The 55208-nt window shown below is 65.6% G+C and carries 55 protein-coding genes, 2 tRNA genes and 2 pseudogenes (2 of these 59 running past the window's edge); 35 read left to right on the top strand and 24 right to left on the bottom strand.

Features of this window, described 5'->3' with window-relative positions; translation table 11 throughout:
• Positions 1–217: the 5' portion of a hypothetical protein gene (locus tag CFB35_RS04540; RefSeq protein ID WP_226093717.1), read on the bottom strand. 59 nt of this gene lie to the left of the window's left edge; 217 of the gene's 276 nt are visible here — the first part of the coding sequence; the start codon lies at positions 215–217; its stop codon lies off the left edge, out of view.
• A 316-nt stretch (positions 218–533) separates the two neighbouring features.
• Between CFB35_RS04540 and CFB35_RS04535 the strand changes: the two genes are divergently transcribed.
• Positions 534–1694, top strand: coding sequence for an alkane 1-monooxygenase (locus CFB35_RS04535; protein WP_089464609.1), 1161 nt, complete (start codon positions 534–536; stop codon positions 1692–1694).
• A 388-nt stretch (positions 1695–2082) separates the two neighbouring features.
• Here CFB35_RS04535 and CFB35_RS04530 read toward each other — a convergent pair.
• Positions 2083–2173, bottom strand: a tRNA-Ser gene (locus tag CFB35_RS04530).
• A gap of 117 nt (positions 2174–2290) precedes the next feature.
• Complete coding sequence (gene serS / locus CFB35_RS04525) at positions 2291–3592, bottom strand: serine--tRNA ligase (RefSeq protein ID WP_089464608.1); 1302 nt, start codon at positions 3590–3592, stop codon at positions 2291–2293.
• 248 nt (positions 3593–3840) lie between these two features.
• On the opposite strand from serS, the gene CFB35_RS04520 reads away from it, so the two are divergent.
• Positions 3841–4110, top strand: coding sequence for a DUF2164 domain-containing protein (locus tag CFB35_RS04520; protein WP_059574118.1), 270 nt, complete (start codon positions 3841–3843; stop codon positions 4108–4110).
• Positions 4111–4162: 52 nt separating this feature from the next.
• On the opposite strand, the gene CFB35_RS04515 is transcribed toward CFB35_RS04520, so the two are convergent.
• The 3 genes from CFB35_RS04515 to CFB35_RS04505 form a co-directional block, all read right to left on the bottom strand.
• Positions 4163–5473, bottom strand: coding sequence for a replication-associated recombination protein A (locus tag CFB35_RS04515; protein ID WP_059574119.1), 1311 nt, complete (start codon positions 5471–5473; stop codon positions 4163–4165).
• Between the two features lie 199 nt (positions 5474–5672).
• Positions 5673–6362, bottom strand: coding sequence for an outer membrane lipoprotein chaperone LolA (gene lolA, locus CFB35_RS04510; RefSeq protein WP_059574120.1), 690 nt, complete (start codon positions 6360–6362; stop codon positions 5673–5675).
• A 46-nt stretch (positions 6363–6408) separates the two neighbouring features.
• Complete coding sequence (locus tag CFB35_RS04505) at positions 6409–8718, bottom strand: DNA translocase FtsK (protein ID WP_059574121.1); 2310 nt, start codon at positions 8716–8718, stop codon at positions 6409–6411.
• A 387-nt stretch (positions 8719–9105) separates the two neighbouring features.
• Between CFB35_RS04505 and trxB the strand changes: the two genes are divergently transcribed.
• The 3 genes from trxB to CFB35_RS04490 all read left to right on the top strand — a co-directional run bounded on the left by trxB (position 9106) and on the right by CFB35_RS04490 (position 11594).
• The gene (gene trxB / locus CFB35_RS04500) at positions 9106–10068 is read left to right on the top strand and encodes a thioredoxin-disulfide reductase (RefSeq protein WP_059574122.1); all 963 of its coding nucleotides are present in this window, start codon (positions 9106–9108) and stop codon (positions 10066–10068) included.
• Between the two features lie 136 nt (positions 10069–10204).
• On the top strand, positions 10205–10984 hold the full coding sequence (locus tag CFB35_RS04495; protein WP_059574123.1) for a Smr/MutS family protein: 780 nt from the start codon (positions 10205–10207) through the stop codon (positions 10982–10984).
• Complete coding sequence (locus CFB35_RS04490) at positions 10944–11594, top strand: trimeric intracellular cation channel family protein (RefSeq protein WP_089464607.1); 651 nt, start codon at positions 10944–10946, stop codon at positions 11592–11594. Before CFB35_RS04495 ends, CFB35_RS04490 begins: the two co-directional genes overlap by 41 nt.
• Positions 11595–11667: 73 nt before the next feature.
• Here the strand turns inward: CFB35_RS04490 and CFB35_RS04485 are convergent, their stop codons facing one another.
• The 4 genes from CFB35_RS04485 to CFB35_RS04470 all read right to left on the bottom strand — a co-directional run bounded on the left by CFB35_RS04485 (position 11668) and on the right by CFB35_RS04470 (position 16069).
• On the bottom strand, positions 11668–12786 hold the full coding sequence (locus CFB35_RS04485) for an ABC transporter ATP-binding protein (RefSeq protein WP_089464606.1): 1119 nt from the start codon (positions 12784–12786) through the stop codon (positions 11668–11670).
• A 111-nt stretch (positions 12787–12897) separates the two neighbouring features.
• Positions 12898–13755: a carbohydrate ABC transporter permease gene (locus CFB35_RS04480; RefSeq protein WP_011544828.1), complete on the bottom strand. Its 858-nt coding sequence runs from the start codon at positions 13753–13755 to the stop codon at positions 12898–12900.
• A complete protein-coding gene (locus CFB35_RS04475; RefSeq protein WP_059499909.1) occupies positions 13745–14683 on the bottom strand; it encodes a carbohydrate ABC transporter permease in 939 nt (312 codons plus the stop codon). Before CFB35_RS04475 ends, CFB35_RS04480 begins: the two co-directional genes overlap by 11 nt.
• 138 nt (positions 14684–14821) lie before the next feature.
• Positions 14822–16069, bottom strand: coding sequence for an ABC transporter substrate-binding protein (locus tag CFB35_RS04470; protein WP_059574129.1), 1248 nt, complete (start codon positions 16067–16069; stop codon positions 14822–14824).
• A gap of 430 nt (positions 16070–16499) precedes the next feature.
• On the opposite strand from CFB35_RS04470, the gene zwf reads away from it, so the two are divergent.
• From zwf to CFB35_RS04425, 10 genes and pseudogenes are all read left to right on the top strand, one after another.
• Positions 16500–17969: a glucose-6-phosphate dehydrogenase gene (gene zwf, locus CFB35_RS04465; RefSeq protein WP_059638885.1), complete on the top strand. Its 1470-nt coding sequence runs from the start codon at positions 16500–16502 to the stop codon at positions 17967–17969.
• 88 nt (positions 17970–18057) lie between these two features.
• Positions 18058–18738: a 6-phosphogluconolactonase gene (gene pgl / locus CFB35_RS04460; protein ID WP_059638884.1), complete on the top strand. Its 681-nt coding sequence runs from the start codon at positions 18058–18060 to the stop codon at positions 18736–18738.
• Positions 18716–20644 (top strand): bifunctional transcriptional regulator/glucokinase, encoded by a 1929-nt coding sequence (locus tag CFB35_RS04455; protein WP_060313024.1) that lies wholly within the window; start codon positions 18716–18718, stop codon positions 20642–20644. The genes pgl and CFB35_RS04455 overlap by 23 nt, the downstream gene beginning before the upstream one ends.
• A gap of 339 nt (positions 20645–20983) precedes the next feature.
• Positions 20984–21631: a hypothetical protein gene (locus CFB35_RS04450; RefSeq protein ID WP_089464605.1), complete on the top strand. Its 648-nt coding sequence runs from the start codon at positions 20984–20986 to the stop codon at positions 21629–21631.
• Entirely contained in the window at positions 21628–22320 is a 693-nt protein-coding gene (locus CFB35_RS04445) for a hypothetical protein (protein WP_124657646.1), read from the top strand. The genes CFB35_RS04450 and CFB35_RS04445 overlap by 4 nt, the downstream gene beginning before the upstream one ends.
• A 52-nt stretch (positions 22321–22372) precedes the next feature.
• Positions 22373–22631 (top strand): annotated as a pseudogene (locus CFB35_RS04440) (bifunctional transcriptional regulator/glucokinase); the annotation flags it as partial.
• Between the two features lie 323 nt (positions 22632–22954).
• Positions 22955–23548 carry a hypothetical protein gene (locus CFB35_RS34150; RefSeq protein WP_143328698.1) on the top strand — a complete coding sequence of 198 codons (594 nt, stop codon included), beginning with the start codon at positions 22955–22957 and terminating at the stop codon, positions 23546–23548.
• A 534-nt stretch (positions 23549–24082) separates the two neighbouring features.
• A pseudogene (locus tag CFB35_RS35660) lies at positions 24083–24217 on the top strand (STM2901 family protein); the annotation flags it as partial.
• Positions 24217–24573, top strand: a complete 357-nt coding sequence (locus CFB35_RS04430; protein WP_089464603.1) for a DUF1493 family protein — start codon at positions 24217–24219, stop codon at positions 24571–24573. The pseudogene CFB35_RS35660 and the gene CFB35_RS04430, both read left to right, overlap by 1 nt.
• Positions 24574–24675: 102 nt before the next feature.
• A complete protein-coding gene (locus CFB35_RS04425; RefSeq protein ID WP_089464602.1) occupies positions 24676–25104 on the top strand; it encodes a type VI secretion system amidase immunity protein Tai4 in 429 nt (142 codons plus the stop codon).
• A gap of 133 nt (positions 25105–25237) precedes the next feature.
• On the opposite strand, the gene CFB35_RS04420 is transcribed toward CFB35_RS04425, so the two are convergent.
• Entirely contained in the window at positions 25238–26455 is a 1218-nt protein-coding gene (locus tag CFB35_RS04420; RefSeq protein ID WP_059574136.1) for a Bcr/CflA family multidrug efflux MFS transporter, read from the bottom strand.
• A 248-nt stretch (positions 26456–26703) separates the two neighbouring features.
• Between CFB35_RS04420 and CFB35_RS04410 the strand changes: the two genes are divergently transcribed.
• From CFB35_RS04410 to CFB35_RS04370, 9 genes are all read left to right on the top strand, one after another.
• Positions 26704–27156: a hypothetical protein gene (locus CFB35_RS04410; RefSeq protein ID WP_089464601.1), complete on the top strand. Its 453-nt coding sequence runs from the start codon at positions 26704–26706 to the stop codon at positions 27154–27156.
• A 177-nt stretch (positions 27157–27333) separates the two neighbouring features.
• A complete protein-coding gene (hemL, locus tag CFB35_RS04405) occupies positions 27334–28617 on the top strand; it encodes a glutamate-1-semialdehyde 2,1-aminomutase (RefSeq protein WP_059574137.1) in 1284 nt (427 codons plus the stop codon).
• Between the two features lie 15 nt (positions 28618–28632).
• Positions 28633–29754, top strand: coding sequence for a bifunctional diaminohydroxyphosphoribosylaminopyrimidine deaminase/5-amino-6-(5-phosphoribosylamino)uracil reductase RibD (gene ribD / locus CFB35_RS04400; RefSeq protein ID WP_059574138.1), 1122 nt, complete (start codon positions 28633–28635; stop codon positions 29752–29754).
• Between the two features lie 14 nt (positions 29755–29768).
• On the top strand, positions 29769–30398 hold the full coding sequence (locus CFB35_RS04395) for a riboflavin synthase (protein ID WP_059574139.1): 630 nt from the start codon (positions 29769–29771) through the stop codon (positions 30396–30398).
• Between the two features lie 320 nt (positions 30399–30718).
• On the top strand, positions 30719–31237 hold the full coding sequence (locus tag CFB35_RS04390) for a DUF1993 family protein (protein WP_059574140.1): 519 nt from the start codon (positions 30719–30721) through the stop codon (positions 31235–31237).
• A gap of 142 nt (positions 31238–31379) precedes the next feature.
• Complete coding sequence (ribBA, locus tag CFB35_RS04385) at positions 31380–32522, top strand: bifunctional 3,4-dihydroxy-2-butanone-4-phosphate synthase/GTP cyclohydrolase II (RefSeq protein WP_059574141.1); 1143 nt, start codon at positions 31380–31382, stop codon at positions 32520–32522.
• A gap of 53 nt (positions 32523–32575) precedes the next feature.
• Positions 32576–33091 (top strand): 6,7-dimethyl-8-ribityllumazine synthase, encoded by a 516-nt coding sequence (gene ribH, locus CFB35_RS04380; RefSeq protein ID WP_034206641.1) that lies wholly within the window; start codon positions 32576–32578, stop codon positions 33089–33091.
• A complete protein-coding gene (gene nusB / locus CFB35_RS04375; RefSeq protein ID WP_006476662.1) occupies positions 33088–33525 on the top strand; it encodes a transcription antitermination factor NusB in 438 nt (145 codons plus the stop codon). Before ribH ends, nusB begins: the two co-directional genes overlap by 4 nt.
• Before the next feature lie 69 nt (positions 33526–33594).
• Positions 33595–34791 carry a pyridoxal phosphate-dependent aminotransferase gene (locus CFB35_RS04370; RefSeq protein WP_059574142.1) on the top strand — a complete coding sequence of 399 codons (1197 nt, stop codon included), beginning with the start codon at positions 33595–33597 and terminating at the stop codon, positions 34789–34791.
• A gap of 106 nt (positions 34792–34897) precedes the next feature.
• Here CFB35_RS04370 and CFB35_RS04365 read toward each other — a convergent pair whose 3' ends face one another.
• On the bottom strand, positions 34898–36025 hold the full coding sequence (locus tag CFB35_RS04365; protein ID WP_059574143.1) for a transglycosylase SLT domain-containing protein: 1128 nt from the start codon (positions 36023–36025) through the stop codon (positions 34898–34900).
• A gap of 598 nt (positions 36026–36623) precedes the next feature.
• On the opposite strand from CFB35_RS04365, the gene CFB35_RS04360 reads away from it, so the two are divergent.
• On the top strand, positions 36624–38180 hold the full coding sequence (locus CFB35_RS04360) for a UbiD family decarboxylase (protein WP_059574144.1): 1557 nt from the start codon (positions 36624–36626) through the stop codon (positions 38178–38180).
• Between the two features lie 58 nt (positions 38181–38238).
• Positions 38239–38907, top strand: a complete 669-nt coding sequence (locus CFB35_RS04355; protein WP_059574145.1) for a LysE family translocator — start codon at positions 38239–38241, stop codon at positions 38905–38907.
• Between the two features lie 118 nt (positions 38908–39025).
• On the opposite strand, the gene CFB35_RS04350 is transcribed toward CFB35_RS04355, so the two are convergent.
• Complete coding sequence (locus CFB35_RS04350) at positions 39026–39322, bottom strand: hypothetical protein (RefSeq protein WP_059574146.1); 297 nt, start codon at positions 39320–39322, stop codon at positions 39026–39028.
• A 514-nt stretch (positions 39323–39836) separates the two neighbouring features.
• On the opposite strand from CFB35_RS04350, the gene CFB35_RS04340 reads away from it, so the two are divergent.
• Positions 39837–40766, top strand: a complete 930-nt coding sequence (locus CFB35_RS04340; RefSeq protein WP_059574147.1) for a Rossmann-like and DUF2520 domain-containing protein — start codon at positions 39837–39839, stop codon at positions 40764–40766.
• A gap of 76 nt (positions 40767–40842) precedes the next feature.
• Entirely contained in the window at positions 40843–41406 is a 564-nt protein-coding gene (locus CFB35_RS04335) for a YggT family protein (RefSeq protein WP_006488584.1), read from the top strand.
• A gap of 15 nt (positions 41407–41421) precedes the next feature.
• Here CFB35_RS04335 and CFB35_RS04330 read toward each other — a convergent pair whose 3' ends face one another.
• Both CFB35_RS04330 and crcB read right to left on the bottom strand, forming a co-directional pair.
• Positions 41422–41772, bottom strand: a complete 351-nt coding sequence (locus CFB35_RS04330; RefSeq protein WP_059574148.1) for a DUF190 domain-containing protein — start codon at positions 41770–41772, stop codon at positions 41422–41424.
• Between the two features lie 23 nt (positions 41773–41795).
• Positions 41796–42182, bottom strand: a complete 387-nt coding sequence (crcB, locus tag CFB35_RS04325; protein ID WP_059574149.1) for a fluoride efflux transporter CrcB — start codon at positions 42180–42182, stop codon at positions 41796–41798.
• Between the two features lie 415 nt (positions 42183–42597).
• On the opposite strand from crcB, the gene CFB35_RS04320 reads away from it, so the two are divergent.
• The gene (locus CFB35_RS04320; protein WP_089464599.1) at positions 42598–43809 is read left to right on the top strand and encodes a S53 family peptidase; all 1212 of its coding nucleotides are present in this window, start codon (positions 42598–42600) and stop codon (positions 43807–43809) included.
• 67 nt (positions 43810–43876) lie between these two features.
• Here CFB35_RS04320 and CFB35_RS04315 read toward each other — a convergent pair whose 3' ends face one another.
• The 3 genes from CFB35_RS04315 to CFB35_RS04305 all read right to left on the bottom strand — a co-directional run bounded on the left by CFB35_RS04315 (position 43877) and on the right by CFB35_RS04305 (position 45894).
• Positions 43877–44743 carry a Sir2 family NAD-dependent protein deacetylase gene (locus tag CFB35_RS04315; protein WP_089464598.1) on the bottom strand — a complete coding sequence of 289 codons (867 nt, stop codon included), beginning with the start codon at positions 44741–44743 and terminating at the stop codon, positions 43877–43879.
• 174 nt (positions 44744–44917) lie between these two features.
• The gene (locus CFB35_RS04310) at positions 44918–45298 is read right to left on the bottom strand and encodes a hypothetical protein (RefSeq protein WP_059574152.1); all 381 of its coding nucleotides are present in this window, start codon (positions 45296–45298) and stop codon (positions 44918–44920) included.
• Positions 45295–45894, bottom strand: a complete 600-nt coding sequence (locus CFB35_RS04305) for an NUDIX domain-containing protein (RefSeq protein ID WP_059574153.1) — start codon at positions 45892–45894, stop codon at positions 45295–45297. The genes CFB35_RS04310 and CFB35_RS04305 overlap by 4 nt, the downstream gene beginning before the upstream one ends.
• A gap of 81 nt (positions 45895–45975) precedes the next feature.
• Here CFB35_RS04305 and CFB35_RS04300 point away from each other — a divergent pair, with 81 nt between their 5' ends.
• The 3 genes from CFB35_RS04300 to CFB35_RS04290 all read left to right on the top strand — a co-directional run bounded on the left by CFB35_RS04300 (position 45976) and on the right by CFB35_RS04290 (position 48014).
• Entirely contained in the window at positions 45976–46731 is a 756-nt protein-coding gene (locus tag CFB35_RS04300) for a DeoR/GlpR family DNA-binding transcription regulator (RefSeq protein ID WP_059574154.1), read from the top strand.
• A gap of 132 nt (positions 46732–46863) precedes the next feature.
• The gene (locus CFB35_RS04295; RefSeq protein WP_059574155.1) at positions 46864–47475 is read left to right on the top strand and encodes a chromate transporter; all 612 of its coding nucleotides are present in this window, start codon (positions 46864–46866) and stop codon (positions 47473–47475) included.
• A complete protein-coding gene (locus CFB35_RS04290; RefSeq protein ID WP_059574156.1) occupies positions 47472–48014 on the top strand; it encodes a chromate transporter in 543 nt (180 codons plus the stop codon). Before CFB35_RS04295 ends, CFB35_RS04290 begins: the two co-directional genes overlap by 4 nt.
• A gap of 144 nt (positions 48015–48158) precedes the next feature.
• Here CFB35_RS04290 and CFB35_RS04285 read toward each other — a convergent pair whose 3' ends face one another.
• Positions 48159–49337 (bottom strand): mandelate racemase/muconate lactonizing enzyme family protein, encoded by a 1179-nt coding sequence (locus CFB35_RS04285; RefSeq protein WP_059574157.1) that lies wholly within the window; start codon positions 49335–49337, stop codon positions 48159–48161.
• A gap of 345 nt (positions 49338–49682) precedes the next feature.
• Positions 49683–50027: a cupin domain-containing protein gene (locus CFB35_RS04280; RefSeq protein ID WP_059448122.1), complete on the bottom strand. Its 345-nt coding sequence runs from the start codon at positions 50025–50027 to the stop codon at positions 49683–49685.
• 529 nt (positions 50028–50556) lie between these two features.
• On the opposite strand from CFB35_RS04280, the gene CFB35_RS04270 reads away from it, so the two are divergent.
• Positions 50557–51444 (top strand): HNH endonuclease signature motif containing protein, encoded by an 888-nt coding sequence (locus CFB35_RS04270; RefSeq protein ID WP_226093716.1) that lies wholly within the window; start codon positions 50557–50559, stop codon positions 51442–51444.
• 5 nt (positions 51445–51449) lie between these two features.
• Here the strand turns inward: CFB35_RS04270 and CFB35_RS04265 are convergent, their stop codons facing one another.
• Together CFB35_RS04265 and CFB35_RS04260 are read right to left on the bottom strand one after the other, a co-directional pair.
• Complete coding sequence (locus CFB35_RS04265) at positions 51450–51662, bottom strand: hypothetical protein (RefSeq protein ID WP_059574159.1); 213 nt, start codon at positions 51660–51662, stop codon at positions 51450–51452.
• A 44-nt stretch (positions 51663–51706) separates the two neighbouring features.
• Entirely contained in the window at positions 51707–52801 is a 1095-nt protein-coding gene (locus tag CFB35_RS04260; protein WP_059574160.1) for a hypothetical protein, read from the bottom strand.
• A gap of 259 nt (positions 52802–53060) precedes the next feature.
• On the opposite strand from CFB35_RS04260, the gene CFB35_RS04255 reads away from it, so the two are divergent.
• Together CFB35_RS04255 and CFB35_RS04250 are read left to right on the top strand one after the other, a co-directional pair.
• Positions 53061–53135 (top strand) — tRNA-Gly (locus tag CFB35_RS04255).
• Positions 53136–53219: 84 nt separating this feature from the next.
• On the top strand, positions 53220–53636 hold the full coding sequence (locus CFB35_RS04250; RefSeq protein ID WP_179231715.1) for a DUF6538 domain-containing protein: 417 nt from the start codon (positions 53220–53222) through the stop codon (positions 53634–53636).
• A 104-nt stretch (positions 53637–53740) separates the two neighbouring features.
• Here the strand turns inward: CFB35_RS04250 and CFB35_RS34130 are convergent, their stop codons facing one another.
• Together CFB35_RS34130 and CFB35_RS04245 are read right to left on the bottom strand one after the other, a co-directional pair.
• Entirely contained in the window at positions 53741–54799 is a 1059-nt protein-coding gene (locus tag CFB35_RS34130; protein ID WP_143328696.1) for a hypothetical protein, read from the bottom strand.
• A gap of 20 nt (positions 54800–54819) precedes the next feature.
• Positions 54820–55208 carry the 3' portion of a recombinase family protein gene (locus tag CFB35_RS04245; protein ID WP_059574163.1) on the bottom strand. The gene runs 196 nt beyond the window's last position, so only the last 389 of its 585 coding nucleotides appear in the window; the start codon falls outside the window, past its right edge — the gene reads right to left on this strand; the stop codon is at positions 54820–54822.

Raw genomic sequence — 55208 nt, 5'->3', positions numbered from 1 at the left:
GGTGTGCACGTGCAGCATCGGCGCATCGGCGCAGATTGTTGGACGGTAAATGTGCTGTCGTGATCCAGCGCTTCGCCTCGTTCTCCTTGCGATGCGCGGCCCCCCGGTTTCGAGCCGCGTTGCATTGCCTTGCCGCGGCCGTAATGCGACGTAATACAAGCAAACGAAACACGCGCTGCAGCAATACTTCGCTGGCCTTTTTATTGCGATGCAACATTTGTTGCCGCCGCATCACATCGGCATGCGCGCATCACGCGCCGGGCCATTCATCTGACGAACGCGCCAACCCACGGACAGATTCGCCCCTACCTGCATGTTTCAATCGGCGCGCCTGGGCGCTTCGATACGCGCGTGGTGCATGCTCCGGCGTTTGGAGCGTCACGCCTAGCGCGGGGGTTTGGCAAGCGCGCACGCCGGTCGTATAACAGGCAGATCCGGGCGACGATCCGGGGGCCGCCGCGCGCGTCGCGGACCACGAGGATTCGAAGATCTTGCATGCGGCCGCCTGCGGGCCGGCCGACTGGAGGGAGACAATGGCAACGACCGACGGATCGGCTTCGAGCTGGTCGGATGGCAAGCGTTACCTGTGGCTGCTCGGCGCGCTGACGATCACGCTGCCGATCCTCGCCGCGCAGCTCGCGCTGTCGACGGGCTTCCATGTGTTCTGGTGGTTCGGTCCGCTGTTCGCGTTCGGCGTGATCCCGATTCTCGACACGCTCATCGGCGACGATCGCGACAATCCGCCCGAAGCCGTCGTGCCGCATCTCGAACGCGAGCGCTATTACCGGTACATCGTCTATCTCGCGACTTTCGTCGAATACGTGGCGTTCTTCATGTGCGTGTGGATCGTCGGCACGCACGCGCTCGCTTGGTACGACTATGTCGGCTTCGCGCTGTCGCTCGGCGCCGCGACGGGCATCTCGATCAATACCGCGCACGAGCTCGGGCACAAGACCGACCGCTTCGAACGCTGGCTCGCGAAGATCACGCTCGCACCGGTCGCGTACGGCCACTTCTACGTCGAGCACAACCGCGGCCATCACGTGCGCGTCGCGACCGCCGAGGACCCGGCGAGCGCGTGCTATGGCGAATCGTTCTGGGCGTTCCTGCCGCGCACGGTGACGGGCAGCATCCGCTCGGCATGGCGACTCGAAAAAACCCGCCTCGAGCGCCTCGGGCGTTCGCCGTGGACGTGGCGCAACGAAGTGCTGCACGCGTGGGCGATGACCGCGATCGTATGGGGCATCGCGATCGCGATGGCCGGCAAGATCGTGATCCCGTTCCTCGTGATCCAGGCCGTCTACGGCGCTTCGCTGCTCGAAGTGGTGAACTACGTCGAGCACTACGGGCTCGGCCGCCGCAAGCTGCCGAGCGGCCGCTACGAACGCTGCACGCCGCAGCATTCGTGGAACAGCAATCACGTCGTCACGAACCTGTTCCTGTACCAGTTGCAGCGACACGCCGACCATCACGCGAATCCGACGCGCTCGTACCAGGCGCTGCGCCACTTCGACGATGCGCCGCAATTGCCGGCCGGCTACGCGACGATGATCCTGCTCGCGTACGTGCCGCCGCTCTGGTATCGCGTGATGAACCCGCGTGTCGTCGCGCACTATCGCGGCGACATGGCGCAATCGAACATCAAGCCGTCGATCCGAGACAAGGTGCTGGCGCAGTATCCGGCTGCGGCGTGACGGTTCGGCGAGGACGGTGTGGAAACCGGCGGGCACCGCTTGAAACGGTTCGGGCGCCGGCGTCCGGTTTCGCACGCGCGGTGCCGAAGCGAGCCCGTCACACCGTTTCCGGCAGCAGGAACATGACCCCGTGACGACGGGAGGCAGCAATGCAACAACCGTCAGGACTTCCGACAGTCGGTGCGGCACGAAGCGGTGGTAGTAGTCGTCATGCAGCGAGCCTGCATTGAAGATGCGGCACGATCGCGCTGCTATCGGCATCCGCACGATCCGATGCGCCGGTAGCCCGCCCGCTGTCACTGCATCGGCAATCGGCAATCGGCACATTGCACCGGCGACCCAAAACGAAAAACCCCTTGATCCTTCCGGATCAAGGGGCTTCGTATTTTGGCGGAGAGGGTGGGATTCGAACCCACGGTACGGGGAAACCGTACGCCTGATTTCGAGTCAGGTACATTCGACCACTCTGCCACCTCTCCTTCCTTACTGCATCTCGCGGCTGGTCGTTTCCGCGAGAAAAAGATTATAAGACGATCGCTTCGCGCCTGACAAGCCCCTTCGGCAAATTTTTTTGCGAGGGCTTCGGCAGGCCCGCGTTAGGACACCTGCGCCGGCGCGTCGATACGCTCCATGCCGCCCATGTACGGACGCAGCACTTCCGGCACCGTGACCGAGCCGTCCGCGTTCTGGTAGTTCTCCAGCACCGCGACGAGCGTCCGGCCGACCGCCAGACCCGAACCGTTCAGCGTGTGCACGAGTTCGGGCTTGCCCTGTGCGTTGCGGAACCGCGCCTGCATCCGGCGCGCCTGGAACGCCTCGGTGTTCGAGCAGCTCGAGATTTCGCGGTAGGTGTTCTGCGCGGGCAGCCACACCTCGAGGTCGAACGTCTTCGCGGCCGAGAAGCCCATGTCGCCCGTGCACAGCGTGATCACGCGGTACGGCAGGCCGAGCTTCTGCAGGATCGCTTCCGCGTGGCCGACCATCTCGTCGAGCGCCGCATACGACGTTTCGGGCGCGACGACCTGCACCATCTCGACCTTGTCGAACTGGTGCTGACGGATCATCCCGCGCGTGTCGCGGCCGTACGACCCGGCTTCCGAGCGGAAGCACGGGGAATGCGCGGTGAGCTTGATCGGCAGCGCGGATGCGTCGACGATCGATTCGCGCACGGTGTTCGTCAGCGAAATCTCGGACGTGGAGATCAGGTATTGCGTGACCTTGTTCTCCTCGCCGCCCTTCTCGACGCGGAACATGTCGTCCGCGAACTTCGGCAGTTGGCCCGTGCCGTACAGGATCTCCGGGTTCACGATGTACGGCGTGTACGTTTCGGTATAGCCGTGCTGCTGCGTGTGCGTGTCGATCATGAACTGCGCGAGTGCGCGATGCAGGCGCGCGATCGGGCCGCGCAGCATCGTGAAGCGCGCGCCGGCGAGCTTCGCGCCCGTCTCGAAATCGAGGCCGAGCGGCGTGCCGACGTCGACGTGATCCTTCACCGCGAAGTCGAACTGGCGCGGCGTGCCCCAGCGGCGCACCTCGACGTTGTCGGCTTCGTCCTTGCCGACCGGCACGCTTTCGTGCGCGACGTTCGGCATGCCCAGCATCAGCTCGGACAGGCGCGCCTGGATGTCGCCGAGCCTGGCTTCCGACGCCTTCATTTCGTCGCCGATCCCGCCGACCTCGGCCATCACGGCCGACGTGTCCTCGCCCTTCCCCTTCATCGCGCCGATCTGCTTCGACAAGCTGTTGCGGCGCGCCTGGAGCTCTTCGGTGTGGGTCTGGATCGCACGGCGTTCCGCTTCGAGTGCGGAGAACGCGGCGACGTCGAGGGTGTAGCCGCGATCGGCGAGGCGCTTGGCGACGCCGTCGAGGTCTTTGCGCAGCAACTGGATGTCGAGCATGGGAGGACTTGGAAAATCGTTGTGTAAGACGGGAATTCTAACGCACCCCGCGGCCGCCACGGCGTTGGCCGGACGGACAATGCCGCAAACGGCCGGCCATGGCAGTATCGCATTGCCGGGCCGCCGCATCGGCGGACGGCGAATTGCCGCGCGCGTCGTCATGACGGATCGCAACATGTCCGCCCCGGCGGGCGGCAACCGTATCAGGCGGAGCGCCGGCTCCGCGTCACAGCACGCGAAGGAATCCGATGACCATCGAACTCGACAAGGACGTGCGCGACCGCGCGATCACGTCGCTGCAACGTTATTTCACGGAAAACATGGACGAGCCGATCGGCAACATCCAGGCCGGCGCGCTGCTCCATTTCTTCATTCAGGAGATCGCACCGGCGATCTACAACCTCGCGATCGCCGACGCGCAGGAACGCCTGCATGCGCGGGTCGCCGAACTCGATATCGAATGCCACGAAGAGCCGTTCGAATACTGGAAGAAACAGCAGCCGGGCCGCAAGCGCTGATGCGTCCACGGCTGCGCGGATCGAACCGGCCCGCGCGGCGCCATCAGTCCGATCAGTCCTTCTTGCCCGCCTCGCGATCGAGCTCGCGCAGCCACGCGAGCTTCTCGGCGATCTTCGATTCGAGCCCGCGCGGCACCGGCTGGTACCAGCGCGGCTCGCGCATTCCGTCCGGCAGATACGTCTCGCCGGCCGCGTACGCGTTCGGCTCGTCGTGCGCGTAACGATAGGCGTGGCCGTAGCCGAGTTCCTTCATCAGCTTGGTCGGCGCGTTGCGCAGATGCACGGGCACCTCGCGCGACTTGTCCTGCTTCACGAACGCCATCGCCTGGTTGAACGCGTTGTACCCGGCGTTGCTCTTCGCCGCGCACGCGAGATAGATGACGGCCTGCCCGAGCGCGAGCTCGCCTTCCGGCGAGCCGAGCCGCTCGTAGGTTTCGGCCGCGTCGTTCGCCACCTGCAACGCGCGCGGATCGGCCAGACCGATGTCTTCCCACGCCATCCGGACGATGCGCCGCGCGAGATACTTCGGATCCGCGCCGCCGTCGATCATCCGGCAGAACCAATACAGCGCGCCGTCCGGGCTCGAGCCGCGCACCGACTTGTGCAGCGCCGAAATCTGGTCGTAGAAGTTGTCGCCGCCCTTGTCGAAGCGGCGCGCATTCAGCGTCATCGCGCTGCCGACGAAATCGGCATCGATCGTCGCGACGCCGGCCGACGTCGCCGCCGTCTGCGCCTGTTCGAGCAGGTTCAGGAAGCGGCGCGCGTCGCCGTCCGCATAGCCGATCAGCGTATCGACCGCCTTGTCGTCGAACGCGAGGCCGTCGAGCGCGATTTCCTGCGCACGCTTGAGCAACTGGCGCATCTCGTCGTCGTTCAGCGATTTCAGCACGTACACCTGCGCCCGCGACAGCAACGCCGAATTGACCTCGAAACTCGGGTTTTCGGTCGTCGCGCCGATGAAGGTCACGAGGCCCGATTCGACGAACGGCAGCAGCGCATCCTGCTGCCCCTTGTTGAAACGGTGGATCTCGTCGACGAACAGGATCGTGTGGCGGCCGGTGCGGTTCAGCGTGTCCTTCGCCTGCTCCATCGACTCGCGGATGTCCTTCACGCCGCCGAGCACCGCGGACAGCGCGATGAATTCGCAGTCGAACGCGAGCGCGGTGAGCCGCGCGAGCGTCGTCTTGCCGACGCCGGGCGGCCCCCACAGGATCATCGAATGCGGCTTGCCGGATTCGAACGCGAGCCGCAGCGGCTTGCCTTCGCCCAGCAAATGCGTCTGGCCGATCACCTCGGCGAGCGTTTTCGGCCGCAGCGCCTCGGCGAGCGGGCGGCGCGGCTCGACTTGAAACAGGTCGGACATGAACCCTCGCTCCACATCAAACGGTAGCGGCCGAACCGGCCGCCGGACCCGACATTATGACAGCCGAGCGAGCGCGCCGCCGGGGCTGGTACACGCATCTGGTGCCCGCGCCGGTACTCGCGTCTGTTGCACGCGCCCCCAAACAACACGGGCCTGCCGTTGACGGCAGGCCCGTGTCGGGAAAACGGCGCAACGAACGTCAGCCGTTGATCACGTCCGCACCCTTCGGCACCACGAACTTGAACGTATCGCCCTTCAGCGACGGGTTCGTCTGGATGTTCGTGAAGGTCAAGAGCGTGACGTTGCCGAACACGTCGTGCAACTCCATCGCGGCGAGCGTGCCGTTGCGGAAGCCGATGCCGATCCGCTGGAACTGCGTGTCCTGCGCCTTCGGCAGCATCTCGAGCCACTCGATGCCGCCCTTCTCGCCCGCATCGCGCAGCGTGTAGCTCTTGTCGAGATCGTTGCTGCCGAACAGGATCGCGGCCGGGCTCGCGCCCAGCGCGCCGTTCAGCTTGCGCTCGGTGACCTGGTTCAGGTCGCGGTCGTACACGTAGAGCTTGTCGCCGTCGGCCTGCAGCACCTGCTGGTACGGCTTCTGATACGTCCAGATGAACTTGCCCGGCCGCGCGAACACGAACGTGCCGCTCGAATTGTCGGTGGGCTTCGGCGCGGCCTGCGCGGCGCTCGCGCCCTTGGCGGGCGCCTTGACGATCTGCTGCGTGAAATCGCCCTTCGCCGAACGCACCTGCGACACGAAGGCCTTCAGTTGCTCGGTGCCGCCCGCGAACGCGTGCGTCGCCGCGAGCATCAGCGATGCGCCGGCGAGCGCCGCGCCGAGCCAGCGCCGCGTCGAACGAAGGGAAGGGACGAACGAAAGTTGCTGCATATTGCGGTTTTCTCCCTGGGTGGCCGGCGCTGCGGGCGCCACGGACTCATTCCGCGTCGCGCGCCGGCACAAGAATTTCGCGGTTGCCGCTCGACGACATCGCCGACACGAGCCCCGATTGCTCCATCTGCTCGAGCAGCCGCGCCGCGCGGTTGTAGCCGATCCGCAGATGACGCTGCACGAGCGAGATCGACGCGCGGCGGTTCTTGATGACGATCTCGACCGCCTGGTCGTACAGCGGATCAGACTCGCCGCCGCCTTCGCCGGTTCCCGCACCGGCCGAGCCCTCGTCGCCGTCGGCGGTGCCGCCCTCGAGCAGGCCCTCGACGTAATTCGGCTCGCCCTGCTCCTTGAGCTTCTCGACGACGCGATGCACTTCGTCGTCGGCGACGAACGCGCCGTGCACGCGCACCGGCAACCCGCTGCCCGGCGGCAGATAGAGCATGTCGCCCATCCCGAGCAGCGATTCGGCGCCCATCTGGTCGAGGATCGTGCGCGAGTCGATCTTCGACGACACCTGGAACGCGATCCGCGTCGGCACGTTCGCCTTGATCAGGCCCGTGATCACGTCGACCGACGGGCGCTGCGTCGCGAGGATCAGGTGGATGCCGGCCGCACGCGCCTTCTGCGCGATCCGCGCGATCAGTTCCTCGACCTTCTTGCCGACGACCATCATCAGGTCGGCCAGCTCGTCGATCACGACGACGATGTTCGGCAGGCGGCCGAGCGGCTCGGGATCGTCCGGCGTCAGGCTGAACGGGTTCGGAATCTTCTCCTCGCGCTTGGCCGCGTCGTCGATCTTGTTGTTGTAGCCCGCGAGGTTGCGCACGCCGAGCTTGCTCATCAGCTTGTAGCGGCGCTCCATCTCCGCGACCGTCCAGTTCAGCGCATGGCCGGCCTGGCGCATGTCGGTGACGACCGGGCACAGCAGGTGCGGAATGCCTTCGTAGACGCTCATTTCGAGCATCTTCGGATCGATCAGGATCAGGCGCACCTGCTCGGCGGTGGCCTTGTACAACAGCGACAGGATCATCGCGTTGATCCCGACCGACTTGCCCGAGCCGGTCGTGCCGGCCACGAGCAAGTGCGGCATCTTCGCGAGATCCGCGCACACCGGCTTGCCGCCGATGTCCTTGCCGAGGCTCAGCGTCAGCGCCGACGGCGCGGCCGCATACACCTCGGAGCCGATGATCTCGGACAGATGCACCGTCTGGCGGCGCTGGTTCGGCAGCTCGAGCGCCATGTAGTTCTTGCCGGGAATCGTCTCGACCACGCGGATCGACACGAGCGACAGCGAACGCGCGAGATCCTTCGCGAGGTTGACGATCTGGCTGCCCTTCACGCCGGTGGCCGGCTCGATTTCGTAGCGCGTGACGACCGGGCCCGGATACGCGGCGACGACGCTCGCCTCGACGCCGAAGTCCTTCAGCTTCTTCTCGATCAGGCGCGACGTGAATTCGAGCGTATCGGCGGAAATCGCTTCCTGCGTCTTCGGCGCCGGGTCGAGCAGCGACACCGGCGGCAGCGTCGAATCGCCGGGCAGGTCGGTAAAGAGCGGCACCTGGCGCTCGCGCTCGACGCGCTCGGACTTCGCCGGCGTGACGACCGGCGGCACGATCGTCACCGGCTCGTGATCCTCGATGCGCACGCGCTCCTCTTCGACCTTGCCTTCGCGGCGCACCGCCGCGGCCTCGCCGAGCTTGCGGTCGCGCTCGGCCTCGCGGCGCAGCTTCGCGACGTTGACGGCGGACAGGATCGCGCCGCCGACGCGCTCGGCGACCGACAGCCATGAGAAGCGGAAATACAGCGACAGGCCGATCGCGAGCGCGATCAGCAGCAGCAGCGTGCCGCCCGTGAAGCCGAACGCATGCGACATCGCGCCCGCGACGGCCTCGCCGACGACGCCGCCCGGCGCGCGCGGCAACTGCACCTTCAGCGACCACATGCGCAACGCCTCGATGCCGTCGCAGGCGAGCACGACCAGCACGAACGCAAAGATTTCGGTGAGCCAGCCGATCGGCCGCTCCGGTTCGTCGGGAATCGCCTCGTGACGCGTGATGCGGCGGTAGTTGACGGCGATGCGCCGCCCGAGCGGCACGATCAGCCAGTAGGCCGACAGGCCGAACAGCAGCAGGATGATGTCGGCCGTCCACGCGCCGACGCGGCCGGCCCAGTTCGAGATGTGATCGACCTGGGCGGCATGCGTCCAGCTCGGATCGCGCCGGCTGTAGCTCAGCAGGGCCATCACCAGAAAGGCGCAGAGCGCGACCTGGAGAATCCAGCGGATCTCCGTGAGGAGCTTCGACATCCGGTGCGGCAACGCCTGTGCCTGGGCGGAATAAGGAGCTTTTGCCATGAATCCGTATAAAGAGGACGGGCCGTGCGCCCGCCTGTCGTTCGATCGCGCTTATTGTAAACGCTGCATCGCGCCGCCAAGTGTAAATGACGGTTACATGACGGAAACGGGGCGCCCAACCGGCGCGGCCGGCGGCTGCCAGCCGGCCGGATGCCCGCCCCTGCGACAACGCGCCGCCACATGGCAAACCGCCGCCCGCCCCGCCGCCCCGGTACGGACGACAGGCCGCCAAACGCTATCGCCACGATTGAAACTCTCGTTCGGCAGCGCAGCAACGGGGCCTTTATAATGCGCGTCTGATACCCATCTATGACGGCATCCCGGTCAACCCGGATCGTACGGCGAGCCCTACCCCGCCCGCCGCGGCCGCCTTTTACGGATTCGCATATGTCCACGCCCAAACACGCCAAAGTCCTGATTCTCGGTTCCGGCCCCGCCGGCTACACGGCCGCCGTCTACGCAGCACGCGCCAATCTGTCCCCGGTGCTGATCACCGGCATCGCGCAGGGCGGCCAGCTGATGACCACGACCGATGTCGAAAACTGGCCGGCGGACGCGAAGGGCGTGCAAGGCCCGGAACTGATGGCGCGCTTCCAGGAGCACGCGGAGCGCTTCAACACCGAAATCGTCTTCGACCACATCCACACCGCGAAGCTGCACGAAAAGCCGATCCGCCTGATCGGCGACTCGGGCGAATACACGTGCGACTCGCTGATCATCGCGACCGGCGCATCCGCGCAGTATCTCGGCCTGCCGTCCGAGGAAGCGTTCATGGGCAAGGGCGTGTCCGCCTGCGCGACCTGCGACGGCTTCTTCTACCGCAACCAGGAAGTCGCGGTGATCGGCGGCGGCAATACGGCCGTCGAGGAAGCGCTGTACCTGACCGGCATCGCGAAGAAGGTCACCGTGATCCACCGCCGCGACAAGTTCCGCGCGGAGCCGATCCTGATCGACCGCCTGCTGGAGAAGCAGAAGGAAGGCGTCGTCGACATCAAGTGGGATCACGTGCTCGACGAAGTGACCGGCGAGGAGTCGGGCGTCACGGGCCTGCGCATCAAGAACGTGAAGACCGGCGCGACGGAAGACCTGCACGTGCAGGGCGTGTTCGTCGCGATCGGCCACAAGCCGAACACCGACCTGTTCCAGGGCCAGCTCGAAATGAAGGACGGCTACATCCTGACGAAGAGCGGCCTGCAAGGCAACGCGACGTCGACGAGCGTGCCGGGCGTGTTCGCGGCAGGCGACGTGCAGGACAACGTGTATCGCCAGGCGATCACCAGCGCGGGCACGGGCTGCATGGCCGCGCTCGACGCGCAGCGCTACCTCGAGAGCCTGCACGACAAGAAGTAAGCCGGGAGCCTCGCCGCGGCGGGCGCTACAATGGCGTCCGCTGCCGCGAAGCGGGCTCGACCGGAAAGCCGCTGCCGCCGCGCAGCGGCTTTTTTTCTGCCCGCGCGCCCGAACGCGCCTGCCCCGTTACCGAATCATGGCGAAGAACCAGCCCCACCCGAGCGATCCCGCGAAGCGGAAGATCGCCGCCCGCCCCGTGACCCCGGCGCCCGAGGCGCCGCCGCCCGCCCTCGACGCGGCCGCGTTGCGCGGCCAGGGCCTCGCGGGCCTCGGCGCGTTGCGCAAGTCGCTGCAAGGCGAAGCCGATCGTCGCGAACGCGCGCGCATCGAAACCGAGAAGGCCGAGCGCAAGGCGGAAGCCGACGCGAATCTGTTCCGCAACGAGATCGGCGCGATCCGGCCGCTGAACGCGCCGCCGCGCGCGTCGTCGGGCCGCACGCCGCCCGACCCGGTGCCGAAGCAGACGCAGCGCGACGAGCAAGCCGTGCTGAACGCGACGCTGTCCGACGAGTTCGATCCCGAGACGCTGCTCGACAGCGACGACTCGCTGTATTACCACCGCCCCGGCATCAGCCGCGACGTCGTGCGCAGGCTGAGGAGCGGTGCGTGGATCGTGCAGGCACAGATCGATCTGCACGGCATGCGGCGCGACGAGGCGCGCGACGCGCTCGCCGAATTCATCCGCGAAGCCGGCAAGAAAGGGCTGCGCTGCCTGCGCGTGATCCACGGCAAGGGGCTCGGCTCGATCGGCAAGGAACCCGTGCTGAAGGGCAAGGTGCGCGCCTGGCTCGTGCAGAAGGAGGAAGTGATCGCATTCTGCGAGGCGCGCGGCCACGACGGCGGCGCGGGCGCGGTGCTCGTGCTGCTGCAGCCGCATGCGACGCCGGCCGACCGGGGGCCGCGTGCCGCATCCTAGGCTGACGCTCGCGATCGCGGTACTGGAGGCGATCGCCACGCTCGCATTCGCGATTTCGGGGTTCATCGAGGCACGCAAGAACCGCCTCGACTCGGTCGGCACGTTCGTCGTCGCGCTCGCGACCGCCTTCGGCGGCGGCACGCTGCGCGACATCCTGCTCGAGCGCCGGCCGTTTTACTGGGTCGTGCACGACGACTACGTGATCGCGATCTTCGTGCTCGCGCTGTTCGCGCCGTTCGTACTGCGGATGCTGTCGCGGCTGTCGGCCGAACGGCTGCTGCTGATCGCCGACGCGATCGGGCTCGGCATCTTCAGCATCTCGGGCACGTCGATCGCGCTCGACGCCGAAATGCCGCGCTTCATCGCGGTGATGATGGGCGTGATTACCGGCGTGGTTGGCGGCATCATCCGCGATGTGCTGTGCAACGACATCCCGCTGATCCTGCGCGATTCGCGGCCGTACGCGACCTGCGCGTTCGTCGGCTGCTGGTTCTACCTGCTGCTCGTGTGGCTGCAGTTCGACTCGGTGTACAGCGTGCTGCTCGCGACCGGCTTCATCCTCGCCGCGCGGCTCGCGACGTTCAAGTTCGACGTGCGGTTGCCGCATTGACGCGGCACCGGCATGCACAGACGAAAGGGGCCGTTTCGAAACGGCCCCTTCTTCATTCAGCGCATCCAGTGCCTCACGCGATCCGTTCTTCCGACGCCGGATCGAACAGCACGGCCTTCGACACGTCGAACAGCAGCGACTGCGTCTGCCCCGGCTGCGGGTTCGCGGCCGGATGCACGCGGCTCACGATCCGCTTGCCGTTCACCTGCGCGAACACGTGCGTGTCCGGCCCGGTCGGCTCGGTCACGTCGACGCGCACGTCGATCGGCTGCAGCTTCGACGCCTCGCCGTGATGTGCGTTGCGCGCGTCGGTGATGCGCTCCGGGCGCAACCCGAGAATCACCTCGCGGCCCACGTGCGACTTCAGCTTCGCCGCGTCGAACGGCAGGTTCAGCGCGCTGCGCGCGAGGCCCGTGTCGATCTCGAGCGCGATCCCGCTGCCCTGCTCGACCAGGCGGCCGTTGATGAAGTTCATCGGCGGCGCGCCGATGAAGCCCGCGACGAACAGGTTCGACGGCGAATCGTAGATATCCTGCGGCGCGCCGAACTGCTGGACCACGCCGTCCTTCATCACCGCGATCCGGTCGCCGAGCGTCATCGCCTCGATCTGGTCGTGCGTCACGTAGACGATCGTCGTGCCGAGGCGCTGGTGCAGCAGCTTGATTTCCGCGCGCATCTCGATGCGCAGCTTCGCGTCGAGGTTCGACAGCGGTTCGTCGAACAGGAACAGCGACGGATCGCGTGCAAGCGCGCGGCCCATCGCGACGCGCTGGCGCTGGCCGCCCGACAGCTGGCCCGGCTTGCGGTCGAGCAGGTGCTGGATCTGCAGCATCGCCGACACGCGATCGACGATCTGCTGCTGCTCGCTCTTCGGCACCTTGCGGATGTTCAGCCCGAACGAGATGTTCTCGCGCACCGTCATCGACGGATACAGCGCGTACGACTGGAACACCATCGCGATGTCGCGATCCTTCGGCGACAGGTCGTTGACGACCTTGCCGTCGATGCAGATCTCGCCGCTCGTGACCGTCTCGAGCCCGGCGATCATGTTGAGCAGCGTCGATTTCCCGCAGCCCGAGCCGCCGACCAGGATCAGGAACTGTCCGTCCTCGATCTCGATGTCGACACCCTTCAGGACCGGCACCCCGTTCGGGTAGGTCTTGTACACGTCACGGATGGAAAGGCTTGCCATGCTGTGAATCCTCTGTCTCGTCTCGCGCGGCGCACGCCGGCGCCGCGTCGGGTTCGTTTCGATGCGCCGCGCGGGGTGCGCGGCCGGTTCGTCGTATCGGAAAAGCCGCGCTTACCCCTTCACCGCGCCTGCCGTCAGCCCGCGCACGAAGTAGCGGCCGGCGACGATGTAGACGAGCAGCGTCGGCAGCGCCGCGATGATCGCGCCGGCCATGTCGACGTTGTATTCCTTCACGCCCGTCGACGTGTTGACGAGGTTGTTCAGCGCGACCGTGATCGGCATCGAATCGACGCCGGAGAACACGATCCCGAACAGGAAGTCGTTCCAGATCTGCGTGAATTGCCAGATCAGGCACACCATGAAGATCGGCAGCGACACCGGCAGCAGGATCTTCGTGAAGATCGTGAAGAAGCCGGCGCCGTCGATGCGCGCAGCCTTCACGAGTTCGGCCGGCACGCTCACGTAGAAGTTGCGGAAGAACATCGTCGTGAACGCGATCCCGTACACGACGTGCACGAACACGAGGCCCGGAATCGTGTTCGCGAGGCCGAGCATTCCCTGCAGGCGCGCCATCGGCAGCAGGATCACCTGGAACGGAATGAAGCAGCCGACCAGCATCATCGTGAACAGCGCGTCCGCACCGCGAAAGCGCCAGTGGGTGAGCACGTAGCCGTTGAACGCGCCGATCAGCGACGAGATCAGCACGGCCGGGATCACCATCTGCAGCGAGTTCAGGAAGAACGGCTTCATCCCGTCGCAGCGCACGCCGGTGCAGGCGCCGCTCCATGCCTTCACCCACGGGTCGACGGTCCACGTGGTGGGCGGCGTCAGCAGGTTGCCGGTGCGCAACTGGTCGAGGTCCTTGAACGACGTCGACAGCATCACGTAGATCGGAAACAGGAAATACAGCGCGAACAGGATCAGTGCCGCATAGATCACTGCCCGGCTGATCGTCATCTTAGGCTGCATTGCGGGTGCTCCTCGATTCCATATACATCAGCGGCACCAGCACCGCGACCACGGTCGCGAGCATCATCACCGAGGACGCCGCGCCGAGCCCGAGCTGGCCGCGGTTGAACGAAAACGTGTACATGAACATGGCCGGCAGCGACGACGACGTGCCCGGGCCGCCCGCCGTCAGCGCGACGACGAGGTCGAAGGTCTTGATCGTGATGTGGCAGAGGATCAGCAGCACCGAGAAGAACACCGGGCGCATGCTCGGGATCACGATCTTGCGGTAGATGGTCGGCAGCGTCGCGCCGTCGACCTGCGCGGCCTTGAAGATCTCGCCGTCGACGCCGCGCAGCCCCGCGAGGAACAGCGCCATCACGAAGCCGGTCGACTGCCACACGGCCGCGATCACCACGCAGAAGATCGCCTTGTCCGGATCGTCGAGCCAGCCGAACGAGAAGCTCGTCCAGCCCCAGTCGTGCATCACCTTCTCGAGGCCGAGGCCGGGGTTCAGGATCCACTGCCACGCGGTGCCCGTGACGATGAACGACAGCGCCATCGGGTACAGGAAGATCGCGCGCAGCGCGCCTTCGTTGCGGATCCGCTGGTCGAGCAGGATCGCGAGGAACAGCCCGAGCGCGACGCAGATCGCGATGAACGGGATCCCGAACCAGCCAAGGTTCGCGGCGGAGGTCCACCACACGTCGTTCTGGAACAGGTCCGTGTAACGGCCGAAACCGTCGAATTCGTAGTTGGGCAACAGCCGCGAGTTGGTCAGCGACAGATAGCCGGTAATCAGGATGAAGCCGTAGATGAACACGACGGCGATCGCGACGCTCGGCGCGAGCACGAGCTTCGGGATCCAGCGATCGGCGAAGGCCGACATCGGCGACGTACGCCGTGCGGCGGCAGCGCCGGATCCGTTTCCGCTAAGAGGGGCAGCCACTTGATTCGACTCCTGGAACGAGGGCGACGCAGGCCTGGCCGGCGCCGGGTACGGCACGGGCTCGCGGGCGAGCCCGTTTGCTGCACATGCAAAAACGCCCGGCCGATGAAGCGTGTCCGGCCGGGCGCCTGGCGCGCGTTACTTGACCTTCGCGGCCTTCGCGAGCGCGGCGACCGCGCTCTTCGAATCCTGCTGCGAGTTCATGAACTTCGTCACGACGTCCGTGATCGCGCCGGCGGTCGCGTCGCCTTGCGCCATGCCGTGCGCGAGCGACGGCACGAAACCGCCCGACTTGATCGCGGTCTGCTCGTCGGCATACGACTTCTTCGCGCAGTCGTCGAACTTGTCCATCTTCACGCCGAGACGCACCGGCACCGAGCCCTTCAGCAGGCTGAACTGCTCCTGGAAGTCCGGCGTCATGATCGTCTTCGCGAGCGCGAGCTGGCCCGGCGTCGCGTTCTTCTCGCCCTTCTGCTGGAAGAACACGAACGAATCGACGTTGAACGTGTACGCGTTCGCCGTGCCCGGCACCGGTGCGCAGATGTAGTCCTTGCCCGACTTCTTGCCCGCGTTCTCGAACTCGCCCTTCGCCCAGTCGCCCATGAACTGCATGCCGGCCTTGCCGTTGATGACCATCGCGGTCGCGAGGTTCCAGTCGCGGCCGTTACGGCCGGTATCGAAGTAGCCCTGGATCTTGCGCACCGTGTCGAATACCGACACCATCTGCGGCGACGTCAGCGTCGCCTGGTCGAGGTCGACCAGCGCCTTCTTGTAGAACGCCGGGCCCTGCGACAGCACGACGTCCTCCCACAGCGTCAGGTCCTGCCACGGCTGGCCGCCCATCGCGATCGGCTGGATGCCCGCGGCCTTCAGCTTGTCGGCCACCGCGAAGAATTCAGGCCAGGTGGTCGGCACCTTCGCGCCGACCTTGTCGAGCGCAGCCTTGTTGATGTACAGCCAGTTGACGCGGTGCACCGAGAACGGCGCGGCGACGGTATGGCCCTTGTACTTGATGATCTTGTCGATTTCCGGCGGCAGGTTCTGCTTCCAGTCGCCGGCGGCCGAATCGATGTTGACGAGCACGCCCTGGTCGGCCCAGTCCTGGATCAGCGGGCCCTTGATCTGCGCGGCCGACGGAGAATCACCGCTGATCACCTTGGTCTTCAGCGCGGTCATCGCCGCGGCGCCGGCGCCGCCCGCGACCGCGAAGTCCTTCCACACGTAGCCCTGCTTCTGCAGGTCGTCCTTCAGCACGCCGACGGCCTTCGACTCGCCGCCCGAGGTCCACCAGTGCAGCACGGTTACGTTCTCGGCTGCCTGCGCCGCCACGGCGCCAGCCATCAGGCCTGCGGCGCAGAGCGCGCCCATGATCGAGCGAACTTTCATTACTTATCTCCTCCAGACTGAATCAACTCGTGAGGTTCCCTGACCAGGAACCGGCTTCTTGATAACGACGGGGAAATCGAGCCGCGGGACGCATGCAGCGTACGGGGCCGATGACCGGCCGGGCTCTTACAGAAAGCGTGAATCGAGATTCAACGGCGTGTCTCCTCTTTGTGTTTCTGGCCCGCCGCGATGATGCGACGCGAGCCCGGGGCCGACGGCGCGCCGACGATGCGCACCGCCAATGTCCGATAACATTCGGCACAAGGCGCTCCCGAAGGCGAAGCTCGCGCAGTTCATCGACCGCACTTCTTTTTTTCTTCACCCAGGTGCTACCCCTTGCGGCGGATTGTAGTTAAACTACAATTCAGTGTCAAAAATATTTTTATCGCACTACGGATCGCTTCCGGGCACCCCAACACGGCGGAGACACATGCATACCGATTCCAGCTTTACCTTCGTACTTTTCGGCGGCACCGGCGATTTGTCGATGCGCAAGATCCTGCCCGCGCTGTTCGAAGCGCACCGCGCGAACATGCTGGCGGCGAGCGGCCGGATCGTCGCCGTGGCGCGACACGAATCGGATCGGGCAGCCTATCTCGAATGGGTCGACACGCACGTGAAGCCGCATGCGGCGAAGGCGGCCGGCAACGCGTTCGACGACGCCGCGTGGAAGTCCTTCCTCGATCGCATCGACTACGTGCACCTCGATCTCGGCCGCGCGGAAGACTACGGCGTGCTGCGCGACGCGGTGGCGTCGCTGCCCGGCATCCGCGTGTTCTATCTCGCGACGGGCCCGTCGCTGTTCGTGCCGATCTGCAAGGCGCTCGCGTCGGTCGGCCTGAACGAAGACTCGCGCATCGTGCTCGAGAAGCCGCTCGGCTACGACCTGAAATCGTCGAACGCGATCAACGACGCGGTCGGCGAGATCTTCGCGGAAGGCCAGATCTACCGGATCGACCACTACCTCGGCAAGGAGCCGGTACAGAACCTGCTCGCGCTGCGCTTCGGCAATGCGCTGTTCGAGCCGCTGTGGCGCCGCGAATGGGTCGAGAGCATCCAGATCACGATCGCCGAGGAGCTCGGCGTCGAAGCGCGCGGCGACTTCTACGACAATACGGGCGCGCTGCGCGACATGGTGCAGAACCACTTGCTGCAGTTGCTGTCGATCGTCGCGATGGAGCCGCCGCACTCGATGGATTCCGACTCGGTGCGCGACGAGAAGCTGCGCGTGCTGCGCGCGCTGAAGCCGATCGATCCGCGCGACATCGGCAAGGTTGCCGTGCGCGGCCAGTATCATGCGGGCGTGATCAAGGGCGCGCAGGTGCCGGCCTACGCGACCGAGCCGGGCGTGAAGCCCGACAGCCAGACCGAGACCTTCGTCGCGCTGAAGGTCGAGATCGAGAACTGGCGCTGGGCCGGCGTGCCGTTCTTCCTGCGCACCGGCAAGCGGCTGGCCGACCGCGTCGCGGAGATCGTCGTCAACTTCCGCCCGGTGCCGCATTCGGCGCTCGGGCCGACCGCGCTGCGCCCCGGTTCGAACCGCCTCGTGATCCGGCTGCAGCCGAACGAGACGATCCGCCTGTACTGTCTCGCGAAGCAGCCGGGCGAAGGGATGAACCTCGCGAGCGTGCACCTCGACCTCGCGTTCGACCAGTTCTTCAAGGAAGGGCAGATGGAGGCGTACCAGCGCCTGCTGCTCGACGTGATCAACGGCCGGCTCGCGCTGTTCGTGCGTCGCGACGAACAGGAAGCGGCATGGCAATGGGTCGAGCCGATCCTGAACGAATGGGCGCGCACGCTGAAGCCGCCGAAGCCGTACGCGGCGGGCACGTGGGGGCCGGCCGCGTCGAGCGCGATGCTCGCGCAGCACGACACCTGCTGGCTCGAAGAAGAAAACTGATGCAAACCGTTGCCGCGTACGCCACCGTACGCGGCAACGTGCCCCACGATTCGTACGATTTGAACAGACAAAGCAGTCCGGAGGAGATGTGATCGAGATCCACGCTTTCGACACCCAGGAAGCGCAAAGCGAAGCGCTCGCGCGCGCCGTCGGCGATGCGCTGCGCGCGGCGCTCGCCGGCCCCGCGCGCCCGTTGCTCGCGGTGTCCGGCGGCACCAGCCCGCGCCCGTTCCTGCACACGCTGTCGCACGCGGCGCTCGACTGGGCCGGCGTCGACGTCACGCTGGTCGACGACCGCTGGGTGCCGGACGATGACGCGGCCAGCAACGCGCAACTCGTGCGCGACACGCTGCTGCAGCACGCGGCGGCCCCTGCCCGCTTCCTGCCGCTCGTCGACACGCGCAGCACGCTCGACGCGCACGTCGCCGCGCTGAACGCAAACGCCGACTACCGCGTGCCGAGCGTCGCGGTGCTCGGCATGGGCGAGGACGGCCACACCGCGTCGATCTTCGCCGACGCACCCGAATGGGACCACGCGATCACGACGCCGGAACGCTTCGTCGCCGTGCATCCGGGCGCGGCGCCGCATGCACGCGTGAGCTATTCGCTCGATGCGCTCAAGCGCGTCGACCGGCTGTTCCTGCTGATCGCGGGCGAGCGCAAACGCGACGTGCTCGACGCCGCGGCCGCGTCGCTGCAGAAGAACGCGATTTCCCAACTGGCCAACGACAAGGGGACCCAGCTCGATGTCTACTGGTGTGCAAAGTAAGGCGGTCGTCGCGGGTCAGCATGCCGACGGCCCGCGCCTGCTCGCAGACGTCGGCGGCACCAACGCGCGCTTCGCGCTGGAAACCGGCCCCGGCGAGATCACGCAGATCCGCGTGTATCCCGGCGCCGACTATCCGACGATCACCGATGCGATCCGCAAATACCTGAAGGACGTGAAGATCAGCCGCGTGAACCACGCGGCGATCGCGATCGCGAACCCGGTCGACGGCGACCAGGTCACGATGACGAACCACGACTGGAGCTTCTCGATCGAGGCGACGCGCCGCGCGCTCGGCTTCGACACGCTGCTGGTCGTCAACGATTTCACCGCGCTCGCGATGGCGCTGCCGGGCCTGACCGATGCGCAACGCGTGCAGGTGGGCGGCGGCACGCGGCGCCAGAACAGCGTGATCGGCCTGCTCGGGCCCGGCACCGGGCTCGGCGTGTCGGGGCTGATCCCGGCGGACGACCGCTGGATCGCGCTCGGCAGCGAGGGCGGCCACGCGTCGTTCGCGCCGCAGGACGAGCGCGAGGATCTGGTGCTGCAGTACGCGCGCAAGAAGTTTCCGCACGTGTCGTTCGAGCGCGTGTGCGCGGGCCCCGGCATGGAGATCATCTATCGCGCGCTCGCCGCGCGCGACAAGAAGCGCGTCGCGGCATCCGTCGACACGGTCGAGATCGTCGAGCGCGCGCATGCGGGCGATGCGCTCGCGCTCGAGACGGTCGAATGCTTCTGCGGGATTCTCGGCGCGTTCGCGGGCAGCGTCGCGCTCACGCTCGGCGCGCTCGGCGGCGTGTACATCGGCGGCGGCGTCGCGCTGAAGCTGGGCGAACTGTTCACGCGCTCGTCGTTCCGCGCGCGCTTCGAGGCGAAGGGCCGCTTCACGCACTACCTCGAGAACATCCCGACGTACCTGATCACCGCCGAATATCCGGCGTTCCTCGGTGTGTCGGCGATTCTCGCGGAACAGTTGTCGAACCGTTCCGGCGGGGCGTCGTCGGCGGTGTTCGAGCGAATCCGCCAGATGCGCGACGCGCTGACGCCGGCCGAGCGCCGCGTGGCCGATCTCGCGCTGAACCATCCGCGCTCGATCATCAACGACCCGATCGTCGACATCGCGCGCAAGGCCGACGTGAGCCAGCCGACCGTGATCCGCTTCTGCCGCTCGCTCGGCTGCCAGGGGCTGTCGGATTTCAAGCTGAAGCTCGCGACCGGCCTCACCGGCACGATCCCGATGAGCCACAGCCAGGTGCACCTCGGCGATACGGCCACCGACTTCGGCGCGAAGGTGCTCGACAACACGGTGTCCGCGATCCTGCAACTGCGCGAGCACCTGAATTTCGAGCACGTCGAGAACGCGATCGAGATCCTGAACGGCGCGCGGCGCATCGAGTTCTACGGGCTCGGCAACTCGAACATCGTCGCGCAGGACGCGCACTACAAGTTCTTCCGCTTCGGGATTCCGACGATCGCGTACGGCGACCTGTACATGCAGGCCGCATCGGCCGCGCTGCTCGGCAAGGGCGACGTGATCGTCGCGGTGTCGAAGTCGGGACGCGCGCCCGAGCTGCTGCGCGTGCTCGACGTCGCGATGCAGGCCGGCGCGAAGGTGATCGCGATCACGTCGAGCAACACGCCGCTCGCGAAGCGCGCGACCGTCGCGCTCGAGACCGACCACATCGAGATGCGCGAGTCGCAACTGTCGATGATCTCGCGAATTCTGCATCTGCTGATGATCGACATCCTCGCGGTGGGCGTCGCGATCCGTCGCGCATCGACCAACGGCGAGCTGCCGGAGGCGGTCGCGCAGGCGCGGGCACGCGCCACCGACGACGAAACGGCCGACGTGCTCGACTGGTTGAGTCATGGGGCTTCGCCGGCGGCGAAGGACGTCGCGCGGGATTGAGGCAGCGGTAAAAAAGACGTCACGGGTGAACGACACCCCGAACGCTGGATTCAGGCCCGGCGTTCGGGGTGTTTTGCATTGGGGAGCCGCTTGGCGTTGGTGTGCCGCTGTGGGCGAATCGACGAATTAACACTGTGCAACAAGGCCACGTCTTTGCAATTTGAGCTGCATCGCCAATGGTGACAAGGCTGCCGTGCCCGTAACGTCGGTACGCGAATTACTGAAGGAGAGCGCTTTGATCGAAAATCGAAGTATGGTCGGAAGCATCTTTTGCACCGTGCACGATTCTCAACGCAAGTCACGGGTCCGAACGTATCTCGATTAACCATCAACACCGCGATGTCCGACCCCAACGCCCCCGCATCCGGCAGCATCCCTTATTCGATAGGCATGGCGAGCGCCATCCGCATCCCAATACCCGGCACGCAGGGCCTGTGCATAGAATTGCGGCCGCGAGGCGCCATGCCCAAGCGAGGCTCGACCTCCACGCTTTTTTTCCAGGACGTATCGGGGCGCAAGCATCTCCGTCTGGATTACGGATACAACGTCCAGACGAAGACGGTCGATTATCATTGGAATCAACGAGGCACGTACGAAACGTTCGGTATCAGCGACCATACGCCAATCAAGCAATTAGGAGCGGTCGCGTATCGTTCGACCAAATATTTTCGCCATGCTGGACGTGTGCTTGCGATTTTCGGCGTTGCGCTTGACATCGCATCCGTTGTCGTAGCGAGTCGACCCATTCGTCGTGCATCCGAGGTCACTGCTGGATGGGCGCTCGCGTGGATCGGCTGCAAGACTGTAGGACCTGTGGGCGCGTCGATCGGCTCCCTGGGAACACCGCTTGGCACGGCAATCGGCGGTTTGGCTGGCTGCGTGATTGGCGGATACGCCGGATATCAGGCGGGCGCCACACTAGGCGGCACCATTTATGACTGGGGTGATGCTGTCTTCACGCCATTACCTCACGCAAAAACGCAATGAGCGCCCCCACGATTCTCGTCTGCGAGACGCCAACCCTTTCGCAGTGGCAACTCGGTCCATTGCCGCCGCCAGCCGCCGACGTCATCCTGATTGGCTGGCACGTCGAACCGCGCGCCGTCGACGCCGGTGTACCGCCCGGCGTCGCTGACGTACTCGCCCGCGCACTCACTTCCGTCGCGACCCTGACCTTTCCTGTCGTACCGCCCGCTAAACAAGCGATCGCACTGTCATCGAGCGACGATACGTCGCAGCCGTTGCATATTGCCGGCCTCGCGGCCCATGCACGCGCCGCGGTACATCGCGGGACTGCACGCACCGTGCTCGTTTCGACACATGCCGTCGACACAGCGAAGCTCCTGTTCGACGCACCCGGCTATGCGTGGGACAGTCAGGCACAAGTCGTGCTGATCTCGGAGCATCACGCGCCCGCCCCGATCGTTTCACGAGACACCCTGCAGGCGCTTGCCGGCGACAACTGGATACGGCACGCCGCAACCGAACAAAAAACACCGCGCGCGCATCACCTGGTCGGTGTCATGCGCCCCGGGGTCGATGGTGATATCGCCGGTATTCTGTCGCTCACTTCCGCGTTCACGCGCTCGCTGACCCGCGCTTTGCAAACCACCGCGCATCGCGCGGGCTTCGCATGGCAGTCGCTATCTGAACAAGCATTCACGAATGCGCTGTAGTCGCTCTTCGCTGCTTTCGCACATTCGGACCAGGACATCGCAAGAATCGCGTTCGCGCGCGACCGTCACGCTCGAAACCGATCACATCGGGATGCGCGAGTCGCAGTTGTCGATGATCTCGCGGGTCCTGCATCTGCTGATGATCGACATCCTCGCGGTCGGCGCCGCGATCCGTCGCGCGTCGACCAACGGCGAGTTGCCGGAGGCCGTCGCGCAGGCGCGCGCGGGCAAGCGACGACGAGACGGCCGACGTGCTCGACTGGCTGGGCCACGGCGCGTCGCCGGCGGCGAAGGATGTCGCGCGGGATTGACGCAGCGGTAAAAAAGACGTCACGGGTGAACGACACCCCGAACGCTGGATTCAGGCCCGGCGTTCGGGGTGTTTTGCATTTGGGGGCCGCTTGGCGTTGGCGTGCCGCAGTGGACGAGTTGACGAATTAACACTGTGCAACAAGGCCACGTCTTTGCAATTCGAGCTGCATCGCCAATGGTGACAAGGGATACAGCGCCATGGCGATATTGCGCCAATTGGCCAGAGAGACTGAAGGGCTCGAAATTCGGATATCCTCGAAGCCACATGGAATGATTCCTTTACCGCAACTGGCTCAAACACGACAATCTCCAAACAAAAAATATGTCACTTAATTTTGAAATAATTTCTGCAACAAAAGAAATAAATCGATCAACCAACAGCAATTTCACACCCAATACATCGCAACTGTCACTCGAACTCAACAGATTCCCCACCAACACGAGCGGGATTATTGCAGCCCCTTCCAAAAACAAGCTCGGCTATGAATTACTATATTCCTCAACACCCCTCGACCCGGGAAAGTCAACTGAATCCGTCGGAGCAGATCTATGGAAATGCGCGAAAGAGTATTACGGTCTAACCGGAACAACGCTGCTAGTCGCAGCGGGAGGAATCCCAATCAAAAAATCAATACTTGGACACCCAGTAATAGGAAATTCAAGTAAGTACACGAATATCGTCAGCGACATTGGAGTTAGATTTTTCCCGAGGTTATTATTGCCGCACGGCCCGATTGCAAATTTCGCCAAGAAAGCGTTCGGCACGGTTCGTGTATTTGGAGTACTTGGACGAGCCTCCGGAGCGGGTGCCATTGCCATGGCTGTGATTGATGCAGCCCTCATAGGAAAGTGCGCGTATGATGCAAGACATGGAAACCAAATCTCAAACACGCCCCTCGAAACAAGAAATAATTGAAACGGTGATTGAAATTTTCGTCAGGGAAGTTGCATTCATTGACCGAAGCGAAGTGTCAAAAAACACGAACGTCCTTGACGATTTTAAGATATATCACGACGACATCTCCTTATTCTTGTTAGCAGTGTTTCGACACTTCAACATGCCAACAATAAACAACCCAGACTGCCCACCTACAATAGAAGGAATTTCGAATTTTATATTCGACTACCTTTCTTCCGATAAAAATCGCGAAGAGCCGCCCGGCCAAAAGGGAATCTGGCGGAGACTTTTGAGTTGGATGCAAGCACATTAAGGAACCTGCTCTGGAAAGTTGCCTATCGGCACATCGAACGTCATCTGGAAACCCCGGTTCAATCCCGCGGGAAGGAAACATGTCGACCGGGAATAAATGCGGTATTTGGGTTACCGGTCATGGATCTCTCGTCAACAAGCTACCGTACTCGATGTTTGCGCACTCATGCTATTGGCAAACCCGAGTCGTGCAGACAAGGGCCCGTCTTCACCGCAAACACTCGGCCGCACCTACGCGCAGACATTGGGGTTTTCGTTGGGCGCGCAGTTCGTGTCGTTGGGTGGGTCATTGCTGCCAAGGATGTCACGATGATCAGCATTCGTTCCGTGTCGCGCTATAACGCGCTTGTTAAGCCTGAGGACAAGGTGTTCTGATGAGCCAGTTTACGTGGAACGAGTTTGAGGATTTTGTGAGAAGGGAGGCCGGTGTTAGCCCCCAAAAAATTCTCGCAAAAGATCATGCCGTCGAGGGTGATTTGGATATCACTGGCGACGATGCGGTCGAGTTTATGGAGCGCTTCTTCGATAAATTTCCAGTGCAAGTTGGAGATTTTGAGTTCAATCGCTACTTCTCAGGAGAGGGCTTTAGCTTGATTGAAGTGGCGCGGATGGCTTTCTCCAGAAAACGCCGAGAAAAATATGACAAAGTACCACTTACTCTAGGCATGCTCTATCAGGCTATTTTGGATGGAGAGTGGAGCAATCAGCGCTTGGAAAGCCTACCGCGCTGATTGCTCCTAGCCACATAGCCGGTTCATCTTTTAGGCGATGTGTTGGATCTATGCATACCTCTGGAGTCTGCCATCAGACAAAATTCACTGCTCCGGTGTGTGATGTTCTGGGCCCTGATGTTCGCGGCACAACCCAGCCACGCCATGGATACGTCGTCGCCACAAGCCGGCGCCCGAACCTACGCGCAGAACTACAAGGACATGGTGCTCGCCGAATGCGTCGCGACCGCTTATCGGAATGAACCGTCCGCTGCGATGGACGCGGGAAGCAGCGCCAGTGCACTAATGGATTGGACCGACTTCGATCTGGAACGGAACCCCGACACGGGCAAATCGCTGGTCAATCGTTTTCTTGCACGCGACTATCGCAATCCGGTCGTCGAGTCCGAAATCAAGGGCGTGAGGTTTGATTTTTTGAAATGCCTGGATCTGTATCACAGCCAGGAACTCGAGACCGAAGTCAGGCGATTCGTGATCAACCCGAAGCGCAGCTATCGACTCGACAATCGCTCGTCAGACCGGTCCAAGTGATGCGGACGCGGAAATAACCCAATGCTTGCCCCGCATCGCTGGCCGGGTTACATCGGCATGGTGTTCGCTCAGGTTGTCGCTTGGGCGAACATCGTCGACATACTCGCGCCCTCCGTCAGTTCCGTCACGCCGCTCAGGCACCCGCCTTCACCGGCCGTCCGTGCCAGCGCAGCACCAGATAACGCCCGACGAAACACAACACGCCGGTAACGCCGATCGTCACGCCCATGGCGAACGGCGTGCCGTCCGCGAGCGCGCCGATCGCGACGCTCGCGAGCGCACCGAGCGCCAGCTGCATCGCGCCGAACACTGCCGCCGACGCGCCCGCGTTGTGCGGATAGCGGTGCATCAGGTCGGTCGTGCAGTTCGCGGACAGGATCCCGACCACGCCGACGACGAAGAACAGGCACACGACGATCGACCACAGCCCCCCCAACCCCGTCAGCGCGACGAACGCGACCGCGAGCGACGCGATGCAGCTCACGAGCGACGCGGCCGAGATGATGCGCAGCGAGCCGATGCGGCCGACGAGCCGCGTGTTAGCGAAGTTGCCGATCATGATCCCGACGACGTTCAGGCCGAACAGCAGCCCGTAGTGCTGCGGCGACACGTGGAAATACTCGATGTACACGAACGGCGTCGCGGTGATGTACGAGAACATCGACGCGAACGCCATCCCGCCGCACAGCATGTGCCCCCATGCGACGGGATCGGACAGGATGCGCCCGTACGACGCGAACGACGCGAGCACGGCCGCGCTCTTGCGCCGCTCCTTCGGCCAGGTTTCGGGCACGCGCAGATATGCAGTGGTCGCACAGATCGCGCCGAACACGGCCAGCACGACGAACACGCCGCGCCACCCGGAGAAACGCAGGATCTGGCCGCCGATCAGCGGCGCGAGCAGCGGCCCGACCGCGGTGACGATCGCGACCATCGACAGCACCTTCGCCGCATCGCTCGGCTCGTGCGCGTCGCGCGCGATCGCACGCGCGAGCACCGACGCGGCGCCGGCGCCGAGCGCCTGCAGGAAACGCACGACGATCAGCATGTCGATCGAACCCGACACGAAGCAGCCGATGCTCGCGAGCGTGAACAGCGCAATGCCGCCGAGCAACACGGGGCGGCGGCCCCACGTATCGGACAGCGGGCCGTACAGCAGCATGCCGATCGAGAAGCCGGCCATGAAGCTCGTCAGCGTGCGCTGCGCGGCGCCGGCGCTGACGGAGAAGCTGTCGGCGATCGACGGCAGGCTCGGCAGGTACATGTCGGTGGCGATCGGCCCGCAGGCCGCGAGCGCGCCGAGCAACAGGATCAGCCGGGCATCGGGCCGGCGCCGGACGACGTGAGACATGGGTATCCGGAATGGGAGCCCGCGCGCATCGGGGCGCGCGTGGCGGTGAAGACGGGAAGCCGCGCCGCAAGCGACGCGTTCAGGCCCATGATTGTACGCGCAACTTTTTTGCGTGCCTTGGGCAGCGTGCGGCGGCACCCCGCGAAACACCCACGTTCGTCATGCGCCGAACGAACGCGCGGGCGGATTCGATTAAGCTTGCTGCTGCTTGCCTCTCTCGTCTGACCATTCGACGTACGACCCACCCGATGACCGCTTTCCTGCTGATCTGGAGCCCCAAGAAATGGCCGTGGCCCGAGCTGCCCGACGTCGCCGCGCGCGTGAAGGCCGGCGAGACCGTGCATGACGTGTGGGGCTGCGGCTTCGCGCGCGGCATCCTGCCGGGCGACCGCGTGTTCCTGCACCGCGTCGCGAAGGAACCGAAGGGCGTGTTCGGCTCCGGCTACGTGACGCGCGCGCCGTACGAGGTGCCCGATCCGTCGACGAAGCGCGGCTACCGGCTGTGCATCGACTTCGTGTACGACTGGCTGGTCGATGCGCATCAGGACGTCGTGATCGCGCGCGACGCGCTGCGCGTCCATCCGTATTCGGTCCAGACCTGGGATGCGCAGAGCTCCGGCACGTCGATCAAGCCGATGGTCGAAGGCCCGCTCGAAAAGCGCTGGGCCGAGCTGACCGGCAAGCGCAAGCCGCCGCGATAAGCGGAAACCGGGTCGCATCACGCGCGCCTTTCCGGCCGGCCGATGCCGCGCGCCGAAAGGCCGCAGACCGGCCGGCGGGCTTGCCGCGCGTGTCTCCGGTACAATCGGACGATCGTTCCGCCCAGGCGCCGCGGCCCGTGCACCGGCCCCCGCGCCCTTCTCTCGCAGGTTTCGCTCATGTCCAACAATCAGCTTCTCTTCGAACGCGCCCAGAAGACCATTCCGGGCGGCGTCAACTCGCCGGTGCGCGCGTTCCGGTCGGTCGGCGGCACGCCGCGCTTCGTCGCGCGCGCACAAGGCCCGTATTTCTGGGATGCCGACGGCAAGCAGTACATCGACTACATCGGCTCGTGGGGCCCGATGATCGTCGGCCACGTCCATCCGGAAGTGCTGTCGGCCGTGCAGAACGTGCTCGCCGACGGCTTCTCGTTCGGCGCGCCGACCGAAGCGGAAATCGAGATCGCCGAGGAAATCTGCAAGCTCGTGCCGTCGATCGAGCAGGTGCGGATGGTGTCGAGCGGCACCGAGGCCACGATGAGCGCGCTGCGTCTCGCGCGCGGCTTCACGGGCCGCAGCCGCATCGTCAAGTTCGAGGGCTGCTACCACGGCCACGCGGACAGCCTGCTCGTCAAGGCCGGCTCGGGCCTGCTGACGTTCGGCAACCCGACCTCGGCCGGCGTGCCCGCCGACATCGCGAAGCACACGACCGTCCTCGAATACAACAACGTCGCCGCGCTCGAGGAAGCGTTCGGCGCATTCGGCGACGAGATCGCCGCGGTGATCGTCGAGCCGGTCGCCGGCAACATGAATCTCGTACGCGGCACGCCCGAATTCCTGGGCGCGCTGCGCGCGCTGTGCACGAAGCACGGCGCCGTGCTGATCTTCGACGAGGTGATGTGCGGGTTCCGCGTCGCGCTCGGCGGCGCGCAGGCGTACTACGGCATCGCGGCCGACCTCACCTGCCTCGGCAAGGTGATCGGCGGCGGGATGCCGGCCGCCGCGTTCGGCGGCCGCCGCGACATCATGGCCCACCTCGCGCCGCTCGGCGGCGTGTACCAGGCCGGCACGCTGTCGGGCAACCCGATCGCGGTCGCCGCGGGCCTGAAGACGCTGCAACTGATCCAGGCGCCGGGTTTCTACGACGCGCTCACCGCGCAGACGAAGCGGCTCGCCGACGGCCTCGCGGCGCAAGCGCGCGCGGCCGGCGTACCGTTCGCGGCCGATTCGATCGGCGCGATGTTCGGCCTGTACTTCGCCGAGCGCGTGCCGGGCAGCTTCGCGGAAGTCACGAAGAGCGACATCGCGCGCTTCAACCGCTTCTTCCACCTGATGCTCGACGAGGGCGTGTACTTCGCGCCGTCCGCGTACGAAGCCGGCTTCGTGTCGAGCACGCACGACGATGCGGTGATCGACGCGACGCTCGCGGCCGCGCGCCGCGCGTTCGCGGCACTCGCCGCCTGACCCGGGGCCGCGCGCATGTTCTCGGATACCGATTTCGCCCACATGCAGCGCGCGCTCGGGCTCGCCGCGCACGGCATGTACACGACCGCGCCGAATCCGCGCGTCGGCTGCGTGATCGTCAAGGACGGCGACGTGATCGGCGAAGGCTTCACGCAACCGGCCGGCCAGGATCACGCGGAAGTGCAGGCGCTGAAGGATGCGCGTTCGCGCGGCTACGACGTCGCGGGCTCGACCGTCTACGTGACGCTCGAACCGTGCAGCCATTTCGGCCGCACGCCGCCGTGCGCGAACGCGCTGATCGACGCGCGCGTCGCGAAAGTCGTCGCCGCGATGGAAGACCCGAACCCGCAGGTGTCGGGGCGCGGCCTCGGGATGCTGCGCGACGCGGGTATCGACGTGCGCTGCGGGCTGCTCGCGCACGAGGCCGGCGAGCTGAACATCGGCTTCGTGTCGCGGATGACGCGCGGCCGCCCGTGGGTGCGGATGAAGACCGCCGCGTCGCTCGACGGCCGCACCGCGCTGCCGTCCGGCGAAAGCCAGTGGATCACCGGCGAGGCCGCGCGCCTCGACGGGCACGCGTGGCGCGCACGCGCGTGCGCGATCCTCACCGGCATCGGCACGGTGCGCGAGGACAATCCGTTGCTGACCGTGCGCGGCATCGACACGCCGCGTCAGCCGCAACGCATCCTGGTGGACAGCCGCCTCGACCTGCCGCTCGACGCGCGGCTGCTCGAAGGCGCGCCGCTGCTGATTTTCTGCGGCCGGCTCGACGCCGCCGGCGAAGTCCGCGCGAACGTGCTGAGGTCGCGCGGCGCGGAAATCGTGCCGCTCGCGAATGCGCACGGCAAGGTCGACCTGCCCGCGATGCTGGCCGCGCTCGGCGCGCGCGGCGTGAACGAACTGCACGTGGAGGCCGGCCACAAGCTGAACGGTTCGCTGCTGCGCGAGCGGTGCGTCGACGAATTGCTGGTCTATCTGGCGCCGAGCCTGCTGGGCGCCGACGCGGCCGGCATGTTCGATCTCGCCGCGCCGGCCAGCCTCGATGCGCGCACCCGGCTGTCGTTCCACGGGTTCGAGCGGATCGGCGACGACTTGCGGATCCTCGCGCGGCTCACGCCGCCCGACGCCTCTCACTGAACGGGATCGTCACGATGTTTACCGGAATTGTCGCGGCCGTCGGCCGCATCGAATCGATCGCCGCGCTCGGCACGTCGGCCGAAGCCGGCGTGCGCCTGACCGTGCAGGCCGGCGGGCTCGACCTGGCGGATGTCGCGCTCGGCGACAGCATCGCGATCCAGGGTGCGTGCATGACGGTGATCGAGAAGACCGACACCACGTTCGACGTCGACGTGTCGCGCGAAAGCCTGAACCGGACGGTCGGTCTCGCGCAGCCCGGCGAAGTGAACCTGGAGAAGGCGCTGCGCGCGCACGACCGCCTCGGCGGGCATATCGTGTCGGGCCATGTGGACGGCCTCGGCGCCGTCACGCGCTTCGCGCCGGTCGGCGAGTCGCACGAACTGCGAATCGTCGCGCCGCGCGAGCTCGGCCGCTATCTCGCGTACAAGGGCTCGATCACGGTGAACGGCGTGAGCCTGACCGTCAATACGGTCGACGATCGCGCGGACGGCTGCGAATTCTCGATCAACCTGATTCCGCATACGGTCGAAGTCACGACGCTGCGTCACGTGAAGGCCGGCGACAAGGTCAACCTCGAAGTCGACATGATCGCGCGGTATGTGGAGCGGATGCTGTCGGCGTCGCAGGGCGTCCAGCAGGACTGATCGGGCAGTTCGGTCCCATATATGATGTAACGACGGCTGACGGTTCGGCCCAGCATTGTCGGGGCGTCGCCGCAGCCCCGTCGCTCCACCGAGCGTTGCTCCGGCCCTACTTCATGCTGGGCCGCCCCGTCGGCCATCCCAAGCGACAGCATCGCGATCGCGTTCGCTCGTTGGCCGTCCGGCCAGCCGACACCTGGCCGAACGGCCAACGACGCGCACGGGTCATGCCGCCGCGCTAAGATGCGTCGACAGCGGTTCCCATGCCGCCACGTACGACGCGCCGCGTAGCGGCCGCCATTCTTCCCATTGGAGTCGTCCCCATGTCCATCTCGATGTACCAGGCTTCGCTGCCCGTCCTGATCCGCGGTCTCACCAACCTGCAGCACATCCTCGGCAAGGCGCAGGCGCATGCGGCCGAGAAGCAGATCGATCCGTCTGTGTTCATCGGTGCACGCCTTTATCCGGACATGCTGCCGCTCGTCCGCCAGGTCTACATCGCGACCGACACGGCCAAGGGCTGCGCCGCGCGGCTCGCCGGCGCCGAGATCCCGAGCTACCCGGATGTCGAGCAAACCTTCGACGAACTGCATGCGCGCATCCAGAAGACGATCGACTATCTGAAAAGCTTCGATGCCGCGCAGATCGACGGCAGCGAGGCGCGCCAGATCGTGCTGAAGATGCGCGTCGGCCCGATCGAGTTCACCGGCCAGTCGTACCTGCTGAACTTCGTGCTGCCCAATTTCTTCTTCCACGTGACGACCGCGTACGACATCCTGCGCCACAGCGGCGTCGAACTCGGCAAGCTGGACTACCTCGGCGGCCGCAACGACCACGCGTGACGCGCGGCCCACAACCGTCCGCACCCGCGCGCAGGCAGGCCGCAGCGCTTTCCGGAGCGCTCGCCGGCCCCGCGCGGCCCGCGCCAGCCGAAACGCCGTCCGGCTGGCGTAAAATACGCACTTTCCTCTTTCTCGCCCCCTTATGACGCTCGCCTCCACGCTCGACATCATCGCCGAGCTGAAAGCCGGCCGGATGGTGATCCTGGTCGACGAAGAAGACCGCGAAAACGAGGGCGACCTCGTGATCGCCGCCGAATTCGTCACGCCGGAAGCGATCAACTTCATGGCCAAGTACGGCCGCGGCCTGATTTGTCTGACGTTGACGCAGGAACGCTGCAAGCAGTTGCACCTGCCGCTGATGACCTACCGCAACGGCACGCAGTACGGCACCGCGTTCACGGTCAGCATCGAAGCGGCCGAAGGCGTGACGACCGGCATCTCGGCCGCCGACCGCGCGCACACGATCGCCACGGCGGTCGCGCACGACGTGCGCCCCGAGCACATCGTGCAGCCGGGCCACGTGTTCCCGATCATGGCGCAACCGGGCGGCGTGCTCGTGCGCGCGGGCCACACCGAAGCCGGCTGCGACTTCACGGCGCTCGCGGGCCTCACGCCGGCCGCGGTGATCTGCGAGGTGATCAAGGACGACGGCACGATGGCGCGCCTGCCCGACCTGATCGAATTCGCGAAGGAACACAACCTGAAGATCGGCACGATCGCCGACCTGATCCAGTACCGCAGCCGCACCGAGTCGATCATCGAGCGGATCGCCGAGCGCACGATGCAGACCGCGCACGGCACGTTCCGCGCGGTGCTGTACCGCGACCAGCCGAGCGGCTCGCCGCACATCGCGCTGGTGCGCGGCACACCGTCGCCGGACGTCGACACGCCGGCGCGCGTGCACGAGCCGCTGTCGGTGCTCGATCTGCTCGAGACGGGCGTGTCGACCCACTCGTGGACGCTCGACGCGGCGATGCGCGAGATCGCCGCACGCGACCTCGGCGTGATCGTGCTGCTCAACTGCGGCGACACGAAGGAACACCTGATCGACGTCTTCAAGGCGTTCGACGAGGAAGAAAAGGCCGCTGCGCTCAAGCGCCGGCCGGTCGATTTCAAGACGTTCGGCATCGGCGCGCAGATCCTGCGCGATGTCGGCGTCGGCAAGATGCAGGTGCTGTCGAATCCGCGCAAGCTGGGCAGCATGTCCGGCTACGGCCTCGAAGTCACGGGCTTCATCCCGATGCCCGGCGGCGAAGCCACGTCCTGCCCGGCGTCCCACGCGTAACCCGCCACGGCGCTTTCGCCCTATAACCGTTCATCCACACCACGGACCAGATCATGGAAATCGGACAATACCAACCGAATCTCGAAGGCGACGGCCTGCGTATCGGCATCGTGCAATCGCGCTTCAACGAACCCGTGTGCAACGGCCTCGCCGACGCGTGCGTCGAAGAACTGGAGCGCCTCGGCGTCACCGGTGAAGACGTGCTGCTCGTGTCGGTGCCCGGCGCGCTGGAAATCCCGCTCGCGCTGCAGAAGCTCGCCGAAAGTGGCCAGTTCGACGCGCTGATCGCGCTCGGCGCGGTGATCCGCGGCGAGACCTACCACTTCGAACTCGTGTCGAACGAGAGCGGCGCGGGCATCACCCGCATCGGTCTCGATTTCAACCTGCCGATCGCGAACGCGGTCCTGACGACCGAAACCGACGAGCAGGCCGTCGCGCGCATGACCGAGAAAGGTCGTGACGCCGCACGCGTCGCCGTCGAGATGGCCAACCTGACGATGGCCCTCGACCAGCTCGGCGACGACGAGGACGAAGAGGAAGACGAAGACGACGAAGAGGAGCGCGCATGAAGAAGAGCGCCCGCCGACAATCGCGCGAGCTGGCGACGCAGGGCCTGTACCAGTGGCTGCTGTCGAACGCGCCCTCCGGCGAGATCGACGCGCAACTGCGCGGCGCGCTCGGTTACGACAAGGCTGACAAGGAACTGCTCGAAGCGATCCTGCACGGCGTGATCCGCGAGCATGCGACGCTCGTCGAAGCGCTGGCGCCGTCGCTGGACCGTCCGATCGATCAGCTGTCGCCGGTCGAACGCGCGGTGCTGCTGATCGCGACGTTCGAGCTCACGCACCACGTCGAAACGCCGTACCGCGTGATCATCAACGAAGCCGTCGAACTCGCGAAGACGTTCGGCGGCTCCGACGGCTACAAGTACGTGAACGGCGTGCTCGACAAGCTGGCCGCGAAGCTGCGCCCCGCCGAAACGCAGGCGCGTCGCAACGGCTGATACCCGTTCGCTGGTCCACGGGCGCGCAAGCGCCCGTTTTTCATTCTTTTCTCCCCGCCCTGCCCGCCGATGAATACCACCGCCGATTCGCTCGTCACGCTCGCCGCACGCGTCGACGCGATCCAGCCCTTCTACGTGATGGAACTGATGAAGGAGGCACAGCGGCTCGAGTCCTTGGGGCGCGATGTTATCCACATGGGCATCGGCGAACCGGATTTCACCGCGCCGGAGCCGGTTGTCGAGGCCGCCGCGGCTGCGCTGCGCCGTGGCGTCACGCAGTACACGAGCGCGCTCGGCATTACGCCGCTGCGCGAGGCGATCGCCGCGCACTATGCACGTGCATACGGCCTCACGATTGGCCCGGAGCGGATCGTCGTGACGGCCGGCGCATCGGCCGCGCTGCTGCTCGCGTGCCTCGCGCTGGTCGGTCGCGACGACGAAGTGCTGATGCCCGACCCGTCATACCCGTGCAACCGGCACTTCGTCGCGGCGGCCGAAGGTCGCCCGGTGCTCGTGCCGAGCGGCCCGGACGCGCGCTTCCAGCTCACCGAAAACGACGTCCGCACGCACTGGAACGCGCGCACGCGCGGCGTGCTGCTCGCGTCGCCGTCGAACCCGACCGGCACGTCGCTCGAGCCGGACGAACTCAAGCGAATCGTCGACGCGGTACGCGCGCGCGGCGGCTTCACGATCGTCGACGAGATCTACCAGGGGCTCAGCTACGACGCCGCGCCCGTGTCGGCGCTGTCGTTCGGCGACGACGTGATCACCGTGAACAGCTTCTCGAAGTATTTCAGCATGACGGGCTGGCGGCTCGGGTGGCTCGTCGTGCCGCCCGCGCTCGTCGGCACGTTCGAGAAGCTGTCGCAGAACCTGTTCATCTGCCCGTCCGCACTCGCGCAGCATGCGGCGCTCGCCTGCTTCGAACCCGCGACGCTCGACATCTACGAAACACGCCGGCTCGAATTCAAGCGCCGCCGCGATTTCATCGCACCGGCGCTCGAGCGGCTCGGCTTCACGGTGCCGGTGATGCCCGACGGCGCGTTCTACGTGTATGCGCATTGCGGCGGCGTCGCGCACCCGGCGGCCGGCGACAGCGCCGCGCTCACGCAGGCGATGCTGCACGACGCGGGCGTGGTGCTGGTGCCGGGCATGGACTTCGGTGTCCATGCGCCGCACGACTATATCCGCCTGTCCTATGCGACGGCCTACTCGCGGCTCGAAGAGGCCGTCGACCGGCTCGCGACGCTGTTCGGTCGACACTGACGCCGCGGCCGGCGCAGCGGCCGCTTCACCGTACCGCAAAACGAAAAGGCACCCGGGTGCCTTTTTCATGTCCTGCCGGCCGCAGCCGCACGGCGGGCGTGACGCGTTACGCGCCGAGCTCCGAATGATCGCCGCGCGACTGCTTCGCGGTATCGACGCTCGCGTCGTCCTGCGAAGCCGCTTCCTTCGGCGCCGCCTTGACCGACGTCGTGCCGTCGAGCGTCGCATGTACGCGCTTCGCGCCGCCTGCCGCGGCCGTCACGGCAGCGGCGGTGACGATCGGCTTCGCGGGCTGCGCAGGCGCCTGCGGCGCATTGATCGGCACGTTGCGGCCACGCGCGACGTCGCGCAGGCGGGCGCGCTCGGCCATCACCTTCGAGCCGTAGCCATTGTCGTCGGGGTTCGTCGAGCCGTTGTACAGACGCAGGCCGTTCGCGAGCGAGCCGCCGCGCGCGATGCAGTCCTTCAGCACCAGCGCGCCGACCTGCAGGTTCGCGAGCGGCTGCAGCGCGGTGTCGGTACCGCCGAAGTACTCGAATTTGTCGGAGTGGACCTTCGACATGACCTGCATCAGGCCCTTCGCGCCGACGCCGCTTTCGGCGTACGGGTTGAAGCCGGATTCGATCGCCATCACGGACAGCAGCAGCAGCGGATCGAGGCCGACGTCGCGGCCGGTCTGGAACGCCGCCTTGACGAGCTGACCGAGCGGCTCCTGCGCGACGCGGTAACGGCGCGACAGGTAGGTGGCGACGAGCGCCTGTTCGCGGTTCGACGCGAGCGCGCGATCGTCGCGCGCATCGGCCGCCACCCGCTGAATCGGAATCAGCTTGGCCAGCGCGACCGGCGACGGGCCGGTGCGGGCCGGATCGGACGCATCGCCCTGGGCGCCCTGCGCGGCAGCTTCCGGTGCGACATCGAGGCCGACCGCAAGCGTATCCGTTTCGGGATTGTCTTCCTGCTGCGGCTGCGCACCGGCAGGCGCGAAGTTCGGCAGCGGATGGCCGGACAGCAGACGGGCCGGGCCGGCCTGCACGGCCGCGGATACGACCGGCATCAGCTTCGCGGCGAGCGTGCCGCGGACGGTTGGCAGCAGCCACAGTGCAAGCGCAACCGCGACAGCGAAACAGCCGACAACGCTGAATAGATGGTGACTGACACGCGTCCCGCGACGCAGCAAGTTGCGCACGATTTGCGCATGCTGCTCAGTGGGACGCCACGATAACCAAGCGTTCATTCAGATCATCTCCCATGAACATGACTCGTGCGGCTCGCTCAGCTCGAAGGCGAGACAGAAAACGCGCCGCGGAATCACGACGCCGCACGCCTTGGTTGGGACGCGCAAGCATCGGGGAAACGGTATAAGTACCGTTCGAGGCCACGGTGTAAGAAGGCCGGCGCCTTCGCACACACTGGGCGAGACGGGCATACGCGGTGGCACCCACGCAAAAAACCAGCGTCTGGTGGCGCTGGCTGGGACTACGACAAAGGCCGTCGAAGACGCCGTGCAGGATTCGGCGGACGGTGACGCGCTGCGTCAAAGATCGGTGATTGGCGGCTCGAAGCCTTTTACCCTGCAACCAATGTGAGCGGATTCTAGCAGGGTTTTATAGATCGTCAACACTATAAAAACTCAAAATGATAACAAAAAGTAATTTAAAACCGCTCTTCAGAACGCAAGCCCCGTGCCGTAGGGGTTTGCGCGCGGTCGACTTTTTTCCGCGCCGGGCGTCCGGGCGGCTGCCCGGGTAAAATCGTCGGTCGATTCGGGGTCGCAGCCGGCCGCCGCGCCCTCTCATCGCCGCCCGTCCCCGCGGGTGGCCCGGACCTTCTTCATGAAATACAAAGACTTACGCGATTTCATTCAGCGCCTCGAGGCGCTCGGCGAACTGCGGCGCGTCACGCAGCCCGTGTCGCCCGTGCTCGAAATGACCGAGCTGTGCGACCGCGTGCTGCGCGCCGGCGGCCCGGCGCTGCTGTTCAACGCGCCGCCCGGCAATGCATTCCCGGTGCTCGGCAACCTGTTCGGCACGCCGCGCCGCGTCGCGCTCGGGATGGGCGTCGATGCGGGCGACGATGCCGCGCTCGCTTCGTTGCGCGATCTCGGACGCCTGCTGTCCGCGCTGAAGGAACCCGATCCGCCGAAGAGCCTGAAGGACGCCGGCAAGCTGCTGTCGCTCGCGAAGGCGGTGTGGGACATGGCGCCGAAGTCGGTGTCGTCGCCGCCGTGCCAGGAGATCGTCTGGGAAGGCGCCGACGTCGACCTGAACAAGCTGCCGATCCAGACCTGCTGGCCTGGCGATGCGGGGCCCCTCGTCACGTGGGGCCTGACGGTCACGCGCGGGCCGAACAAGGCGCGCCAGAACCTCGGCATCTACCGCCAGCAGCTGATCGGCCGCAACAAGCTGATCATGCGCTGGCTCGCGCATCGCGGCGGCGCGCTCGACTTCCGCGAGTTCGCGCTGCGCAATCCCGGCAAGCCGTATCCGGTCGCGGTCGTGCTCGGCGCCGATCCGGCCACGACGCTCGGCGCGGTGACGCCCGTGCCCGATTCGCTGTCCGAGTATCAGTTCGCCGGCCTGCTGCGCGGCAGCCGCACGGAGCTCGCGAAGTGCCTGACGCCGGGCGTCGACACGCTGCAGGTGCCGGCGCGCGCGGAGATCGTGCTCGAAGGCTTCATTCATCCGCAGGAAGGCGCCCCTGCCCCCGCTCCGGCCGGCGCACCGCCGCGGCCGGCCGGTAATGCGGCGGCCGCGTACGAGCACGCGCTCGAAGGGCCGTACGGCGACCACACCGGCTATTACAACGAGCAGGAGTGGTTTCCGGTGTTCACCGTCGAGCGCATCACGATGCGTCGCGACGCGATCTACCACTCGACCTACACGGGCAAGCCGCCCGACGAGCCCGCGGTGCTCGGCGTCGCGCTCAACGAGGTGTTCGTGCCGCTGCTGCAGAAGCAGTTCACGGAAATCACCGACTTCTACCTGCCCCCCGAAGGCTGCAGCTACCGGATGGCCATCGTCCAGATGAAGAAGAGCTACGCGGGCCACGCGAAACGCGTGATGTTCGGCGTGTGGAGCTTCCTGCGGCAGTTCATGTATACGAAGTTCATCGTGGTCGTCGACGAGGACGTGAACATCCGCGACTGGAAGGAAGTGATCTGGGCGATCACGACGCGCGTCGACCCCGTACGCGACACGGTGATGGTGGACAGCACGCCGATCGACTATCTGGACTTCGCGTCGCCGGTGGCCGGACTCGGCTCGAAGATGGGGCTCGACGCGACCAACAAGTGGCCCGGCGAAACCAGCCGCGAATGGGGCCGCCCGATCGAGATGGATGCGGCCGTGAAGGCCCGCGTCGACCGGCTGTGGCAGGAGATCGGCCTCTGACGCCACGCGGCCGGCGCCCGCCGGCCCGCGCATCGCAATCGTCGCACGCACCCAGAAGATGAGCTTTCCACCCGCCTCCATGCTGTCCGACGGATTCTTTCTGTCGCTGTCGCTGTGTCTCGACATCGGCCTCGTCAACGTCGCGATGCTGTCGCTGACGCTGTCGCACGGCTTCCGGCCGGGCTTCTGGCTCGGCGTCGGATCGTGCGTCGGCGATCTCGTCTACGCGGCGCTCGCGCTCGCGGGAATGGCCGTACTGCTGCAGTTCGAACCCGTGCGCTGGATCGTATGGATCGGCGGCGGCGCGGTGCTGCTGTTCCTCACGTGGAAGATGGCGCGTGAAGCGCTCACGCCCGCCAAGGCGGCCGACGACGATGCGGACGCCCCGCTTCCGCCGCGGGCGAGCGCGCGGCGCAGTTTCATGCGCGGGATGCTGCTCGCGATGTCGTCGCCGAGCGCGATCCTGTGGTTCGCGGCGGTCGGCGGCGCGCTGATCGCGAAAGCCGGCGCGACCACCCCCGCCACCGCGTCGGTGTTCCTGACGGGCTTTTTCCTCGGCGGCCTCGCGTGGACGCTCTTCATGTGCACGCTCGCGAGCCAGGGCCGCAAGCGCGCGGGCGCCGGGCTGATGCGGGCCTGCCATGTCGCGTCGGCGCTACTGTTCGCGTACTTCTCGTACAGCGTGATCGTCGGCGGCTACCGCGACCTGATCGTGCACGCGGCGTAATCGCGGCCGCGCTGCGCGCAGCCACGCACGTAACGGCGGCCCCAATGAAAAACGGCGCAGCGCCCCTCGCGGGACGTTGCGCCGTTTTGCCATGCGCGGTCAGGCCGCGCGGGGCGAATCAGCGACGCCAGTAGCCGTGATGGCCCCAGCCGCCATAACCGTGGCGCCAGTACGGGCGACCGTAGTAGCCGCCGACGACCACGGCGGGCGGCGGCGCATAGTAGGCCGGCGCCGGCGCGTAGTAGACGGGCGGAGGCGGCGGCGCGTAATACACAGGCGGCGGCGGTGCATAGACGGGATAAGCGGGCGCGACCGGGACACCGATGCCGACCCCGATCGACACGTGAGCCTGCGCGGCGCTTGCGGCACCCAGGCCCAGCGCGGCGGCGGCGATGAACGGAATGAGCTTTTTCACTTCGATTCTCCTGCTGGAGCGGTATTTTAGGCGCTCCCTGTCGGCAACGGCGGGCATGCACGTCGCATGGAAGCAATGTAGCGAAAACCCGCCCCGCGCGTATCGGGCATTTGTTGCAAATTGCAATCGCACGCGGCCGGAGCCGCCGTGCGGCGCGATACCCGGCGCGGGCGGCGCCCCTTGCAGGTCGCGCGATTCCGTCCGAGGAGACGGGTCGCCACACAACGACCGGTCAGTCTTACCGGATCCGTCGCGGGCACGGGGCGCGCGTACGTAATGAACGATTACAAATTAAAGACGAGATGCCGACATTTCAAGCGGGATACGGGCACGCGGTGTTTCGGGGTCGGATTCCACGATCCTGATGCGGTCGTCATTCCGAGCGTCGGCCGGCCCGAATCGCGCCGCCTGTCGGTCATTCATACGTGCGGCGGCTCCGCAACCGGCCTTCCACGGCACCGGCATCATTCCTGCGATACTGGCGGCTGCCTCGTTTTTGCTTACCGCCGCTGCCATGCCGCTTCCCGACACACCCCGCCTCGGCTTCATCGGCGCCGGCCGCCTCGCGCGCTGTATCGCGCAGCGCTTCGCGCAGGCCGGCTTCCCGGTCGTCGCGATCGCGAGCCGCACGCCTGCGTCGGCCGCCGGCCTCGCCGCACGCATCGACGGCTGCCGCGCGGTCGACACGCCGCAGCAGGTGGCCGACGCCGCCGACCTGATCTTCGTGACGACACCCGACGATCATCTCGCGTCGAGCGCCGCGGCGCTGCGCTTCGACCCATCGCGCGCCGCCGGCCAGGCGGTCGTCCATTGCAGCGGCGCGTCGGCGGTCACGCTGCTCGATCCGGCGAAGCAGCAAGGCGCGGCCACAGGCGGCTTCCATCCGCTCTATCTGTTCGGCGGCACCGACGCCGACCTCGCGCGCATCGACGGCTGCTCGGTCACGATCGAAGCGGAAGGTGCGCTGCACGCGACGCTGCTGCGACTTGCCGCCGCACTCGGCTGCCATCCGCTGTCGATTCCGGCCGGCGGCCGGATGCTGTATCACGCGGCCGCCCACTACGCGGCGAGCTTCGCGCTGTGCGGGCTGTCGGAAGCGGTCGAGCTGTGGCGCGGCCTCGGTTTCGACGAGGACGCCGCGCTGCGCGCGCTGTTGCCGATGCTCGCCGGCACGATCGAGACCGCGCGCGACAAGGGGCTCGCGAATGCGCTGGCCGGCCCGGTATCGCGCGGCGACACGGGCATCGTCGAGCGCCAGCTCGCGCTGCTCGAGGCGCGCGGCGGCGATCACGCGGCGCTGTATGCGCTGCTCACGCGCCGCGCGATCGCACTCGCGGCGAAGCGCGCGGCGCCGCCGGCATCGCTGCCGGCGCTGGCCGAAGCCGTCGAAACGTCGCTCGCGCGCGTGGCCGCGCACCCCTCCCCGCCGCGAGACGAGGCGTGATAAGGTGTCGGCCGATGCGCCGCCAACCGGCGTTGGCGGCCGCACGCTACTGACTGTAATAAAAAGGATGCCAACGATGTTCGGCGAGATCGCCCGTTTTCTGCTCAATACCGTCTTCACGCTATTCGGCGCCGCGCTGATTCTGCGCGTCTGGATGCAGGCCGTCCGCGTGCCGCCGTACAACCCCGTCACGCAAGCCGTGCTGCAGGCGACCAACTGGCTCGTGCTGCCGCTGCGCCGCGTGATCGCGGGCGTACGCGGCATCGACTGGGCCAGCGTCGTCGCCGCGCTGCTCACCGCGCTCGTCTACGTCGTGTTGATGGTCGTCATGGCCGGCTTCGATCCGGCCGCCGTGATCGCGACGCTCGTCGTGGTCGCGCTGCTCACCGTCGTGAAGTGGGCGCTCAACCTCGTGATCTGGATGACGATCCTGATGGCGCTGCTGTCGTGGCTCAACCCGCGCTCGCCGGCGATGCCGATCCTCTACCAGCTCACGGCGCCGTTCCTGAACCCGCTGCGCCGCGTGATCCCGAACCTCGGCGGCATCGACCTGTCGCCGATCCTGCTGTTCGTGATCGTGCAGGTGCTGCTGATGATCGTCACGCGCGCCGCCGTGTCGCTGACGATGTTCGGCATCTGATCCGGCGCGATGGGCCTACGCCGCCGGCCCCTGCGCCGGCGGTGCGCCGAGCGTGTCGATCACGCCGAACCGCGCGGGCATCATCGCGTAGCACGCGCGCACTTTCTCGCGCGACAGCCGCTCGAGCAGCCGCTGCGCCTCGTCCTCGGTGACGACGAATTCGACCTCGATCGCGAGCGAACCCTGCAGTTCGAAGAAGCGATCCTCGTGCAGCACGCGATGCTGGCCGAAACCGGCCATCGCGCGAAACGCGGACCCGCCCGCGACCCCCATCCGGTTCGCCTCTTCCAATAGCCACTCCCACAGCGGCTTCCAGTGCAGCCGATGCTGCTCGTGCACGTAGAAGCGCAACAAGACCCTGTCCATCGCTCCCTCCGATGGCGGCCCGCTCAGGCCGCCGCGAGCCACGCGCGCGCGGTCCACATGCCGAGCGCCGTCAGCGCGAACGATCCAGTCAAGTGTAGGGCAGCCACCGCCAACGCCCATCCGAATTCGCCCTCGAGCGCGTGCGTCATCACTTCGACCGAATAGGTCGAGAACGTCGTGAGGCCACCGAGAAAACCGGTGATCACGAACAGCCGCCACTCGGGCGGCAACCCGACGCGGACCGTGAACACGACGGCGGCCACGCCGATCACGTAGCCGCCGATCAGGTTCGACGCGAGCGTGCCGAGCGGCACCGCGGGAAAACAGGCGTTGAGCGCGAGGCTCAGGAACCAGCGCAGCAACGCGCCGAGGCCGGCGCCGACGAAGATCGCGACGATCGAATAGAACAAGGGCACCCCTCAGTGACGGCGCCGCGCGGCGCACGCGGCCTACGCTGAACTGTATGCGTAATCGCGCCACACCGGCAATGCCGACGAACCGGGCCGGCAGGCATCGGATCGCGTCGCGAGCGCATGATGCCTTTCACGATTTCCACCCGCGCGCCGCGGCGAACATTTACCAGGCAATTTCATCCGACATGACAAATCGATTCTGAATCGGCCAATTATTTATCAGCTTTTTAAAAACCGATAAAACCGTTCGATCCCGCTCGGACCAACCCTGTGAAATGCCCGTCCTACGTGGGCTCCACGTACTTTCCCTTATCAGACATTCCCGTATCCGGCCGATATTCGATGCAATTACCGCCGTCGATTTCGTAAAATCGTTTCGCCACCCCACTCCATCGACATGGAGACTCGAAAAATGAACGATATCCGCCTGTCGTCCATGTTGATTCCGGCGCTGTGCGCGTCGCTGCTCGCGTCCGGCGGTGCGCTCGCCGACGGCAACGGGCCGCCATCCTACGTCGAAGGCCACCGCGCACCGAACGGATTTGCCCGGCCGCCGTTCCACACGAAGTCGCGCGCGAGCACGGCCGCGATCGCCGGCCTCACGCCGGCGCTCACGCGGCGTGCATACGGATTCGACACGATCGCGAACCAGGGCGACGGGATGGTCGTCGCGATCGTCGACGCGTACGACCACCCGAAGATCGAATCCGATCTCGGCGTGTTCAGCAATGCGTTCTCGCTGCCGGCCTGCACGTCGTCGAACGGCTGTTTCACCAAGGTGTACGCACGCGGTGGGCGGCCCAGGACCGATTCAGGCTGGGCGCTCGAAATCTCGCTCGACGTCGAATGGGTCCACGCGATCGCGCCGAAGGCGAAGATCCTGCTCGTCGAAGCCGCGTCGGCCAGCTTCAACGACCTGCTGGCCGCGGTCGACGTCGCGGTCAAGCGCGGCGCGTCGGTCGTGTCGATGAGCTTCGGCGGCAATGAATTCAGCAGCGAGACCGGCTTCGACAGCCATTTCAACGCACCCGGCGTCACGTTCGTCGCGTCGTCCGGCGACAGCGGCACCGGCACCGAATACCCGGCCGCGTCGCCTTATGTGGTGTCCGTCGGCGGCACGACGCTGTCGTCCGATACGGCCGGCAACTACATCGGCGAGGCGGCATGGAGCGGCAGCGGCGGCGGCGTGAGCGGCATCGAAGCCGAGCCGGCCGGCCAGACCGCATGGCCGGTTCCGGTGGCCGGCAAGCGCGGCGTGCCCGACGTCAGCTACGACGCGAATCCGTCCAGCGGTTTCGCGGTGTACGACTCGGTCGCCTATCAGGGGCAGGCCGGCTGGTTCCAGGTCGGCGGCACGAGCGCCGGTGCGCCGCAATGGGCGGCGCTCGTCGCGATCGCGAATTCGCTGCGCGCGGCGGCCGGCAAGAAAGCGTTGAGCGGCACCTACGACACGCTCTATACGGTCGGCAAAACCGCGTACGGCAGCGACTTTCACGACGTGACGACCGGGTCCAACGGCAATTGCGGCAGCATCTGCAACGCGGCGGGCGGCTACGACTACGTGACGGGCCTCGGTTCACCGATCGCGCCGGCGCTCGTGCAGGCGCTCGTCGCGCGGCCGTAGTCGCGCGGCCGTAGTCGCGCGGCCGCCATCACGCGGCTTCGGCGCAGGTCGGCGCGAAGCGCGGGGCTCAGCCGCCGCGCCATGCGCGGTCGAGCACGTTCAGCGTCGCCAGCGCACCGCCCTTCAGCCCGATCACGTCCGCCCGGCGCGCATGCGCCTCGCGCGCGTTGATGCGGATCACGTCGGCGCCGAGCCGTTCGCTCAGCAGACGCACGGTCGGAATCGCGGTGCCCGCGCCGATCTCGACGACCACCACGCGCCCGGCCTGCGCGATCCAGTCTTCCAGCGCGCGCTCCTGCGCGTCGTAGCGCGCACCGAGCCAGCCGGTGTCGCCGAACATCAGGATGTTCGGCCGCGCGAGACCGCCGCAGTGCGGGCAGCGCGGCATGTCGCCAACCAGGCGGCACGTCGCTTCGTCGACTTCCGGCACGAACGGCGCCGCGTCCCACGTCGCGTCCGTGCACGGGCGCAGGCATTGCATCGCATGAATCGAGCCGTGGATCTCGACGATGCGTGCCGGCTCGAAGCCGGCTTTCTGGAACTGGCCGTCGACGTTGCTCGTCAGCACGAAGCCGCCGTTCGGCATCGCGTCGATCCAGCGGCGCAGGATCGCGAAGCCCGCGTGCGGCGTCGTCGCGCGATAGAGCGCGAGACGATGCCCGTAGAATCCCCATGCGAGCGGCGCACGCGCACGAAATGCGTGCGGCGACGCGATTTCGTGGAATTCGAAACGCTCGTGGCGCAGCGCCGGATACGCGCGCCAGAAGCCGTCCGTGCCGCGAAAATCGGGCAGCCCGGAATCGACGCCGATGCCGGCGCCGGCCGTGACGAGCAAGGCGTCGGCACGCGCGAGCGCGTCGACGGCGGACGCGACGAGATCGGCGGGAAGCGGCGCGATGGAATCGGCGGGATCAGCGGGATCGGAAGGCGGCATGATGGAGAAGCGGTGGCGTCGAACGTTGCGCGAGTGGCGTCGCGATCATACGCCGGTTCGGGCGTCGCGCCGCATCGGCAACGCAACTGCGTGGCGCGGCGCGCGTGCGGCTTCCGACAGTGCGAATACCGACCGTCCGCACCGCCGATACCGCGACGCGGCGCCCATGCTTGCTTAGTGACCCGAATCGTCCTGCCCAGCCGGAATCTCGTCGACCGCGAAATAGACCGGCTTGCCGAGTTGCCGCGCAAGCGCCACGTCCGCATCCGCCCCGCGCGACGCACCGTCGATGCGCAGCACCGCATCGCAGCGTCGCAGCAGCCGGTGCGCGGCCGGATACAGGAAGGTTTCGCCGATCGCGTCGCCCAGTTGCGTCGACCCGGCCGCGGCGGCGAGCGGGAGCGACACCCATTCGCCGATCATCGGCACGTGCCCGCGGCGATACACGGCGAGCGCCGCCGCTTCCAGCCGGTGCAGGTTCGCGGCGATGCGCGCCGGGTCGCCGTCCGTGCCGCTGCGATAGGGGCCGGCGACCAGCACGAGCCGCGGCGTCATGCGGCGCGCACGCCCGCGGTTTCCCGCAGCGCGACGTACTGGAGCAGCATGATCGTCTTCGCGTCGACGATCTCGCCGCGCTCGACCGCGTCCAGCGCCGCCTGCAGCGGCATCTCGACGACCTCGAGATCCTCGCCCTCTTCCGCGACGCCGCCGCCCGCGCCCGTGCGCAGCGACGCATCGTATTCGCCGACGAAGAAATGCAGCTTCTCCGTCACGGAGCCCGGGCTCATGAACGCCTCGAACACCTTGCGCACGCCGCGCACGCGATAGCCGGTCTCCTCCTCGGCCTCCGCGCGGATGCGCGCTTCGGGCGTTTCGTCGTCGAGCAGCCCGGCGGCCGCTTCGAGCAGCATGCCATCGTGCCCGCTCACGAACGCCGGCATCCGGAACTGCCGCGTCAGCAGCACGTCGCCCGTCTCGGCATGACGCAGCAGGATCGTCGCGCCGTTGCCGCGATCGTAGGTCTCGCGGCTCAGGCGCTGCCACGTCCCGTCGCGGCGCAGGAAATCGAACGTCACCTTCCTCAGCACATACCAGTCGTCGGACAGCACCGTCGTATCGACGATGCGGACCCGCTCCCGCGTTGCAGCCATCGCAGCCTCCGGTTCGACAAAGGACGGCGCCCATGGTAACGTGCATATTCGTGCAATTTCAAGAATTTTCGTGCAAACACGATGCTGACGACGCAACGCAAGAAGGCGATCCTCGACGCGCTCGCGCGCGACGGCCAGGTGCTGGCCGCCGAGCTGAGCGTGCAATTCGGCGTATCCGAAGACACGGTGCGTCGCGACCTGCGCGAACTCGCGGCCGAAGGGCGGTTGCAGCGCGTGCATGGCGGCGCGCTGCCGGCGTCGCCGGCCGTCGCGCCGTTCGCGCAGCGCGAAGCGCTCGAAACCACGGAGAAGCGGCGCATCGCACGGCGAGCCGCGCAGATGATCGCGCCCGGGCAGGTGGCGATCGTCGACGGCGGCACGACCTCCGCGCTGCTCGTCAGCCAGTTGCCGGCCGACCTGCGCGCGACGATCGTCACGCACAGCCCGAGCGTCGCGGTGGCGCTGGCCGCGCATTCGTCGATCGACGTGATCCTGATCGGCGGGCGACTCTACAAGCACTCGATCGTCGCGGTCGGCGCGGCGGCGATGGAAGGCATCGCGCGCATTCACGCGGACCTGTACTTCATGGGCGTCACGGGCGTCCATCCGGCCGCGGGCCTGAGCACCGGTGATTTCGAGGAGGCGGCGATCAAGCGCGCGCTGTCCGAACGCGCGGCCGAGACGGTCGTGCTCGCGTCGCAGTCGAAACTGCGCGCGGCGTCGCAGTTCGTGATCGGCGAGCTCACGCTGGCGCAGACCATCGTCGTCGAAAAGGAAACCGACGCCGCGCTGACGAAGCCGATCGAGGCCGCGGGCGTGACGGTGGTGCGCGCGTAGCGCGCGTCGGGCCGGCCGCGTCGAATCGGTGCGGAGAGGGGGATGGTGCAGGCTTCGCGCCAATGTCAGCGTGCTGACAGGCACCGCTTGCTAACATGGGCGATCGCTCGATCGCCACGTGCCACCCGCCCGATGCCCTCACCCTTCGCCACGACTCCCACGGCACCGCCCGCGGGCGACGCACCGCCGCCGGGCGTCCTTGCCCTGTTCATCGCATTCGCGCAGATCGGCCTGACCAGCTTCGGCGGCGGGCTCAGCGGGCGGATGATGCGCGATTTCGTGCACGAGCGGCGCTGGCTCGACGAAGAGGCGTTCCTCAATGGTCTCGCGCTGTCGCAAGCGTTGCCGGGCGTCAACGTGAAGAACCTCGCGATCTGGATCGGCTACCGGCTCGCCGGATGGCGCGGCGCGGTGGCCGGCTTCACCGGCATCATCGCGCCGCCGGCCGTGCTGATCGTGCTGTTCGGCGTCGCGTTCTCGACCCTCACGCGCTTCCCGCTCACGCATGTCGCGCTCGCCGGCGCGGCGGCCGCGGCGATCGGGCTGTCGATCTCGATGGCGATCACCGCGGTGCGCCGGCTGCCGCGCCGCGTGCTGCCGTTCGCGGTGACGACGCTCACGTTCGTGTCGGTCGCCGTGCTGCACTGGCCGCTCGTATGGACCGTGCTGATCGGCGGCACGCTGAGCGTCACGCTCGAATACCGCCGTGCGGCCGCCGCGCCGGTCGGGAGCGATACACGATGAACGCATCGGCGCGCTACGCGGCACTGTTCGGCGTATTCGCGCCGCTGTCGATCGCGACGATCGGCGGCGGGCAGGCGGTCATCGCGGACATCCAGCGGCAAGTCGTCGATGTCCATCACTGGATGAGCGCCACGCAATTCGTGAACGACTTCGCGATCGCGCGGATGGCGCCGGGCCCCGGCTCGTTGCTGGCGACGCTGATCGGCTGGCAGGTGGCCGGCTTCTGGGGCGCGGTGATCGCGACGCTCGCGCTGTTCGGCCCGACCGCATTCCTGATCTACGGCGTCGCGCATCTATGGCGGCGACACCGGGGCGCGCGCTGGCAGATCGCGCTCGAAACCGGCCTGCGCCCGGTCGCGGCCGGCATGATCCTCGCGTCGGTATGGGTGCTGCTGCGGGCGCTCGACGGCGGCTGGGCCGCCCGGGCGATCGCGGCGGCGTCGGCGCTGTGCGTGATCTACACGCGTGTTCATGCGCTGCTGCTGATCGCGATCGGCGCGCTGCTGCTCGTCGGCGTGCATGTGCTCGGGGGCGTGTGACGCGGCGCTATCGCCTTTACATCGCGACATCACCCGGGCGCCGATCCGTCCTGACGCCTGAACGGCGCGAAACACCGGCGCGCTCGGACAGCAGCCTGAACGAGCAGGGAATGCCCGCGGTACGCGATCGACGCGCTGTAGGTGTCAGCGGCCCACTATCGGCGCCGATTCCGATACCGCGCGCAGTACGTCGTGCGCGTGGGTATGCAACTCGAACCCGATACCCGGCGCCTGCGGCACGCGTGCGTGTCCCGCATCGACGATTTCCCTATCGGCAAGCCCGCTGAACGGATGGAATGCGAACGGGCTGACTTCCGCGCCACCGAGCCCGAGCGCCGCAACGACGTGCAGCGAGAACAGATGGCCGCCGTGCGGCCAGAACGCACCGCGCCGCCAGCCGCGCGACACGAAGTGATCGACGATCTGCAGATAGCCCGGCAGCCCGTAGCTGTGCACGGGATCGAACACCAGCACGTCGCGGTCGTTGCGCAAGCCGCCATAGCGGTCGAGCAGCTTTGCTTCCGCGAGCGAGAACAGCGCTTCGCCGGCCGCGATCGGCGATGCGTATCGCGTGGCGACGTCTGCTTGAAGCGGCAGATCGAGCGGATCGCAGATGTCCTCGAACCACCAGAGGTCGAACGGCGCGAGCATGTCGGCCGCGTCGTGGGCGGTCGTCGCGTCGTACGTGTTCATCGCGTCGACCGCGAGATGCGAAGGGCCTGCCAACTGCGCGGCAGCGGCGTCGATGCGGCACCGGTCCTGATCGAAATCCACCCCGCCGATCTTGATCTTCGCGTGCGTGTGGCCGAGATCGACGATCCGGCGCATCTCGTCCGACAGGCGCGCGAGGTCGTCGTGCGGATAGCGGTAGCCGCCGCCCGCGTACACGCGCACGCGTGGTGCTGCCGTGCGTTGGAGACGATCGGCGAGAAATCGATGCAGCGGCAGCTCGGCGATCTTCGCGGCGGCGTCCCAGATCGCCATGTCGAGCGTGCCAACCGCGACGCAGCGTTCACCGTGCCCGCCCGGCTTCTCGCCGGCCATCATCGCGCGCCATGCGCGGAACGGGTCGAGGCTCGTGCCAGCTTCGTCGGCGAGCGTATCGGCAGCAGCCAGCAGACGCGGCGCGAACCGTTCGCGGATCAGGCCGCTCTGCGCGAAGCGGCCGATCGACGCGTAGCCATAGCCCGTCACCGGGCGGCCGTCGCGCACGACGTCAGTGACGACCGCGACGATGCTCGTCGACAGGCCGCCGGACGGGATCGCCGGATCGGCATAGCGGGAAACGGGAATCGCGCGTTCATGGATCGCGGTGATGCGCATGGTCGGGGCTCCGGAGAGGCGTCCGGCGCAGGCGCAAGCTTCACGCGCAGCAGCGGAAACGGTGGACGGGATCGCTGCATCTTAGGGGTTTGCGCGTTAGCGTGCAGGACCGGCGGCGAGCGTTATCGCGTCGTCATCGACAACCGCGCGTCGCCGTCATCACGCGTTGCAGCCGGATAGCAGAACACCGAGCGTATAACCACGCTCGGCGCGCTGTTTTCGAACCTGGGCCACCTTGATCGAGGCGGAATTCCCGTTCGCCACTCCTGCCTTCGTGCACCGGGACAAGATAAGGCGACGAGAATAGCCCGCGCCGGGAGAATCGACCGGCCCGCTCAGACAAACTCAGGCGAATACGAAGTACTTGCGCACCGTCTCGACCACTTCCCACGTCCCCTTCATGCCGGGTTCGATCACGAACACGTCGCCGGCTTTCAGGTGCACCGGCTCCTCGCCTTCCGGCGTGATGATGCAGTAGCCATCGAGGAAGTGGCAGTACTCCCATTTTTCGTAATTCACCTCGAACTTGCCCGGCGTGCAGATCCAGGTACCCATGATCTTGCTGCCGTCCTTCGAGACGTACGCGTTGAGGTTCACGGTGTGCGGATCGCCGCCAATGCGCTTCCACTTGGTCGCGTCAACGACAGGCGTCGGGCAGGTTTTGCGCAGAACGGTGATGAAATCGGACATGTCGGCTCCAGACTGACGATCGTATGAAAGACCTGTCACGTTAGTTCGAAAGCTTTACCCGGGCTTGTATGCTTCCGACGCCGACTCGTTTATTTTCGACATTGGGCACGAGGATGCCGACCTTGCATCGGCTCCAGCAGCTCAGTGACGCGTTAGACTACTCCCAGATCAGCTATTGCAGCGCGGATCGAAACGGCCGGACGATCAACTGGCTATGATTGCAGATACTCTCGATGGATTGGATAGCAACGAGCGGGAACTCGTCGTGAATTTCGTTCAGCAGTTCACTGATATGCTCAAATCAAAGCATCCGACCAAGAGCAAGCGGCGCAAGTAACGACCAATGTCTGGTAGATGGACCACTCCTCGGACCAAAGCAACTCAAATTCTTAGCATCTTTCTTCGGTTCGATGCTCAGCGAACAAACTCGAACATGCCCAATTCACCTCGAAAGATTACCCGTGATCATGTCCTCAGAGCAGCACGGATATGGAAGAAGGACCATGGACATGGAGGATTTCGAGACAGCGTGCGATACGACGTCGTCATCAATCGCGAACGCTTTCCGCCCAAGGCAATCGCTGCCATTGCGAATAGGCTTGCCGGAAACGGTGATTTGCTTCCATCCGAATTCGCCGGTGCCAGAGATGGCAAGTGGCACCGATTACTCGAAGATCTGGATTTTGAGATCGTCCCGAAAGAAAAAGGTAGTCCCGTCGATGAACAAGACGGCTCGCCCACGAAGCTCGAAGCAGATTGGACCAAAAGCGAATTGAGAGGCTCGGTGGCCGCATACCTCGACATGGCCCGTTGTTTCCGAGACGCTCGTCCGGTTGTGAAACGACAGGTCTATCGAAATCTCGCCGCGCAAATTGGCCGATCCGAAAAATCTTGCGAATACAGGATGCGGAACATCTCCTACGTTCTGGAGCTCATGGGACGCGATTGGATACCGGGTCTCCCACCGGCAACAAATGTTGGGGTAAGGGTTGCCGGACAGATAGAAGCCATCATCGGCGAGTTGGAAGGTCGACAGGAATTGCCTCGGGCTGCCGAAGCCGTAACCATCGCCGAGATTCGCAAGACTCTAGAGGAACGGCCCGATGGCAATAAAGCCCCAGGCACAACAACGTCAACGACCACCAGCTTCGTGCGCGACCTCAAGGTCAAAGCATGGGTGCTTAAGCGAGCGAAGGACAATTGTGAGGCTTGCGACCAACCCGCGCCATTTTCCGGGGCAAATGGTCCGTTTCTCGAAGTTCATCACCTCCGCAAGCTCGCGGATGGCGGGTCGGATACGGTGACGAATACGGTCGCCGTTTGCCCGAACTGCCATCGGCGACTGCACTTTTCCAAAGACGCTCGCGCATACCGAGAAACGCTCTATGGAAAGGTGACTGAGCTGGTACGTGAGTAGCAGCGTCAGAGTTCAGACGGGCGACCGCTGTATATGAGGCTTGCATCCACCTGGTCCGCCTCGAACCCTGGAACGTCTTCGAGAAGCCACAGCAGTTTCTCCGTGAAAGCTGCTCGCGAGAGGTCGCCGCCGAAATCGTCACACACCGCCGCAGCCAGCTCGCAAAGCTGCTCATTGGTCAACGTCGGGAAATCGTTGTGGTGTCGGGTTTCGTCCATGCTGGGACTATCCCGGCAATCCGACGATCAGGACAACGCCACAGCTATACAACCCGCTCAACTGGCTCGATCATTGCGAGCTCGGCACCCGGCTTCCACTCTGGAGCAAGGGCAAGCAAGGCCTCACGTGCCCCCTTGCACTGGTAAACGGGATAGTCCCCGCGGAGCCTTAGAAGATTGAAATATGCGAAAAGCCTGAACACACCCTTACCCGGCCTCGTATAGACCCCGTAGCGAAGCCCGTCGGTCACTACCAGTCGGTGACAATTGGTGCGAGACTGAGCGTAGTTGAGTGCCTGCGACATGGCTGAGAGGCAGGAATCGTCCATCTTCTTGGCCTCAACAACGGCGCAGAGGTTTTCATCTCTGCGCGGCAACCGCTCAAAGAGCGCGAGATCAACACGGTTCCATTCGATCGCCATCCGTTGTGGCGTCCAGCCAAGGGCACGCAGCAACGGTACCACCAGATACGCCACCGTCTCATGTTCAGAAGGCTTCTGGGAACGCTTGTACCAGCGTCCGATCCGAGACAGTTCGTCTATCTCATGCACGAGACTCGTGATCGAAGCACTGGCAACCCCATGGTCAAACAGGAACGATGAAATCTCGGCCAACTGGATTTTCCTAGACGCTTGGTCAGGCAATACTCGCAGGGGCACAGAAGACGACTCATTCGACACCAGTTCAAGCGACCTGATCCAATCAAGTACGGGGCCATTCCGCAATTGCTGGGTTGTGTCCCCCTGATTCATCGCATAGGCGTCGAAACGCATTGGCTTGCCCTCAGGCCTCCAGAGCCATCGGACCCTGCGAACGTGTTGCAGGTCCCACCCGTCGATATCGCCGAACTCATCGTGCCATTCGTAAGGCCCGATTATCTCGCCAACCCCATGGACCTCATTTGTTCCAAGCCTAAGCACGACGATATCGCCCGGAGCCATGGAAACAGCGAAGCGCTTCAGATCGGTAATCTTCCGTGACGACCAACCGTCAGCTCTAAGTCGGTCAGCGGCTTCGGGAATGGGTCCTGCATAGCCAGGTCCGTTGAGTATTACATCCCAATCGAGGCAAAAGCTGACGTAATTTCTATTGGTATCGCCAGCAGCCTGTTGCCAGACTGTTCTTCCCTCAAGCTTCATCGTTGTTTGACTGATTGTGAACAGGGCAGAAAGCTTACCAGTCGAGACTTACGCTGGCGCCACTTGATCAGAAGTATCGACAAAGAAATTGCCGACGATTCAAGCGAGCGTGTCGAGCGAGCGCTCCAGGCCGATCCCCAATCGGCATCACTGCCAGCGACGCCACCGCTCCAGCATCGAGCGATGCCAGTTTCCCTGCCACCGCCCCAAACCTCCCACTTGCCATCCCCACCCAAACCCCTGTAGAATTATGCGCTCTGCGGGCGTCGTATAATGGCCATTACCTCAGCTTCCCAAGCTGATGACGTGGGTTCGATTCCCATCGCCCGCTCCACACCCCACCTAGCCCGTTGATTCCACTGGGCTATGTGTGTGCCTCACGAGCATCTCCGCAAGACTCCTACATCGGCGTCCTACGGTGGCTCAAACCTCCTGCCTTTATCGTCGCCCTAGCGGCATCTACGTTGTCCGGCTCGCCGTCCCGAAACGGTTGCGCGCAGCAGTCGGCAAGAATGAAATTCATGCGTCCACGCGACTTCGAGAGTGGGAAGCCGCTAAACTCGTCGCCCATCGAATTCAGTCTCATTGGCGCGAGCACTTCATGACGTTAGACATCGAAAAACTCAAAGCCGAAAACCCGCTGCTGGACGGTGCGGGCATGATCCGCATTGTGGACGCTGCGCGGACCATTGGTATGGAGCCGAGGCTGCTGGCGAACGAACTGCTCAACGACGGCGCGCAAGCACGCTTCAACAATGGATGTATTCGCAAGCATCGGTGCTCGGCGGCACATCCTCAAACATCGCCATCCTGTTCGACAGGGATGGGAAGATGATTCGGATCCCCAGCAAAGGGCAGGTGAACACCGGATAATCGACATGCAATCAGGATGGCGGCGCGCCCCACGCGCCGCACATCACCAGATTTACGCCCCGCGGTTCAAACCCGAGTCTCGGAGACTGACTGGCCACCGCCGGACCACGCTCCGGCTCGTTTCATCGCGCTCAGCAACCATGCCGGCGTTAGCCGATGAGTTAATCGTGTATATGGCCCGGCGACAGGCTCCACCGCGCCACCCAAGACCCACGCCGTATCCGCACTTGCTTCGTAAACTGCGAGACCTCGCTCCGTAACCGCAAGAGAGAAGGCTCGACCGGTCTTCCCCGATCGATAGCTAGTTTGGAATTGACCATCTGGATGGCTGACGATCTGAACCAAGTGATCGACATCCTTCCGCAAGGCATCTCTGGCTAGAGTTACACGGGTAGCAGTTGACGCAGTCGTTACTCCCATCCCGGGCGGGTAATAAGCAACGCCATCTACAACCACGAACCCAGACACCCCACCGCGACGCCCCATGTCGATTTCTTGAGCCGTATATGGGTTGCTGCGGGCCAACGTTCCGGACAGGGGACGGAGCAGTCCGGGCCAGCTTCTCACAACCGTCTCTATCAGAGATTGCTGGCAGAACGGTAACTCCTCGCTATGTGTTCGGACATCGATAATGCACGCCGCATCGTCAACAAACATCACGTAGAGCAAGTAATCACCGCGCTCCGTGAAGTAGTCTCTCGACGCAAGCGATGCCCCCTCGGAAACCGGCGCGTCGGTCAGATGCAAGTGATGAATACCCCAGTCTGCCCACAACAAATCCGTTCTCATCTGGCGCTTCGTTGCGCTCGTGTCATGGAGCCCAATCAGCCTCTTGCCTTGAAACGGATTCAGGTCACGGCCGCCGAGCATACGTTTCTCGATCGCTCGCAACCCTGTTTCGGTGGCTCCACTGAGCCGCATCGGGAAACGATTCGATGCAACGATTCGCCGAGGAACCGGGTCGATGTATCTCATACGAAAATCAAGCCAGCGGTAGAGACCCTCACTGAGGTGCGGGACGTCCTTTGAATGCTTGAGACCGACGAAGCTGATTAGCGACGCAACAATGTCATCAACATCGCGCTGGAAGCGCTGTCTTAGTTCTTTGCTCTCGTCGTCGATCAATTCCCTCTCCTTCTTGCCAGTTAATTCGCGACGGCACTTGCCCGAACGTTGATGATATTGGCTCTTGAAACCGAATACGCTCGTGCCAGCGCGCTGACCGATTCACCCTGACCGAGCCTACGTAGAATCTCTGCGCGCTGCTCCGGCGTGGTTTTGGACGGTCTGCCAAGCCGCTTCCCTTCCGCCCGAGCACGAGCAAGCCCGGCCTGCGTGCGCTCGACCAGCAAGTCTCGCTCCATTTCTGCGACCGCCGCCAACATCGACAGCAGCAGCTTCCCGGCGGGTGACGTTAGATCGGTCGCCCCGAGTTGGAGCACGATGACCCTGATGCCACGCTCGCCCAGATGCCGGACAGTCTGCAACACGTCGATCGCGTCGCGCCCAAGCCGGTCCAGCTTCGACACGACCA

Origin of the sequence: Burkholderia sp. AU16482, assembly GCF_002223285.1 — a bacterium.
Classification (GTDB): domain Bacteria; phylum Pseudomonadota; class Gammaproteobacteria; order Burkholderiales; family Burkholderiaceae; genus Burkholderia; species Burkholderia semiarida.
The sequence above is the reverse complement of the archived record's forward strand: the minus strand, read 5'-3'. Positions and strand labels throughout refer to the sequence as shown.

Excerpts from the sequence above, each read along its gene's own strand:
- CFB35_RS04505 (WP_059574121.1), bottom strand. The coding sequence starts at position 8,718 with ATGGCAAAAGCTCCTTATTCCGCCCAGGCACAGGCGTTGCCGCACCGG.
- CFB35_RS04285 (WP_059574157.1), bottom strand. The coding sequence starts at position 49,337 with ATGCGCATCACCGCGATCCATGAACGCGCGATTCCCGTTTCCCGCTAT.
- CFB35_RS04300 (WP_059574154.1), top strand. The coding sequence starts at position 45,976 with ATGCTGACGACGCAACGCAAGAAGGCGATCCTCGACGCGCTCGCGCGC.
- CFB35_RS04260 (WP_059574160.1), bottom strand. The coding sequence starts at position 52,801 with ATGAAGCTTGAGGGAAGAACAGTCTGGCAACAGGCTGCTGGCGATACC.
- CFB35_RS04420 (WP_059574136.1), bottom strand. The coding sequence starts at position 26,455 with ATGTCTCACGTCGTCCGGCGCCGGCCCGATGCCCGGCTGATCCTGTTG.
- CFB35_RS04480 (WP_011544828.1), bottom strand. The coding sequence starts at position 13,755 with ATGCAGCCTAAGATGACGATCAGCCGGGCAGTGATCTATGCGGCACTG.
- ribH (WP_034206641.1), top strand. The coding sequence starts at position 32,576 with ATGGAAATCGGACAATACCAACCGAATCTCGAAGGCGACGGCCTGCGT.
- CFB35_RS04320 (WP_089464599.1), top strand. The coding sequence starts at position 42,598 with ATGAACGATATCCGCCTGTCGTCCATGTTGATTCCGGCGCTGTGCGCG.
- CFB35_RS04295 (WP_059574155.1), top strand. The coding sequence starts at position 46,864 with ATGCCCTCACCCTTCGCCACGACTCCCACGGCACCGCCCGCGGGCGAC.
- CFB35_RS04305 (WP_059574153.1), bottom strand. The coding sequence starts at position 45,894 with ATGGCTGCAACGCGGGAGCGGGTCCGCATCGTCGATACGACGGTGCTG.
- CFB35_RS04445 (WP_124657646.1), top strand. The coding sequence starts at position 21,628 with ATGAGCGCCCCCACGATTCTCGTCTGCGAGACGCCAACCCTTTCGCAG.
- CFB35_RS04365 (WP_059574143.1), bottom strand. The coding sequence starts at position 36,025 with ATGAACGCTTGGTTATCGTGGCGTCCCACTGAGCAGCATGCGCAAATC.
- CFB35_RS04520 (WP_059574118.1), top strand. The coding sequence starts at position 3,841 with ATGACCATCGAACTCGACAAGGACGTGCGCGACCGCGCGATCACGTCG.
- CFB35_RS04370 (WP_059574142.1), top strand. The coding sequence starts at position 33,595 with ATGAATACCACCGCCGATTCGCTCGTCACGCTCGCCGCACGCGTCGAC.
- zwf (WP_059638885.1), top strand. The coding sequence starts at position 16,500 with ATGCATACCGATTCCAGCTTTACCTTCGTACTTTTCGGCGGCACCGGC.
- trxB (WP_059574122.1), top strand. The coding sequence starts at position 9,106 with ATGTCCACGCCCAAACACGCCAAAGTCCTGATTCTCGGTTCCGGCCCC.
- hemL (WP_059574137.1), top strand. The coding sequence starts at position 27,334 with ATGTCCAACAATCAGCTTCTCTTCGAACGCGCCCAGAAGACCATTCCG.
- CFB35_RS04280 (WP_059448122.1), bottom strand. The coding sequence starts at position 50,027 with ATGTCCGATTTCATCACCGTTCTGCGCAAAACCTGCCCGACGCCTGTC.
- ribBA (WP_059574141.1), top strand. The coding sequence starts at position 31,380 with ATGACGCTCGCCTCCACGCTCGACATCATCGCCGAGCTGAAAGCCGGC.
- CFB35_RS04335 (WP_006488584.1), top strand. The coding sequence starts at position 40,843 with ATGTTCGGCGAGATCGCCCGTTTTCTGCTCAATACCGTCTTCACGCTA.
- CFB35_RS34150 (WP_143328698.1), top strand. The coding sequence starts at position 22,955 with ATGTCACTTAATTTTGAAATAATTTCTGCAACAAAAGAAATAAATCGA.
- CFB35_RS04410 (WP_089464601.1), top strand. The coding sequence starts at position 26,704 with ATGACCGCTTTCCTGCTGATCTGGAGCCCCAAGAAATGGCCGTGGCCC.
- CFB35_RS04310 (WP_059574152.1), bottom strand. The coding sequence starts at position 45,298 with ATGACGCCGCGGCTCGTGCTGGTCGCCGGCCCCTATCGCAGCGGCACG.
- CFB35_RS04395 (WP_059574139.1), top strand. The coding sequence starts at position 29,769 with ATGTTTACCGGAATTGTCGCGGCCGTCGGCCGCATCGAATCGATCGCC.
- CFB35_RS04490 (WP_089464607.1), top strand. The coding sequence starts at position 10,944 with ATGCGACGCCGGCCGACCGGGGGCCGCGTGCCGCATCCTAGGCTGACG.
- CFB35_RS04495 (WP_059574123.1), top strand. The coding sequence starts at position 10,205 with ATGGCGAAGAACCAGCCCCACCCGAGCGATCCCGCGAAGCGGAAGATC.
- CFB35_RS04330 (WP_059574148.1), bottom strand. The coding sequence starts at position 41,772 with ATGGACAGGGTCTTGTTGCGCTTCTACGTGCACGAGCAGCATCGGCTG.
- ribD (WP_059574138.1), top strand. The coding sequence starts at position 28,633 with ATGTTCTCGGATACCGATTTCGCCCACATGCAGCGCGCGCTCGGGCTC.
- CFB35_RS04535 (WP_089464609.1), top strand. The coding sequence starts at position 534 with ATGGCAACGACCGACGGATCGGCTTCGAGCTGGTCGGATGGCAAGCGT.
- CFB35_RS04485 (WP_089464606.1), bottom strand. The coding sequence starts at position 12,786 with ATGGCAAGCCTTTCCATCCGTGACGTGTACAAGACCTACCCGAACGGG.
- CFB35_RS04290 (WP_059574156.1), top strand. The coding sequence starts at position 47,472 with ATGAACGCATCGGCGCGCTACGCGGCACTGTTCGGCGTATTCGCGCCG.
- CFB35_RS04360 (WP_059574144.1), top strand. The coding sequence starts at position 36,624 with ATGAAATACAAAGACTTACGCGATTTCATTCAGCGCCTCGAGGCGCTC.
- CFB35_RS04430 (WP_089464603.1), top strand. The coding sequence starts at position 24,217 with ATGAGCCAGTTTACGTGGAACGAGTTTGAGGATTTTGTGAGAAGGGAG.
- CFB35_RS04515 (WP_059574119.1), bottom strand. The coding sequence starts at position 5,473 with ATGTCCGACCTGTTTCAAGTCGAGCCGCGCCGCCCGCTCGCCGAGGCG.
- CFB35_RS04390 (WP_059574140.1), top strand. The coding sequence starts at position 30,719 with ATGTCCATCTCGATGTACCAGGCTTCGCTGCCCGTCCTGATCCGCGGT.
- CFB35_RS04425 (WP_089464602.1), top strand. The coding sequence starts at position 24,676 with ATGTTCTGGGCCCTGATGTTCGCGGCACAACCCAGCCACGCCATGGAT.
- serS (WP_089464608.1), bottom strand. The coding sequence starts at position 3,592 with ATGCTCGACATCCAGTTGCTGCGCAAAGACCTCGACGGCGTCGCCAAG.
- nusB (WP_006476662.1), top strand. The coding sequence starts at position 33,088 with ATGAAGAAGAGCGCCCGCCGACAATCGCGCGAGCTGGCGACGCAGGGC.
- CFB35_RS04455 (WP_060313024.1), top strand. The coding sequence starts at position 18,716 with ATGTCTACTGGTGTGCAAAGTAAGGCGGTCGTCGCGGGTCAGCATGCC.
- CFB35_RS04315 (WP_089464598.1), bottom strand. The coding sequence starts at position 44,743 with ATGCCGCCTTCCGATCCCGCTGATCCCGCCGATTCCATCGCGCCGCTT.
- CFB35_RS04340 (WP_059574147.1), top strand. The coding sequence starts at position 39,837 with ATGCCGCTTCCCGACACACCCCGCCTCGGCTTCATCGGCGCCGGCCGC.
- CFB35_RS04450 (WP_089464605.1), top strand. The coding sequence starts at position 20,984 with ATGTCCGACCCCAACGCCCCCGCATCCGGCAGCATCCCTTATTCGATA.
- CFB35_RS04470 (WP_059574129.1), bottom strand. The coding sequence starts at position 16,069 with ATGAAAGTTCGCTCGATCATGGGCGCGCTCTGCGCCGCAGGCCTGATG.
- CFB35_RS04355 (WP_059574145.1), top strand. The coding sequence starts at position 38,239 with ATGAGCTTTCCACCCGCCTCCATGCTGTCCGACGGATTCTTTCTGTCG.
- CFB35_RS04265 (WP_059574159.1), bottom strand. The coding sequence starts at position 51,662 with ATGGACGAAACCCGACACCACAACGATTTCCCGACGTTGACCAATGAG.
- lolA (WP_059574120.1), bottom strand. The coding sequence starts at position 6,362 with ATGCAGCAACTTTCGTTCGTCCCTTCCCTTCGTTCGACGCGGCGCTGG.